We start from the raw sequence: 57,671 nt of genomic DNA, 5'->3' as shown, positions 1-57,671 counted from the left end.
TGACGTCATAGCCCTTGTCCAGAAGCGCCAACCCGACATTGGCCCCGACAATACCCGCACCAATCACAACGACCTTTTGACCGGCGGCGGTATCGGACGGCGTGGCGGTTTTGGTTGATGTCATTTCTGGGCCTCTCGAATTTTGACGATGCGTATTTTGGTGCTTCTGAGCAGCAAACAGATAGCAGGAAGCTCCCCCGCGAGATAGGCGGAGGAGCTCACTGTTTCATCAAATACCGTCTCAATGCAATCACGGTTTTGCGGGTACGCATCCTGATTGCAAAGGACTGCCGATCAGAGCGACGGGCGGGTATCGATGGCTTTCTGGATGGTGGCCTTGATGGTTTCAAGCTCTTCACCAACCAGCGGCAGACGCGGTGCACGAACGTGCGGTTTGCCAACGCCGGTCATTTCCTGGGCAAGTTTGATGTACTGAACCAGCTTGGCATGGACATCCATGTGCAGAACCGGGGTGAACCAGCGATAGATTTCAAGCGCTTCGGTGTATTTGCCTTCCGACAGCAGCTTCCAAAGCGCAACCGATTCCTTCGGGAAGGCATCGGTGAAACCGGAAATCCAGCCAACGGCACCCAGAACCTGCGTTTCCATGACAAGGTCATCCATGCCGCAGAACAGAACAAAACGATCGCCGCAGGCATTATAGATGTCGGTAATACGACGCGGATCGCCTGAGCTTTCCTTGATCGCGACAAGGTTTTTGACATCGGCAAGCTGGTTGAACTCTTCGGGCTTGATGTCGATGCGATAGGCACCCGGGTTGTTATAGATCATGATCGGCAGCTTGGTCGCGCCCGCCACCGTGCGGAAGTGTTCGATATTCTCGCGCGGGTCGGCGGTATAGACCATGCCCGGCAAAAGCATCAGGCCATCAGCACCGAGTTTTTCGCATTCCTGCACATAGCGGATGGCGGCACGGGTCGAATTTTCGGCGACACCAGACAGGACCGGGATACGGCCCTTGGTGACTTCGACAGCCAGCTTCAGAACGGCGATTTTTTCGTCCGGCTCAAGGGCGGTGTTTTCACCGACCGAACCCAACATAACGAGGCCATCAACACCGGCCGTGATCAGGTCTTCGATCTGTTTGGCGGTCATATCGAAATCGATCGAACCGTCTTCGTTCATCTGGGTGGCAACGGCGGGGAAAACGCCAGTCCAGTTTACCTGCATGGAAAGAAACCTCCTGATATGGCAGCACGGCAACATACCGGCGCCTTTAAGCATCACAGCCCCGATCAACGGCGACCGCATTCAATTCATGTATATTGTATACAAAGCTAAAAATCACGATGCAATGGGATTTTTGTTGAAATTGTTTTGTCGGCAAAACCCACAGAATAGGAGGGATGGTCCCGTTTGGCGAAAGTACTCCATCGGACATACGCGCGTCAGGAGGAGACAGATTGCACCTCAATCATCATTGCAAGAACGGATCGACCAGCTGGCACGACATATGGTTTAATCATTTCCGTAGTTTTCAACCTATTAAACTTGAGGGCGATGATGACAGAGATGAAGGCCCTGCTGCGTTTTCCCGGTGAACGCAAACTTGCGCTGACCGATTGCCCGATCCCGGCACCGGGCAAAAATGCTGTTCTCGTCAAAACGGCCTACTCTGTCATCAGTCCCGGAACGGAATTCACCCAAGCCGACCAGACGCACACATCCTTGTTGCAAAAGGCGTGGCAGCGGCCAGATCTGGTCGCGCTGACATTGAAACATCTGAAATCGGAAGGCTTTGGGAGAACGCGTGCGCGTGTGAAAAACCGTCTGGGACGACCGATGCCAATGGGCTATTGCGCCGTGGGTCGGATCGAAACCACGGGCGAGAATGTTACGGACCTCAAAGCCGGCCAACGTGTAGCGATTGCGGGGATGGGGCAGGCCAATCATGCCGAGTGGAATCAGGTTTCGGTTAACCTTGCTTGCCCGGTTCCGGATGCGGTGCCCGACCGCAAGGCTGTGTTTGCGACATTGTATGCCTTGGCCCTGCACGCGCTTCGGCAGGGAGAGACATCGATTGGAGATCAGGTTGCTGTTATCGGGGCGGGTTTGATTGGTCAGCTTGTCAGTGAGACGGCACACGTCGCGGGGGCGTTGGTGACCGTGATTGAGCCTGATCTTGCGCGCCGCAAGATTGCAACCCGCGAAAACCGCGCAGCCGGTTTCACCAAGGCAAGCGATGCGCCACAAAGCAGATTTGACAGCGTCTATATCTGTGCGCCGGGCACAGGCAACCATCAATTGATCGACGACGCTGCCCGCCTTTGTCGTGACCGGGGGACAATCATATGCGTTGGCGATGTGACGCCGAATGGCAAGCGCAAGGCGCTTTATGAAAAGGAAATCACCATTCGGCAGGTCCGGTCCTATGGGCCGGGGCGTTATGATCCGAATTATGAGGAGCGTGGTGAAGATTATCCGCTTGGTCACGTGCGCTGGACCATCAAGCGCAACATGCAGGCCGGCCTTGATTTGATGGCAGATGTGCGCCTAGATCCGACGCCACTAATCACGTCCGAGATTGATTTTGCGGACATCGCAGATCACTTCGCCAAGGGGCCTGATCCGAAACAATTGGCGGCACTGGTGCGATATAGAAATGCAGAAACCGCCCCATTCGAGCCCCTTTCCCCGTCGGTGCGGACATCCAAGCCGGCCCATGATCATGTGCGGGTCGGACTGATCGGGGCGGGCAACTATCTGGGGGGTAGTTTGTTGCCCCTGTTGCAAAAGCACCCGAAGGTCGAAATCACGGCCTGCTGCTCTCAACGCGGGTTGGCGGCAGTTGCACTCTCAGGGAAGATTGACGGGCTGCGCATGTATGGCGGGGCGGATGAGCTGCTTGAGGATCAAAGTATCAACAGCGTTATCATCACCACGCGCCATGACAGTCACGCTGAACTGGCCGCCGCATCCATTCTTGCCGGCAAAAATGTCTGGCTGGAAAAACCCATCGCGATTGATCGCGCGGGGCTGGATTTGCTGCGAGAGACCACTGATCGCACACCACGACACATCTTCATGGTCGGGCATAATCGGCGTTATGCGCCGATGGCTGCGAAACTGCGTGAAGCGTTGCCAACTGGCGTAAAACAATTTCACTACCGGGTTCGCATCACGCCGCTTCCGACCGATCACTGGCTTCACCATTCGGATCAGGGTGGCCGCACAATTGGCGAGATCAGTCATTTTATCGATCTGATTGTAAGCCTGGTCGATAGCGAACTGATTGAGCTCAACTGTCACTGGATTGATCGCTCGGCGGGCGACAGCATCTGGCAGCTGCGCTTTGCCGATGGATCAGTTGGCGAGGTCAGTTACTTGCACGGCAGTCGGGGCGAACCCAAGGAAGTGCTTGAAGTGACGGCGCCGAATTTCTCGGCCAGCCTGTTTGACTGGAAAAAGCTTCGGGTTAATGGCCGGATCGTTCTGCGCAACTGGCTTGGGCAGGACAAGGGTCAGGCGGCTGCGATAGAGGCGTTTACACGCGCCGTTTTAAGTGGCAAGCGCCCTGCACTGATGCCAAGCATCGAAGACGAGATCAATCTGATGGCGCGTATCCTGATGGCTGCCAACACGACCACCGCCCAAACGCCAAATTAGAGCAATCCGGCATAGAGGATCAGAAGCGGCAAGGTCAGCATGCTGATGATGGTGGTCAGCAAGATCGTCGTGGATGAACGATCAATGCAGACATTATAGCTGCCCGCGACAATCGCGACATTGGCCCCGCTTGGCAGTGCAGCCACCAGTGTAACGATCATCAGCCAAAGCGGCGGCAGATCGAAAATGAAATGGCCGACCGAGAACACCAGAAGCGGCTGGACAAACATCTTGGCCGTAGTACACAGCAAGCTGGCACTGAGGTTACCACGCACCGACTGCCCGTAAAGCCCGGCCCCGACCAGCAAAAGTGCAATCGTCGGACCCGCCGTACGGAACCGTTCCAGCGTGCCATCGACCATTTCGGGCATGCGGATTTCAAAAAGCGACGCCAGAACGCCAAGCACAATCGCCGCAATGATCGGATTTCTGGCCACACGCACGATGCTGCGAAATACATTGGACAACCAATGACCGTCGCCACCGCGGCTGCCCTCAACAATCAGAATTGTCATGCCCATCAGGGTCACCGGATGGATCGACAGCACGATTAAAAGCGGCACCAAACCTTCTTCGCCGTAAACCGCCTGCACCAGAGGAATACCGAGAAGAACGATGTTGGAAAAGACACCGCCCATCGCGGTGACGGCCGCTTCATCGGTTTTGGCACTCAGCCAAAGCTTGGCGATTATAAACACCAGCGCGAAGTTCAACAGCACGCCGGAATAATAACTTCCCCAAAGCCGCAGGTCGAAATGCGCACTGATGTCGGATTGTGACAGGGTCTGAAACAGCATCGCCGGGATAAAGGCATTCATGGCAAGCTTGGCCAGAAACGGAATGCCTTCACGCTTGATGATCTTGATGTGCGTAAGAAGAAAACCGCACAGGATCGTCAAAAAGACCGGTCCAACTTTTCCGACGATCAGATCAAGCATGTTTCCCCCAAAAGCGAGAATGAGCACCAAAGCCCAGAGCAGCGCAACAGATCGGGTAAACCACGTCGATCACGCACAAAGAAAGGACAGCATCATTGACGCTGTCCTTTGATAGTACAAATCATTTTGCAGTGTTACCAGCCCTGCCCGGCAATTCCATTGGCAAGGCAGCCATGCGTATCAGTCACTTGGCACTGTTTGCACGCGCTTGACCGCATCTTTCCAGCCATTGAGCAATCCCTGACGGCGGCCCGGTTCGATATCTGGTTCGAAGCTGGCATCAAGGTGCCATTTCTCGGAAATATGATCGAGATCGCGGTAAATACCGGCCTGCAATCCGGCAAGGTAGGCCGCCCCCAGTGCCGTCGTTTCGGTGACTTCGGGGCGCTCGACCGAAATGCCCAAAACGTCTGAAAGCATCTGACACATCCAGTCATTGGCAACCATGCCGCCATCAACCCGAACCGCCTTGGGCGACACACCATCGGCTGCCATCGCTTCGAACAGATCAAATGTCTGATAACAAACGCTTTCAAGGGCTGCACGCACGAACTCGCGCGGGCCGGTATCACGTGTCAGTCCGAAAATCGCCCCGCGGGCATCCGGGTCCCAATAAGGTGCGCCAAGCCCGGTAAAGGCCGGGACAAGGTAAACACCATGATTGTCATCAAGCGATTTCGCCAGCCCTTCGGTTTCGGCCGCCGACTTGATGATACCAAGCCCGTCGCGCAGCCATTGAACCGCCGCCCCGGCAACAAAGATGGCACCTTCGATGGCGTAACTTGTTTTTCCATTGATGCGATAGCCAACCGTGGTCAGAAGCCGGTGCTGGGAGGTCACCGCCTCATCGCCGGTATTCAGGATAACAAAGCAGCCCGTGCCATAGGTACTTTTGATATCGCCCGGTTCAAAACAGCACTGACCGAATGCCGCCGCCTGCTGATCGCCCGCCATGCCGAGAACCGGGATTTCCGCGCCGAAAAGATCGGCATCTGTCACCCCGAAATCAGCCGCACAGTCCTTGACATCGGGCAGCATGTTGCGCGGAACGCGGAAGATTTTGCAAAGCTCGTCGTCCCAGGCGTTTTCGCGGATGTTGAAAAGGTTGGTGCGGGCCGCATTGGTCGCATCGGTTGCATGCGACTTGCCACCGGTCAGACGCCATAAAAGGAAACTGTCGACTGTGCCAAAGGCCAGATCGCCCTGATCAGCGCGCGCACGCGCACCCGACACGTGATCAAGGATCCACGCAACCTTGGTTGCCGAGAAATAGGGATCAATCAAAAGGCCGGACTTGGCATTGACCGCCCCTTCAAGCTTGGGATCGCGCTTTTTAAGCTCATGGCATAGTGCCGCTGTGCGGCGGTCCTGCCAGACAATCGCGTTATAGATCGCCTTGCCGGTCTTGCGATCCCAGACAACGGTGGTTTCACGCTGATTGGTGATGCCGATTGCGGCGACCTTGGCAATATCAACCCGCGCCAATGCCTCCTTGCAGACGGCAACCACGGTGCTCCACAGGTCTTCCGGATCATGTTCGACCCAGCCACTATTGGGGAAATGTTGCGGGAATTCCTGCTGGGCGACGGAAACGGAGCGGCCGTTTTCATCAAAGACAATGGCGCGTGAGCTTGTCGTTCCCTGATCAATGGCAAGGATATAGCGCGTTTCTGACATGTTTGTTTTCCTCCCGAGTCGGCAGGTTTCCTGCCATCCGACCCTGCATACATTGATGCGTTGCGGCCCGCCCTAATGACGGCGCCATTGGTTTTATCGCTCTATTTAGAAAAAAATCGCGGCAAAAAACAATTCGTTTTCGAAAATTTTTCTGCGCAATGCGTTCATACCCCTGATTTGCAAAGGAATTTTCAAGCCGCTTCTGTTGATCAAACAGGCGGTAAAAACGTGCCCGCTTAGCACGGCACAGGGTTTGCAGGGAAAACAGGAGAATGAATTTCAACCGGCATCTTTTTCCCCATGGAGGTTTCTGATGGGATTGTATGAAACGTTGGCTGCTGTCACCAACACCGCACAAAGCGCCAAAAGTGCGGCCAGTTTCCGCCAGACCATTTCATCGAACACCGCCCCGCTTCCCGAAAAGAAGAAGGAAGAAAATGCCGAGCTGGCCTATATCCGCGAACATGGTTTCACGACCTATGTGAAGGAAATCGAGGAACGCAAGATCGAAGAATTGCGTGCGAAGATCCTGCAAAGCATGGGCCTTGATGAAGAGAAACTGGCCGAAATGGATGCCGATGATCGCCAGGCCATCGAAAAGGTCATTGCCGATGCCATCGAGCAGCGCCTGAACGGCAACAGTATGGCCGAGGCCGAACTTGGCAAATCAGCCGACGGGGACGAAACCGCCGATGAGCGCCGTGACCGTCTGCAGGCAAGGATCGCGTTTAACCCGAACATGTTTGATGTGTTTACCGAATTGCAGTCCGAACTGCCAAGCGGCTCTTCGCAGTCAATTACCGGCAAGCAGGACGAACGGGATGAAGCCTCTGGCGCACGCAAGAAAAACATCTTTGATGTCTGAGTGCGGGCCTTGTGGCTTTCAATGCAAAAGGGCGCTGCGAATTGCAGCGCCCTTTTTCTTTTATGACTTCTGGTATGCCGACTGGGGGATAAGCGTTATTCGTCAACTCCGCCCATGCAGACATATTTGACTTCGAGGTAGTCCTCGACACCGTATTTCGATCCTTCACGGCCGACACCGGATTGTTTGACGCCACCAAACGGTGCCACCTCGGTCGAGATGATGCCGGTATTAACCCCGACAATACCGCTTTCGAGGCCTTCGGCCAGTTTCCAGATCCGGTTGATGTCCCGCGAATAGAAGTAGGATGCCAAACCGAACTCGGAATCATTGGCCATCTCAAGCACTTCATCATCAGTTTTGAACCGGATCAGCGGTGCCATCGGGCCAAAGGTTTCCTCGCGGAAGACGGTCATTTCGCGGGTGGCATCGGCAATCACGGTCGGCTGGAAGAACGAGCCACCCTTTTCGTGACGCTTGCCACCTGTCAGGATACGGCCACCCTTGGCAACCGCATCGGCAATCTGGCTTTCGACCTTTTCGACGGCCTTTTCCGTGATCAGCGGGCCGATCACAACGCCTTCGTCCGCACCGTTCCCGACGGTCATTTTCGCAACCTTGGCTGCGTATTTCTCGGCGAATTCGTCATAGATTGCATCATGGACGAACAGACGGTTGGCACAGACACAGGTCTGGCCGGCGTTACGGTATTTGGACGCAATCGCGCCTTCGACCGCGGCATCGATATCGGCATCTTCACAGACGATGAACGGTGCATTGCCGCCAAGCTCCAGGCTGACCTTTTTGACGGTATCGGAACACTGGCGCATCAGGAGACGACCAATCGCGGTCGAACCGGTAAAGGTCAGTTTGCGGACCTTGGCGTTTTCGGTCATTTCCGCACCGATCACCGGCGCATCACCGGTCACGATCGACAACAGCCCCTTGGGCAGACCGGCACGTTCGGCCAGAATTGCCATGGCAAGGGCGGAATACGGTGTTTCCATCGCCGGTTTGACCACCATCGCACAGCCAACAGCCAAGGCCGGGGCGGCTTTACGGGTGATCATCGCGGTCGGGAAGTTCCACGGCGTGATGGCGGCACACACACCAATCGGTTCTTTCAGAACCATTACACGGCGACCTTCGGCAAAGGTCGGGATCACATCGCCATAGACGCGTTTGGCTTCTTCGGCAAACCACTGCAGGAAGGATGAGCCATAGGCGATCTCGCCCTTGGCCTCGGTCAATGGTTTGCCTTGCTCTGCCGTCATCAGGGCGGCAAGGTCGTCCTGATTTTCCATCATCAGGTCGTACCATTTCATCAGGATGCCCGCGCGTTCCTTGGCGGTGCGCTTTTTCCAAAGCTTCTGCGCCTTTTCGGCGACATCAATGGCATGCGCAACTTCATCACGGCCAAGGACCGGCACGGTGCCAAGCACTTCACCGGTTGCGGGGTTGGTTACCTCGGCTGTTTTCCCGTCTGGGGCGTCGACCCATTCCCCGCCGACATAGGCCTGCTGGGTGAAAAGACTGGGGTCTTTAAGCGAAATCATTTGAGTGCCTCCGGAAAGCATTATTGGGAGCGACATGATCGCATTCTGGTCTTTATCTAGTCTGCTCCGTGGTGGATGCCACATTTTTGCGAGATATTTACCTAATAGCAATCGCAAACCGGGGCCGAGGCCTGCTTTGCTAGAAGATTTCAGCAAAGGACAGCCAATCACCGCCGATTAGCAGAACCTGCGATATTTGCGCAAAAAAGCGGGAACAACAGTGTTGCTCCCGCCATGATCAGTCATCGCGTTATTATGTTATGCGCAAAAACACACCTAGTTCGACAGCGTCCCGAAATAGCCCGGCTGATAATCAATCGGCAGAAAGCGGTCATGAAGCTGTTTGAAGGTTTCATCGGGATCGATATCTGCAAACAGATCGGGGTGGAACCATTTGGCCATCTGCTGAATGGCGACGAACTGATAGGGGCTGTTGTAAAACTGATGCCAGACCGCATGGAATGCTTTGGTCTTTTGCGCCTTGATGCCGAGATAAGCCGGGCGGGTCGGATAGAATTTCAGCTTTTCAACAATCTCGTCCGGGTCGGCACCGGGACCGACCGGAACCCATTTGCCACCCGGCACGTAGACATCCCACATCGCGCTGGTGACGATGATGTGGTCCGGGTCAGAAACAATGACCTGTTCGGCATTGATCTGCCCGAAAGTGCCAGGGATCAGGTCCTTGGCAATATTGTCGCCACCGGCCATTTCAACCATCGCACCGAAATTGCCATCGCCAAATGAATGGCAGCAATCCTCGTAAAACCCGGCGGCGCGGTCGATGAATACTTTTGGACGTTCCGGTTTCACACTGGCCAGACGATCAGTGATTTTTGCAATTTCGCCAGCACGGAACGCGATAAATTCCTCGGCACGGTCTTGCTTGCCAAACAGTTTTCCGAACAAACGTATGGAGGGTTCGGTATTGACTTCCGGGCGGTTGCGAAAATCAACATAGACCACCGGAATATCAAGGGCCCCAAGCTTTTCGATATAGGCGGCCTCTTCCACCGCGCGCTTGGTTTCAAGATTGAGGAAAACGATATCAGGCTTTTGCGCAATCGTGGTTTCGATATCAATCAGGCTTTGCTCCAGCCCCTCGAAGGCCGGGATATCGGCAAATGCCGGGAACTTCGCAAGATAGGCCTGATAGGTCGCCGGATCGGCTTCGATCAGGTCCTTGCGCCAACCGACAATGCGCGCCGCCGGGTTTTCGCGATCAAGGGCGGCAATGATGTAAAGCTGGCGCCCTTCGCCAAGGATGGCACGTTTGATCGGGACATTGACCGCAACTTCGCGCCCGGCGATATCGGTTACCGTGATGGTTTCGGCCTGTACTGGCATCGGCGCGATCAGAACCAAAACCATAAACACAAGCATCTGTGAAAGTTTACGCATCCTCGTTTTACTCCCCTGACAGCTCAGTCGGGTTTGTCGTGCGACCGACACCAAACCGCGTCACAGCGGTCAGCACCAAACCGACGAAATAGACAAAACCGACGAGAAAATAGATGTTTGAAAGCCCGGAAACTTGCGCGAACCAGCCGCCGACTGCGATCCCGGCAATCGATGAAAACTGGGCCGTACTTTGCGCCAGTCCCAGCAAATATCCCTGCTGATGATCAGACGCGCGGCGTGACACCAGTGCGGTCAAAACCGGCGTGGTTGCGCCCAAAAGCGTTCCCCACAGGAAATACATCGCGGCAAAAACAATGACCGATCCGGTTAGCCCGGCCGTCACGGTGACGACAATACATCCGGCAATGACCAGACACATTCGCCCCAGAACGCTTTGCGCGGAACGTCCTTCGAAATAGCGCGCCCAAAGAGATGCCGTTGCGACAAAGCCCAGTGCCAACAGGCCATAACACAGGCCAACAACCCAGTTGCCGACATCAAAAGTGTGCAGGACATAAATCGGAAACGGCGATTGCGTCACCATTCGGCCAAGCAATAGAACGCCGATGATCGTCAGCAAGGAAATGACCTGTGGCGATCGCACGATGCTCGGCTTGGTATCCGGTCTGTCACCTGTCTTAGGCCGCACCGGAGCGGCGACAGTCGGAAGCAACACCCAAACCGAAATCATGCAGAGTGCACACAGGATGGCCGCCGAAAAGTTGATCCAAAAGAAGCTGGCAAGATCAAGGATCACACCACCAAACAACGCCCCGCACAGCGAACCGAGATTGGTCGATACCTGCAAATAGGCAAACAGCTTTGCCCGACTTGCCGGGCTTTCGATGCTGACCCCGTACGCCTGGGCCGGTGCGATATATCCGGCACAGGCCCCTTGCAAAAACCGTAAGATCAGGATCGAAAAAACGTCACCAGAAAAGGCCAATGCAAGCTGGGTCGCGGCCAAGCCAAAAAGGGCCCGTATCATCATCGCCTTGTGGCCGAACCGATCCCCGACCCGTCCCCAAAACGTGCTGGTCAACATGATGCCCAGCATCGGCCCGACATAAACGCCGATGCTGGCGAGTGTGAACAGATCATCTGAACTGGTGAGCGAACGCAGATGAACGGGCCAGAACGGCCCGCTCATTTCCATGGCACCCATCGACACCAGTTGCAGGACAAACAGGAGATGGATTTTCCTGTTTGTTCCAATCACGTATCCGGTCACATCAGAAGTCCGCGGTTAGCGACAACAGTGCTGTACGCGGAGCGCCCAAAGAGACGAAGCGCCACTGGTTCACACCCGAATAGTAACTTTCATCGGTGACGTTCTGAACCGTCGCCCGAATGGTTACGGGGGTGTCGTAAAGTTCAGTCTTGTAACGCGCACCGATATCAAGCGTGGTCCATTCCGGAATGTCTTGAGTATTGGCGGTATCGACAAATTGCGACGATGTGTGTGTGACCGTACTGCTTAGTGTCAGACCATCGACAAACGGGGTGTCCCATTCGCCAACAAGATTGATCTGCATTTCAGGCGTTCCAACCGGCCGCTTGCCCAAGTCATCTGCGTTGACGGCTTTGCTGATTTCCGATTCAAGGAACATCACACCACCAAGCAGCCGAATATCATCCGTCACCTGGCCAAAGACATTAAGCTCGATACCACGGTTTCGCTGTTCGTTATCGGCAGTAAAGATATTGGTGCCGTCATCGGTATCACCGTCCGGCTGCGTGATCTGGAAGGCAGAGATGGAACCGCCAATATTCCCGAAATCAAGTTTGATGCCTGTTTCAATCTGTTTGGCGACATAAGGCGCCATCGCTTCGCCCGCGTTGGCGGCACTGCTGGGTGCAATATCTCCCTGATTGAGGCCCTCGATATAGTTGGCGTAAACCGACACAGTTTCAGTCGGCTTAACAACGATGCCTGCCATCGGACTGATTTCGCTGTCGTCATAGGAGCTGCTAACAACACCGCTGCTGTAGTTATCAACAGCAATGCTTTGATGACGCGCCCCAAAGGTGACGAGAACCGTTTCATCAAGGAAGGACAGCGTATCGGCCAATGCAAAGCCGGTTAGTTCCGAGGCAGATGTTTTGGGCTTGCTGGCCGGGGCACTGACGGCAATCGGCGCAACCGCAGCCGTGGTGTAAATGTTGGCGGACGGGTTGGATCCGGCATTGCTGATGCCCTGACGTAGCTCGTCTTCGTAACGTGTGGCTTGAAGCGAGAGCTTGTGCTTGACCTCACCGGTTTCAAACTCGCCCCGCACGCCTGTACTGGCAGACCAGCGATCCGTCTGGAAACGGCGATAGGACAGGCCACTGTCGATGTAATCGCCAGCCGCATTCTGAACTGTCGGTGTTCCGAACAGACGATCAAGCTCGGTGCGCCCGCCGCCAAAGCTGCCAAAGACCGTAACGTCATCAAACAGGTCATATTCCGCCTGTACCATGCCGGAGCGATCCACGGCATCAGACCATTCCCAATCCTGAATGAGGTTGGTGGAACCATCGGGCGCGTCGGGAATGGCAAAGCCGGAATTGAAACGCAGTTCACGTGCAGGCGCATCGAGGTTTTCACGCTGATCAATCAGATCAAGCGATGCCCGGAAGCGATCCCCTTCGTAATCAAGGGCCAGCGCACCAAGGGATGCTTCACGCGTCTGACGATCCAGATATGTATCGCCATTGTGATAACCACCGTTAAAGCGAACGCCAAATTCGTCATCCGCCCCGAAACGGCGGCTGAAATCAATATCGCCGCCTGCCTGTTCGCCGCGACCGTAATCAACGCTTGTCCGTGTCAGGTCCTTTTCACCGGCCCGCTTTGGCACGATATTGATCGCCCCGCCAACAGCGCCAGTGGGCGACATACCGTTTAGCAATGCATTGGGACCTTTGACGACTTCGATCCGCTCGGCCAAACCTGACATCACACGATAGGTCGGTGCCACCCCATAGGCACCGTTGAACGATACTTCGCCGGTATTAAACAGGTTCACGCCAAAACCACGGATTTGATAGGTATCGAGGTTGGCGGTTTCGGCATTCGGCGCACGCACAGACGGGTCATTTTGCAGAACATCCGCGATGGTTTCCGCCTGCTGATCGGCAATATATTCGCTGGTGTAGCTCGTAATACTGACCGGGGCATCCATGATATCGGTATTGCCCAGCATGCCCAGGCGTCCGCCGGTTGCCACCTGCCCGCCAGCATAGGCCGGGGCAAGATCGGATTGCGTGCCGGTGGCCTCGACAATCACCGGATCGGTGACCATTTCGCCGCTGGCATTACTCTGCGCGCTTGCGTCGGTAATGATCAGCGAACGGCTGCCGATTGCGCGATAGGACAAATCCGTTCCGCGAATAAGCATTTCGATTGCGGCTGGGACAGAAAACTCGCCGCGAATTTCGCGCGGTTCGGTGATTTCCGGCAGATCGATGGTATAGGCGATGCTCCAGCCGGAAACATCGCCAATCTGGCTGATACCCTCGGCGATTGACCTGACGCTAAGATCAAAGCTGTAAGGTGCTTGCGCGACTTCGACCTGTTTGCCCGGCATGGTTTGAGTGTTGGTTTCCGCCGCCATCAAACCGGTCGGCAGACCGATTGAGGACGTCATCAACAATGCCGAGATCAGGATATTCTTTTTTGATTTCACCTGCTTGGAATACAAATTCCCGCTCCATTCTGAGATTAGTTTTTCAGGCAGGTCCCCCTGCTCCTAGAAAAACAAACGAGCGGGAAAATAAACTCCTCACATGAGGAAGCACTTTTTTGCGAATTTTTCGCAATCTTAATAAACAACAGTCAACCAAGGTGATGTTTTGATCACCGATCCCCCCACCGCCACGGCAAGCGTTTCAAGGGATCTCCCGATATCATTGGTCGGAAAACTGCCCGAAACAATTTTGTTTCCAATATTTCCCAAAACCATCAGACGGCCCGGTGCGAAGTTATCAAGACGCGCAACCAGATCATCAAGGCGCACGTTCTGTACACTCAGACGCCCATGCATCCAACTTTGTACGGATGCAATATCGACGGCCCCCTTGGCGTGTAGCCCGCCAGCCCCGACGGCCACCGCATCCCCCGGACCAAGCATGACACTGCCTGTATCGGCCCCGGTGGATACCCGGACAGCGCCCTCTTCAACGCCGACCAGTGTGTCTTGGGCCAGGAAATCAACATTGAAGCGCGTCCCAACCACTTCGACTGTTGCCATACCGGCCCGAACCCGGAAGCTGTCGCCATCGCGATGCATGACATCAAAAAATGCCTGCCCGCGCAAAAGCTCGACATCCCGGTTCCCGTTTTCAAAGTCGGTGGCAATCGCGCTGTTGGCGGCAAGAAAAACCGCGGATCCATCCGGCAGCCGGATCTCGGTTACCGTCGCAGCATCGGTAACAATATCAGCCTGAAGATTTTCCAGGACATCGGGGTTTAGAAAAGCAACCATCGCCAATACCGCCACCACCGCAGCACATGAAGTCACAGTCCGTAGCGGAGAGAACCAGTCAAGCACCCTTTGCCAAACTGGCACCTGCCCGGCGTCGCTGACTGCAATGCGGCGGGCCGGTTCTTCGACCTGCGCCCAAAGAACGCGCATCTGATCATAGGCAAGGCGATTGCCTGTGTTGGCATTAAGCCAGGCATCAAATTTCTGTTCCTGCGCGGCCGTCAGCGAACCACCTGCACGCTTTACGTGCCAAAGGGCTGCTTCGTCCTTTTGCGCCTCGGTCAGTTTAACGTCGCCTTGCATTGATCTGTTATCGGTCCACACGGTACTGGCTGTTATGCGATTTCTATAACGAATAAACGGCTGAGAACAAAATATCCTCATGCCGTTTGGCTCAAACTTTTCAATCTGTATCCCGATAGGCTTCCAGACGTTGCTGGCAATGGCGCATGGTGCGTGCAAGTTGCTTTTCCACTGCACTGACAGATATTCCGTATTTCTTTGCCAGCTTTGCGTTCGAAACACCTTCTACCCGGTGCAGAACAAACATCTCGCGCGCCTTGGGTGAAAGTTCGAGCAACGCCCGATCAAGCGCGGAAAGAGCCTGGCGCGACTGGGCATGTGCCTGCGGGGAAGAAGTTTCTTTCTGCCATAACTGGACGGGAAGGATCCGGCTCATCAAACCGGTGCGCCCCGCTATGCTGCGATGATGATCAATGACGGCATTACGCACCGACGCATAGAGAACCTTGACGTTTTCCTCGTCTGATCCGTGATCACCGGAAAGCAGCAATCTGGCATAGACATCCTGAACAATCTCGTCGGCCGTTTCACGATCACCGATACGGCGATTGGCCATCGTGACCAGTTGCCGACGATGATCCTCAAACAGTTTCGAGAGCGTGTTCTGCCAGGGCTTCATATTCAGATAATACCGAGATCGCTTGGTCCCCCTTGGCCATGCTGCACCTTCGGGTCACAAAAAGGCCGGGACGCGGAACCTAACAACAATGATAATCATTTTCAATTGCAAAACGCTGATCAATATCGGGCATCACCGATTTCCGCCTTCGGAGCGGTCATTTTTTCAGTTTCAACCGATTCCAGAGGTCTTCCCGCCCTGACTGCAAACGAAACAAACACCGATTTGCTCCAGCCTCGAACGCGGAACTGATCAATATCTCAACGATTACAATCTGTTACGATTCCGGAAATCAGTTTCGTTAATGAAAATTTCAACCCGCAATAATTTTCGCTTGCAATTATTTTGGGGCGTTCGTAACGTTTGTGAAAGAACAGAACGGCAGTTGAGAACAGCTGTCACAAATAAGAGCAATTGGGGAGGAATCGGTTGCTCACTTCAGAAACATATGACATCGCCATCATTGGCGGTGGGATCAATGGCACGGGCATCGCGCGTGATGCGTCGGGGCGTGGGCTGAGCGTCTATCTGTGTGAAAAGGATGACCTTGCCAGCGCGACCTCGTCTGCCAGCACGAAGCTGATCCATGGTGGCCTGCGGTATCTTGAACATTATGAATTCCGCCTTGTGCGCGAAGCGCTGATTGAGCGCGAAGTTCTTTTGCGTGCTGCCCCACACATCATCTGGCCGCTTCGCTTTGTCCTGCCCCACGTCAAGGGCCTGCGCCCGGCATGGATGATCCGGCTTGGTCTTTTCCTGTATGATCATCTTGGTGGTCGCGAAAAACTGCCCGGGTCCGAGGGCATCAAGCTTGCCACCCACCCGGCCGGTGCGCCGTTGGTCAAGGGCATGGACAAGGCCTTTGTCTATTCCGATTGCTGGGTGCAGGACGCGCGCCTTGTGGTGCTGAATGCCATGGATGCCCGTGATCGCGGTGCCGATATCGAAACCCGCACCGAATGCGTATCGGCCAAACGTGAAAACGGCCTTTGGACCGTGACACTGCGCAATATCGACGACGAGTCGGAGAAAACCATTCAGGCCAAATCACTGGTCAATGCCGCAGGTCCGTGGTGTGCCGAGCTTCTTGAAAAGCGGGTTGAGGCCAAAAAGAAACAGGGCATTCGCATGGTTCAGGGCAGCCACATTGTGGTGCCAAAACTGTTTGACCATGACTATTGCTATATCTTCCAGAACCCGGACGGTCGCATTGTTTTTGCCATCCCCTATGAGCAGGACTTCACCCTGATCGGCACGACGGATCGCGATTACAAAGGCGATCCGGCCAAGGTCGCGATCAGTGCAGATGAAACCAAATATCTTTGCGAACTTGCCAATACCTATTTCGAAAAGAAAATCACCACCGATGACGTTGTCTGGGCCTATTCCGGTGTCCGTCCGCTGTATGGCGATGGCAGCGAAGACGCATCCCAGGTAACCCGCGACTATGTTCTGGAAATTGACCGGGGCGAAAATGCCGATAATGGTGCGCCGCTTCTAAACATCTATGGCGGCAAGATCACCACCTATCGCAAGCTTGCGGAATCAGCGATGAGCAAGCTTTGCCCGCTACTTGGCAGCAACGACACAAGATGGACCGCGGACAAACCGCTTCCGGGCGGCGATATCCCTGATGCGGATTTCGAACGCTATCTTACCGCGATGCACAAGAAGTTTCCCTGGATTGCGCAAGCACAGCTATACCGTTACGTCCAAAACTACGGCACACTCACCAATATGATCATTGGCGATGCCAGCGATCTGAAAGGGCTTGGAAAGCACTTCGGTGACGACGTATACGAGTGCGAATTGCGCTATCTGGTGGATCACGAATGGGCCAGAACGGCCGATGATATTTTGTGGCGCCGCTCCAAACTGGGGCTGCACCTTTCGGATGAGACGCGTAATGCCATTGTCCAATGGTTCAAAACCGAACCGACATCAAAAAACACCGTGAAAGCGGGCGAAGGAAACAGTGGAAAATGACCCTTACGCTTGAAAACATAACCAAGACCGTGGGTGGGGAGACCCACATCGACGATGTGTCGATGACGCTTGAACCGGGCTCGTTCAACGTCCTTTTGGGGCGCACACTTGCCGGGAAGACGACGCTGATGCGGATTATGGCAGGGCTTGAGCCGCCGACCAAGGGCCGCATCCTTGTTGATAATGCCGATGTGACCGGCATGGCTGTGCAGAAACGCAATGTCGCCATGGTCTATCAGCAATTCATCAACTATCCGTCGATGAACGTGTTTGACAACATCGCATCTCCCCTGAAATTGCAGGGCGTTGACAAGGCAGAGATCGAAAAGCGTGTGCGTTCGACAGCCGAACTCATGCATATCGAACATCTGCTTGATCGACTGCCACAGGAACTTTCCGGTGGTCAGCAGCAACGTACCGCCATGGCACGCGCCATGGTCAAGGATTGCAAGTTGCTGCTGCTTGATGAACCGCTGGTCAACCTGGATTACAAACTGCGCGAAGAACTCCGCGAAGAGATCCCCAACCTTCTGGCCGAGCGCGACACCATCGTTGTCTATGCCACGACCGAGCCGATGGAAGCATTGCTGCTGGGTGGTAAGTGCGCGGTGATGCATGAAGGCCGGATGACCCAGTTTGGCCCGACCACAGAGGTTTATCACAACCCGGCCTCGGTCAAGACCGGCCTGATCTTTTCCGATCCGCCGATCAACCTGGTTGAAGCCGAAGTGCGCGATGGCGCGATCTTTATGAAAAGCGGCCACCAGGTGCCGCTTAAAGGTCATCTGGCGAACCTTTCAAATGGCGATTACACCCTTGGCATTCGCGCCAACCACCTGTCGGTTGATCCGACCGGGGATGATACGATCGCGATGCAGGGACAGGTCGAACTGGCCGAAATCACCGGTTCGGAAACCTTTGTGCACGTCCATTTCAATGATGTGTCCTGGGTGATCCAGGAAGAAGGCGTTCACAACCCGCGCCTTGGCGAAGCAACCCAGTTCTATGTCGATCCGACACGCCTGTTTGCCTTTGATGCGAACGGTGCGCTCGTGGCCGCCCCGCCGGTCGAAATTTCAAACGGCAAAGCGGCGTGAGGGAAGAGTAAGAAAATGGCACGTATTGATCTTAAAAGCCTTGCGCATTCCTACTTCCCCGATCCGAAAACGGACGAGGACTATGCCCTGCGTCGCATGGAGCATGTCTGGGAAGATGGCGGTGCTTATGCGCTTCTTGGCCCGTCGGGATGTGGCAAGACGACTTTGCTGAACATCATTTCAGGCCTTCTGACCCCGTCACACGGTCAGGTCCTGTTTGATGGCAAGGATGTCACAAGCCTTGCCCCGGAAGAACGCAACATCGCACAGGTTTTCCAGTTCCCGGTGATCTATGACACCATGACGGTCTATGACAACCTGGCCTTCCCGCTGCGCAATCGTGGCATTGATGAAAAACGCGTTGATGCCCGTGTGCGCGAAATCGCCGGGATGCTTGATCTGACCGGCAAGCTCAAGCAAAAGGCACGCGGCCTTGGTGCGGATGAAAAACAGACGATCTCGCTGGGGCGTGGTCTGGTGCGTGACGATGTTTCGGCCATTCTGTTTGACGAACCGCTGACCGTGATTGACCCGCATCTGAAATGGGTTCTGCGTCGCAAGCTTAAGGAAATTCACAACAAGCTGCGCCCGACCATGGTGTATGTCACCCATGATCAGGTCGAGGCGCTTACCTTTGCTGACAAGGTTGTCGTCATGTATGGCGGCAAGGTCGTGCAGCTGGGCACCCCGCAGGAATTGTTTGAAAATCCGGCCCATACCTTTGTCGGGTATTTCATCGGAAGCCCCGGCATGAACATCATGGATTGCAAGATTGATGATGGTGCGGCCTGGGTTGATGGTCAGCGTATCGGTCTTTCGGACCGCCACCTTGCGGCCGTTTCAAAACAGACCGGCAAGCTTGAACTCGGCATTCGTCCCGAATTCCTGACCCTTGAAACCGGCAATGCCGACAAGGGATCAGACGGGATCGAAGTTAACATCACCAAGGTCGAAGACCTTGGCCAGTTCAAGATCGCGACCACCCGGTTCGGCGCATCTGAAATCAAGGTCAAACTCGGCGAAGACGAACAGGTTGTCGGCCAGTCCGGCATTCTGCGCTTTGCGCCGGAATGGACCAAGCTTTACGCCGACAGTCAGTTGGTCGCGTAAGGGGGGATGGGGAAATGAACAAGATTACCAACAACAAGGCTTGGTTACTCGTCCTGCCAGTGTTCTTTATCGTTGCCATCAGCGCGATTATTCCGCTGATGACAGTTGTGAACTATTCGGTTCAGGACATTTTCGATCCGCAGACGCGGTTCTTTGTCGGCACCGAATGGTTTGAACAGGTTCTGGGCGACAGCCGCCTGCATGATGCGCTGCTGCGTCAGATTTTCTATACGCTTTCGGTTCTGTTCATCGAAATTCCGCTGGGCATTGCGGTTGCACTGACCCTGCCGCGCAAGGGTTGGGGTGTTTCGGCATCGATGGTCTTGCTGGCCTTGCCGCTGCTTATTCCATGGAACGTGGTTGGCACCATCTGGCAGATCTTTGGCCGTGCCGACATTGGTCTTGGTGGCTATGTCATCAATCTGATGGGCATTGATTACAACTACGCCCAGAACCCGATGGATGCCTGGCTGACCGTGCTTGTCATGGATGTCTGGCACTGGACCAGCCTGATTGTGCTGCTCTGCTATGCCGGTTTGCGCTCGATCCCGGATGCCTATTATCAGGCGGCCAAGATTGACGGTGCATCACGCTGGGCCGTGTTCCGCTTCATTCAGCTGCCGAAAATGCAGTCGGTTCTCGTGATCGGTGTTCTGCTGCGCTTTATGGACAGCTTCATGATCTATACCGAACCGTTCGTCCTCACAGGTGGCGGTCCGGGTAACGCAACCACCTTCCTCAGCCAGTTCCTGACCCGGATGGCAGTCGGTCAGTTTGACCTTGGTCCTGCTGCGGCCTTCTCGCTGGTCTACTTCCTGATCATTCTGTTGGTTTGCTGGGTTTTCTATACCGTCGTGATGAACGCCGGAAAGCAGGGGGAACAATAAAATGCAGTTCCAGAAACGACATATCGGACTTCTTCTTTATATCCTGTTCCTGTTGGTTCCGATCTATTGGCTGTTCAACATGTCAATCAAGACCAATACGGAAATCCTGGGCGCAATGACCCTGTTCCCGGACAATCCGACATTGGCCAACTATGCAACCATCCTGACCGATCCGGCCTGGTATACGGGTTACATCAACTCGATGATCTATGTCGGCATCAACGTGGTGATCTCGCTCGTGGTTGCCCTGCCCGCGGCTTATGCGTTTTCGCGATTCAACTTTACCGGCGACAAGCATCTGTTCTTCTGGCTTCTGACCAACCGTATGGCGCCGCCGGCCGTGTTCCTGTTGCCTTTCTTCCAGCTGTATTCAAGTGTCGGTCTGTTTGACACCCATATCGCTGTGGCACTGGCACACTGCCTGTTTAACGTGCCACTGGCTGTCTGGATCCTGGAAGGTTTCATGTCGGGGATCCCCAAGGAAATCGATGAAACGGCCTATATCGACGGTTATTCGTTCCCGCGGTTCTTTGCCACGATCTTCTTGCCGCTGATCCGCTCAGGCATCGGTGTGACCGCGTTCTTCTGCTTTATGTTTAGCTGGGTAGAACTTCTGCTGGCGCGCACGCTGACCTCGGTCGAGGCCAAGCCGATTGCCGCCACCATGACCCGTACCGTTTCGGCATCGGGGCTTGATTGGGGCGTTCTGGCGGCTGCGGGTGTTTTAACCATCGTCCCGGGCGCCTTGGTGATCTGGTTCGTTCGCAACTACATCGCAAAAGGTTTCGCGATGGGTCGCGTGTAATCGGAAAACAGGAGGAATATCAAAATGGCATGGATGGCCTGGACCCCGATTACCGCCGCGTTCTTTGGCTGCATCTTTTTGATGCTGATCGGGATGGGAATTTGGCAGGCGGTTTCACCGACCGTTCCGCGGCGTGGCTTTTTGCCACTGACCACCACACGCGGTGATCGCCTGTTTATCAGTTTGCTTGGAGCCGCCTATATCCATCTTGGCTGGCTGGCATTTACCGATGCCGCCCTTTGGATTGGTTCCATCATCGCACTTGTCTGGCTCGTCATTGTGATGCGCTGGGGTTAACAACCAAAACGGTACCGCGTCCTATAGCGGTGCCGTTTTCGATCGAATTCATCACGGTGGGCTGTCCGTCTTCCCCCAGCGTCGATGACCGGGTTTACCGGATGAGCAATAAGGAAGACGACCAGGGAGAAAACGACATGATCGTTAAAGCCAAAGGTGCCAAAAGCGTTGTTAAAGGCAGCGCCGTTGCAGTCGCCCTTGGTCTTGCTGTGCTGGCGAACCCGGCCATGGCAGATCAATATACCGACGCGGCGAAAAAATGGATCGACAGCGAGTTCCAGCCGTCGAGCCTGAGCAAAGACGCCCAGATGGCCGAACTGGAATGGTTCATCAAAGCAGCTGAACCGTTCCGCGGCATGGACATCAACGTGGTGTCTGAAACCATCACCACCCACGAATATGAGTCCAAGGTTCTGGCAAAGGCCTTCTCGGAAATCACCGGGATCAACCTGACCCATGACCTGATCGGCGAAGGCGATGTCATCGAAAAACTGCAGACCCAAATGCAGTCGAACCGCAACATCTATGACGCCTTCATCAATGACTCGGACCTGATCGGGACCCATGCGCGTTATGACGCAGTTGTGCCGCTGACCGACTGGATGGCGGGCGAAGGTGCGGACGTTACCTCTCCGACCCTGGATCTGGACGACTTCATCGGTCTGTCCTTCACCACCGGTCCGGATGGCAAGCTTTATCAGCTTCCTGACCAGCAGTTCGCGAACCTTTACTGGTTCCGTTATGACTGGTTCCAGCGTGAAGACCTGCAAAAGCAGTTCAAGGACAAGTACGGCTATGACCTGGGCGTTCCGGTCAACTGGTCGGCTTATCAGGACATCGCCGAATTCTTCACCAATGACGTTGGTGAAATCGATGGCCAGAAAGTCTATGGCCACATGGATTACGGCAAAAAAGACCCGTCACTGGGTTGGCGCTTCACCGATGCGTGGCTTTCCATGGCTGGCGCTGGCGACAAGGGCATCCCGAACGGCCTTCCGGTCGACGAATGGGGTATCCGTGTTGAAGGCTGCTCGCCTGCTGGTTCAAGCGTGACCCGTGGTGGTGCCGCAAACGGCCCGGCAGCGGTTTATGCCCTGACCAAATACATCGACTGGCTCAAGGCTTATGCCCCGCCAGAAGCAGCCGGCATGACCTTTGGTGAAGCTGGTCCGGTTCCGGCACAGGGCCAGATCGCACAGCAGATCTTCTGGTACACCGCCTTTACCGCCGACATGGCGAAAAAAGGTACGCCGGTTGTGAACGAAGACGGCACGCCGAAATGGCGTATGGCCCCGTCGCCGCACGGCCCGTACTGGGAAGAAGGCATGAAGCTTGGTTATCAGGACGTGGGTTCCTGGACTCTGATGAAGTCCACCCCGGTTGAGCGCCGCAAAGCTGCATGGCTCTATGCACAGTTCACCACCTCGAAGACCGTATCGCTGAAAAAGACCCTCACCGGTCTGACACCGATCCGTCAGTCTGACCTGGATACCCAGGAAATGACCGATATCGCTCCGAACTGGGGTGGTCTGGTCGAGTTCTATCGTTCGCCGGCCCGTGTTCAGTGGTCGCCGACCGGTACCAACGTTCCGGATTATCCGAAACTGGCGCAGCTCTGGTGGCAGAACGTTGCCGAAGCTGTAACCGGCGAACGGACCCCGCAGGAAGCCATGGACAACCTTGCGTCTGCCATGGACAGCGTTCTGCAGCGTCTGGAGCGTGCAGGCATCGGTGGCGAATGTGCACCGAAGCTGAACGAAGAACGTGATGCCCAGTACTGGTTCGACCAGCCGGGCGCACCGAAACCGCCGCTTGCCAACGAAAAACCGCAGGGTGAGACCGTCAAATATGACGATCTGATCGCGGAATGGCGTGCAGCCCAGTAATTCGGGCTACACTACTGGGGGTGTCGGGGGTGATTTTTTCGCCCCCGACCGTCCCGGACTTTATTCATCACTTTTGATTTTTTCATATCTGATCGCCCGGTATTTTGCGGGCAAAGGTAACTTTCCCATGCGCCTGTCATTCTCCCTCCGCCGGACTGCTTCCGCTCTTGGCTGTGCTGCCGTAACGGCACTGGCCATGAGCGGCTTTCTTGCCACCGGTGCTGCGGCGTCCTCGGCCCTTGATGACGGGATCTCCGCCTATCGCCATGGGGAGTTTGAAAAGTCGGCCGATATTCTCGCACCACTTGCCAAAAGCGGCGATGCCACCGCGCAATATCTTCTGTCCTGTCAGACCATCAATGGCGTTGGTGTTACTGCCAACGAAGATGCCGGCTGGACGCTGATGGAACAGGCATCAGATAACAACAATCCGAATGCCAGTGTTGTCATGGCTAGGCGCCTTGAGGCGATGGGCGGTGACAAAGACGAAATCCGCGGCCTTTATATTGCTGCTGCCCAAAAGAACAACACCCAGGCGATGCTGTGGCTGGCCCTAGATGCGCTTGATCGCGGCGATGCGACACAGGCCGAAGCCCACCTTAAACAGGCGTGGCAACTTGGCGATCCACGTGCGGCAACACTTCTTGCCAACCGCTTTGCCAAAAGCGATGTCGATCGCCTGACTTATTTGCGCCGTGCTGCCCAACATGGCGAAATGCGCGCGGCTGCCTACCTTGCCGAAGAAGCCCGCACGGTCGATGACAAGGCCGAAGCCGTTGGCTGGTGCGCCATTGCGACCGGCATGCCCGGCCATAACGAAGATGTCGACTGGAAAACCATTGGGGATGCGGTCGAAAAAAACTGCGGCCAGTTCGACAAGGACCTGTCGCCCAAAGACCGTGCGATCAACCGCGAACGCGTTGATCATTTCCTGTCTGAGTTCTTCAAGAATTACGAGCCGTGGCAGCCGTGGCGGGCCTGTGCGGTTGAACAATAGACCTCACAGCTCTGTGTTGCATCACAAGTTGTGTTAAGCCAAGCTAGCCTCAGTAGGAGGTATTGCTACCATGGGCTTCTGGTCTATTAGAGCTGCATTTGTCGTTGCAAGTATATTTGTCGACTATCTAATTGCGGAATTCCTGAGTGAGCATAACTCGGAGTTTTGGCTGATATTTACGGTGCTGCTGACGGCACCAGTATTGTTCGCCCTCAAGTACGCCTTAATAAAATACGTTATCTGCACCGTATTTCTGAACGAGAGCGCCACGACTAAACTCCTGCTCAAGTTCGAGAGAGAGTCATGGCCATATCCTCTAATGAATTATCGCGACGGTATGGACTATCTTGTAGATTTGACAGTTGACGAAGATGCATCGCCTGAAGTCAAAGTGTCGGCCGCACGCCTACACGGCAACTTGGAAAACCAATTCCAATCGATGCAATTGCTCAGCGCATTTATGTCGAACAAGGTTTTGACGAAGGCTGTTAATGCCTACCGAGAAGCCCATCCTAGCTCTTAGTCAATGCAACTTGCTTCTCCAACGCAACATTGACCGTACGAAGGTCATCCGGCGTATTGACGTTGGTAAACGGTTCCAACCAGGAAACCTGATCTTCAAACACCACCCGCGGTGCTTCCAGCGCCTGCAATGGCCCGCGCACCCTTCGATCATCGGACGCCAGCAGGTCGGCAATCACCGGGGCGGCGTCGCGGTGCCAAATGCTGGAGAGGTAATGGTCGCGGTCTGCATGGCTGGCAAAGGCCGCCTTCGCCCCGGCATCCTCCGCTGCGGTCCGCAAGCGCCCCACCATATCAAGCGGCACAATCGGGCAATCGACCGGGAAGGTCACCAGCCAGTCAATGCCATCGGGCAGCGCTTTCAAGCCACCCAAAATACCCCCCAGCGGCCCCTGCCCCGGTTTGGGCGCATCTCCAACCACAGGCAGGCCATAATCCGCAAACGCCTCTGCCCCGGCGTTGGATGAAATGATCACCTGATCGCATTGGGCTTGGGCAAGATCAATCACCCGCCCGATCAGGCTTTTCCCCCCGACCTCGCGAAACGCCTTGTTCCCGCCCATGCGTCGCGCTTCGCCGCCGGCCAGAACAAGGCCAAGGGTTGGGACATGTTGGGATTGGGGCGTGTTCACGATAAGACCAAACCTTTGAAGGGGGCGAATAATCAGACGCCCTCATCATAATCCAGTGCGTCAACCGTTGCATCTGTCGTCTTGTCACGAACGCGTTTTCTAAGGCCTCGCCCTGATGCTGCACTGCGTCATTTTTACATTGTCGCCCTACAGGCATTGATTTAGAGTGATTAAAGACTTTGCGACTTTCGCCTTGATACCGGACGACCGGTATTCCTGATCCGATCAATGGGGACGGCCCCGCAAGACAGGAGGCCCCCATGGCCTGGACAGCGTTGGTTATTGCCGGATTTCTCGAAATTTGCTGGGCGATTGGCCTGAAATACACCGAAGGTTTCACCAAGCCCATCCCAAGTGCGCTTACCATTGCCGCAATCGCCGCCAGTTTCTGGCTGCTTTCAATTGCCATGCGCACCATACCGATCGGAACGGCCTACGCCATCTGGACCGGCATCGGTGCGGCGGGTGCCGTGATCTTTGGCATCATCATGGTCGGCGAACCGGCCAACCCCGGACGGCTTGTCGCCATCGCGCTGATCCTGTCGGGGATCGTGATGCTGAAATTGTTCAGCCCGTCGTAAAACGCAGGTCTCAACACACGAATGCAAAAACGGGGCAGCCATTGGCCGCCCCGTTTTTTAATCGATCATGCTCGGTTGGCTTAGACGCCAGCCGGAATACCGCTGCGTTCAACCTTGCGCGGCGAGGTAATTTCTTTCCATTTGGAAAGCGCCTTGTTGACCGCCGGATACGGTTCGCGGGCGATGAATTCGCCGTCGCCGCATTTGGCAAGAACCACACCTTCTTCGGCGGCAATGCGACCGCGGCTGAGTGTGTAGCGCGGAAGGCCGGTGACCTCTATGCCTTCAAACACGTTGTAGTCAATTGCCGACTGCTGGTGTTTGGCAGTGATGGTTTTCGACGCCTTAGGATCCCAAACCACAAGATCGGCATCCGCCCCGACAAGGATCGCACCCTTGCGCGGATAGATGTTGAGGATCTTAGCAATGTTGGTCGAGGTCACGGCAACAAACTCGTTCGGGGTCAGACGACCGGTGCCAACGCCATAGGTCCACAGAAGCGGCATGCGGTCTTCAAGGCCGCCGGTGCCGTTCGGGATCTTGGTGAAGTCGCCAACGCCCATGCGTTTTTGTTCGGTCGTGAACGCACAGTGGTCAGTTGCGACAACCTGCAGACTGCCCGATGCCAGACCGTTCCAAAGGCCATCCTGATGTTCCTTGCTACGGAACGGCGGGGACATCACGCGACGTGCGGCGTGATCCCAATCAGCGTTTTTATATTCGCTGTCATCGAGAATAAGGTGCTGGATCAGCGGTTCGCCAAACACGCGTTTGCCATTGGCGCGCGCACGACGGATGGCCTCATGCGCCGGTTCGCAGGATACATGCACGATATAAAGCGGCACATTGGCCATATCGGCAATCATGATCGCACGGTTACATGCCTCGCCCTCAACATCGACGGGGCGCGAATAGGCGTGTGCCTCTGGCCCGTTATTGCCTTCGGCCAGCAATTTCTGCTGAAGGGTGGCGACCACGTCACCGTTTTCGGCATGCACCAGCGGCATCGCGCCCAGTTCCGAGCAGCGCGAGAAGGATGCGAACATTTCGTCGTCATCGACCATCAAGGCACCCTTATAGGCCATGAAGTGCTTAAACGTGTTGATGCCCTTTTCCTGAACGATGGTCTTCATTTCATCAAAGACCTGCTCGCTCCACCAGGTGACGGCCATGTGGAAGGAATAGTCGCACACCGCCTTGGAGGATTTGTTATCCCAGGCCTGCAATGCTTCGAGCAGCGACTGGTTCGGGGCCGGCAGGCAGAAATCGACAACCATGGTCGTGCCACCGGCAACGGCGGCCTTGGTGCCGCTTTCGAAATCGTCTTCGGAATAGGTGCCCATAAAGGGCATTTCCATATGGGTATGCGGATCAATCCCGCCGGGCATCACATAGCAGCCGTCGGCCTCGATCACCTTGTCCCCGGTCAGGTTGTCCCCGATGGCGGCAATCTTGCCGTCTTCGATCAGGATATCGGATTTGTAGGTCAGGTCGGCGGTAACGATGGTTCCGCCACGAATAACCATGGACATGGGTGGCTCCTTGTCTGTCTCTGCGGCGAAAAGTTGCGGGCCATCCCGGCATTTCGCCCGTTATCTCCAAACACCCCCGAGGGTATTCAATCTCTATTCAATCGATCGTCATAGTCCTGGAAGTCATCCCGTCCGGCGAAGCCAAAACCCCGCCGGACGGATAAAAGTCACAAGATGGAAGATTACATCTTGTCAGTCACGGCGTGGGTCCAGGCACCTTCCGGTTCCTTGGTGATCACCGGATCGGAACCACCCGAAAGCAGGCTGTCAACGGTACGCTGATAGGCTGCCTCGTCGAGAACCGCAGAATCACCCAGCAGTTTGGCGATTTCGGTCATCATGCGGACCTGATGTTTTTCGGTCTGGGCACCGGTCATGTCGTTATCAAGAACGATCATCGCGGCGTCTTCCGGGTTTTCCTTGGCCCAGTTCCAGCCCTTCATGCTGGCTGCAACAAAGCGCGACATTTTGTCGACGAATGCCGGATCCGAAAGGTTATCTTCAAGAACATAAAGACCGTCTTCAAGGGTTGCGACACCCTGATCTTCGTATTTGAAGACCTTAAGGTCATCAGCCGGAATACCGGCATCAATCACCTGCCAGTATTCGTTATAGGTCATGGTCGACACGCAATCGGCCTGCTTCTGGATCAGCGGATCAACGTTGAAGCCCTGCTTAAGCACGGTGACACCATTTTCGCCGCCATCGGTCGGAATGCCGAGTTTCGACATCCAGCTCAGGAACGGATATTCGTTGCCAAAGAACCAGACACCAAGGGTACGACCCGGGAAGTCATCCGGGCTTTCGATGCCGGTTTCCTTCAGGCAGGTCAGCATCATGCCCGATTTGGCGAATGGCTGTGCGATGTTCACCAGCGGCACACCCTTTTCACGCGATGCAAGGGCGGATGGCATCCAGTCAATGATCACGTCCGCACCACCACCGGCAATCACCTGCGGCGGGGCAACGTCCGGACCACCCGGATTGATGGTCACATCAAGGTCGGCTTCTTCGTAGAAACCTTTATCGAGTGCCACATAGTAGCCTGCAAACTGGGCCTGCGTGACCCATTTAAGCTGCAGGGTTACCTCGTCTGCTGCCATCGCCGAAAACGATGCCAACCCGAAACTCAACCCCATAGCAGTCGAAATAAACTTATTCATTCGTCGATGTCTCCTCAGGTTGTAGTCAAGTCCTCCCGACGGGTCGTCTTGTTTTATGCCTTTAATGGCGACGTACCCGGAATGACGGATGCCATGACGTCGCTTTTCTCTCGATATAAGCCACGGCTCCGTAGAAGGCGGTCCCCGCAAGGGCCGCCAATGCGATTTCCGCCCAGACCATGTCGATATTCATCCGCCCGACCTCGGTCGAGATGCGGAAGCCCATACCAACAATCGGGGTGCCGAAAAATTCGGCGACGATTGCACCAATCAGCGCAAGCGTGGAATTGATTTTAAGTGCGTTGAAAACAAACGGCATGGCGGCCGGTAAACGCAGACGAAACAGCGTTGACCAATAGCCCGACGCGTATGTCGCCATCAGGTCCTTTTCAAGCTTTCCGGCGGCATTCAACCCGGTCACGGTATTCACCAGCATCGGGAAGAAGGTCATGATCACGATCACGGCCGCCTTCGATTGCCAGTCAAAGCCAAACCACATCACCATGATCGGTGCGACCCCGATGATCGGCAGGGCCGAGACCATATTGCCCAACGGCAAAAGACCACGTTTGAGGAACGGCACACGGTCGACCGCGATCGCCACGATAAAGGCCGATCCACAGCCCATGACATAGCCGCTGAGTACTGCCTTCACAAAGGTCTGGTGGAAGTCGGCGGCCAGAATGTCGGTCGAATTGACGAAACGTTCGCCAATCATGCTGGGCGGCGGCAACAGAACCTGTGGCACGCCAAAGCCCGACACCACGACTTCCCAGACAAACAGAAGCCATACGCCAAAGGCCACCGGCACGACAAAGTTCGCCAGATGCTGTTTGGTGCGATCAAGGCTGTGGAAATTGGCAATCACATCAATCCCGCGCCAGACAAACGCCCAAAGCGAAAGAATGAACAACCAGAACCCCGGCCCGGCATAGCCAGCAACACCGTAATCATAAAGAACACTGATCGCCTGCCAGCAACCAAATACCGCAATCGCCAGAATGACCATACCGGCGGTGACCGATCCGACACCAAGCCAGGTAAAGGCCGACCCGGCAATCACACAGAGCGCCATGGCAACGGCAAGCCCCGGAATATCCCCGACAAAGGCAACCTGTTTGCCGGTATCACCATCCACACCCGCAAGCGGAAAGATCAGCGCAAGCAAGGCCGCAATCGCCGCGACGAGACAGAACTTGTCCAATTTCGCCCAGGTCATGACTTCACCCCCATCCGCACAAGGACCCGGCGTTCACACCAGCCGACGATCACAACAAGGATGGCGGCCACAAACGCCGCGGTCAGAAGGGCCGACCAGATTTGAATGGTCTGTCCGTAATAGGACCCGGCCAGCAAACGCGCGCCAAGTCCCGCCTGCGCACCGGTCGGCAATTCACCAACGATGGCACCGACCAGACTGATCGCAATCGCGACTTTCAGGCTGGCAAACAGATATGGCATGGCCGATGGCAAACGAAGCTGCCAGAAAGTCTGCCATTTCGAGGCATTATAGGTCCGCATCAGATCAAGCTGGATCACCTGCGGGGAACGCAGGCCTTTGACCATGCTGATCGTGACCGGGAAGAAGCACAAATAGGTCGAAATGACCGCCTTTGGCACCAGCCCCTTGATCCCGATGGCGCCCAGAACAACGATGATCATCGGCGCGATGGCCAGGATCGGAATGGTTTGCGATGAAATCACCCACGGCATCAGGCTTTTTTCAAGCGTCATGACATGAACAATCCCCACTGCCAGCAACACACCCAGCAACGTGCCAATCCCGAAACCCAGAAGGGTCGAGGAAAGCGTTACCCAGCTGTGATAGACCAGCGAACGTTTCGACGTGATCTTGATGGCAAAGATGGTGTGATACATCTCGACCGCGACCTGATGCGGGGCGGGCAGGATCGGGCGATCTTGCGCAAGGGTATCTTCGATCAGCTGGCCCGTAGTCCAAGCCTGATCGGCGCGGTTGTAACGGTCAATCTGGGTCGGCGCGTTCATGAAAACCGCCCCGACATACCACAGAACAAGAAGGGCGATCAGAACAACGCAGACCGGCCCGGTCTGGCCAGACATCATGCGCGTCCAGGTCGATGGTCCGCGAACGGACCCGGTCATGGCAGCAGTGTTACTCGTCATTGCTGTGCCCCGCACGCAGCCCTTCCCGCACCCGATGCGCAATCTCGAGGAATTCCGGCGTTTCGCGGATATCCAGTGTGCGGTCTTTCGGGAAGTCGGTTTCGATCACGTCAATGATCCGCCCCGGACGGGGTGACATCACAACGATCTTGGACGACAGATACACCGCCTCGGGGATGGAGTGGGTGACGAACGCCACCGTCTTGTTGGTCCGCGCCCACAATTTCAAAAGCTGTTCATTCAGGTGATCGCGCACGATTTCATCAAGCGCGCCAAATGGTTCATCCATCAACAGCAGGTCGGCGTCGAACGACAGGGCACGCGCGATTGACGCACGTTGCTGCATGCCGCCTGACAGCTGCCATGGGAATTTCTTTTCAAAACCATTGAGCTCGACCAGTTTCAGGGCCTCCTGGGCGCGCTTGACGCGCTCTTCCTTGGAGATTTCCATGATTTCGAGCGGCAAGGTCACATTGCGTTCGATCGAACGCCACGGCAAAAGTGCGGGTGCCTGAAACACATAGCCATAAGCACGCTTTTCACGCGCTTCGTGCGGCGTCACACCATTGATCGAAATCTCGCCGCCGGTGGCTTGTTCAAGGTCGGCGATCACGCGCAAAAGTGTTGTTTTGCCGCAACCCGACGGGCCGATAAAGGAAACAAAGTCGCCTTCCTCGATGGTCAGATCGACATCGGAAAGGGCATAAACGGGACCGTCTGCCGTCTGGAAGGTCAGCGACAGTTTCTTGATATCAACAACTGCTTTTTTCGATGCGGGCATCTCAGCAACATTATTGACGACTTGTTTTAGCGTCATGGGTTTTCCCCTGATCGTATGTCTCTCTCAGAACCAAAAGCGTCTCTTTTGGCACAGTCGATGGAAGCCTCCCTCAGGGACGTTGCCCTGAACCTTGTCGACATTGATCAAACGCATAAAGCCTTTGCCCGGTCGTTGCCGGGAACGGGGAATGATACCCCACCTGTCGATCAAGGCAAAACGGCGAGCAGCGCTTTGACCGCTCGCCGGTATCATGAAATCAGTTCCCGTCCGTAAGACGGGTATAGGTCGACGGGCGACGATCGCGGAAGAACTGCCAGTTGTCGCGAATTTCGCGCACCATCGACATATCCATGTCATGGACCAGCAATTCGTCATTATCGCGCGATGCCTGCGCTTCGATTTCGCCGCGTGGATTGACGAAATAGCTTTGACCGTAAAACTCGCCAATATCCCAGGGCTGTTCACGGCCCACCCTGTTGATTGCGCCGATAAAGCACCCATTGGCCACAGCCGATGCCGGCTGTTCGAGTTTCCAGATATATTCCGACACCCCGGCAACGGTCGCCGACGGGTTGACGATATATTCCGCGCCATTAAGTGCCAGGGCACGCCAGCCTTCCGGGAAGTGGCGGTCATAGCAGATATAAACGCCAAGTTTGCAGTACTGGGTATCAAAGACCGGCCAGTTCGATACGCCCGGCTTGAAGAAGAATTTTTCCCAGAAACCGGCAACATGCGGGATGTGGGTTTTGCGGTATTTGCCAAGATAGGTACCGTCGGCGTCAATCACGGCAGCGGTGTTGTAATAAACACCGGTGATGTCTTCCTCATAGATAGGGACAACGATCACCATTTTGTATTTGGCGGCCAACTCACACATCAGCTGTGTGGTCGGGCCATCAGGGATTTTTTCTGCGGCCGCGTACCATTTCTTGTCCTGGCTCGGACAGAAATAGGGCTGGGTGAATACTTCCTGAAAGCACAGAACCTGCACACCTTTTTTGCCCGCCTCTTCGATATAGGGCAGGTGTGCGTCGATCATGGCCTTGCGGATTTCTTCGGGGGACTGATCGGTTGAACCCTTAAGGCTCATTTGAATCAGGCCACCTCTCAGCTTTGACATCCGAGATACCTCCTTGATCTGATATTTTTATGTCCTTGCCACTTGTGTGGTCTGACGGACTTATGCCCAAACGCGCCCCAAGAACCCTGTTTGTTTTTTTACGGGTTCGTTCCCAGACGGGACGCGATCAGAAAAATCGCGAAACAGATGTTTCCTCCGTGGCGTTGCAGACCCGTTTGTTTTTGATGGCTCTGCAAGCCGGTTGTCCCCTGCCCGATTGCGCAGGCAGGGAACGAAAATCGTAATCCTAGTCGATCTCTTTAAGCACTTCGCGCAATGTGCCAAACAGCTGATCAATGTGTGATTTTTCAAGGATCAGCGGCGGCGACAGCGCAATGATATCACCCGTGGTGCGGATCAGGATGCCCTTCTCAAACGCCTTGAGGAAGGCATTGAACGCACGCTTGGTTGGGAAGCCTTCAATCGGCTCCAGCTCGATCGCACCGATCAGGCCAAGGTTACGGACATCCTTGACCAGCGGCAGGTCGATCAGGCTGTGCACTGCATCTTCCCAATACTGACCAAGTTCCTTGCCTTTGGAATACAGACCTTCTTCTTCATAGGTCTCAAGCGTTGCCATGGCAGCCGCACAGGCAACCGGGTTGCCCGAATAGGTGTAGCCATGGAACAGCTCGATCATGTTTTCCGGGCCGGTCATGAAGGCATCATGGATTTCGTCGGTGGCAAACACCGCACCCATCGGGATGGTGCCGTTGGTCAGGCCCTTGGCGGTCGTGACCAGATCCGGCTGAACGCCAAAGTAATCAACCGCAAACGGCGCACCCAGGCGACCAAAACCGGTGATGACCTCATCAAAGATCAACAAGATGCCATGCTTGGTGCAAATCTCGCGCAGGCGTTCCAGATAGCCCTTCGGCGGGATCAGAACACCGGTGGAACCTGCAACCGGTTCGACAATGACCGCCGCGATGGTCGACGGATCATGCAGCGCGCAAATGCGTTCCAGATCCTCGGCAAGGTATGCGCCATGTTCGGGCATACCGCGGGTAACACCGTTTTCGTCCGGCAGGTAAGTGTGACGCATATGGTCGACACCGCCCAGCATTTGGCCGAATGTTTTGCGGTTACCCGAAATACCACCAACGGAAATACCGCCGAAGTTAACACCATGATAGCCGCGTTCACGACCGATCAGGCGGGTCCGCTGTCCATCGCCGCGTGCACGGTGATAAGCCAGTGCGATTTTAAGCGCGGTTTCAACCGACTCAGAACCGGAGTTGGTATAGAAAACGTGGTTGAGATTGCCCGGCATCAACTGTGCCAGACGGCTGGCAAGTTCGAACGCCTTGGGATGGCCCATCTGGAATGCCGGGGCATAATCCAGCTCGTCCATCTGCGCCTTGACCGCTTCGACGATTTTCGGACGCTTGTGACCAGCGTTGCAGCACCAAAGGCCAGCGGTGCCATCAAGGATGTCGCGGTTATCGTCGGTTTTGTAATACATGCCATCGGCCGACACCAGCATACGCGGGGTCTGCTTGAACTGACGGTTGGCAGTAAAGGGCATCCAGAACGCCGAAAGATCGTTCGGACGGCTAATTTTCGTGGTGGCTGTCATCAAAAGGTCTCCCGTACCTTTTCAAGTTCTTCCCTCGACCGGTTCGGTGGCGGGCCACCGTGCACCGGCATCTGATATTCTTCATCCCGTTTTCGCGAAAAGGTATCTGGCCAAATGACCAAAATGTCGCACATTCGTTTTCCGGGACGGCCCGACCTGTTGCGGGCACACAAACGTCGTTAGCATGAGACATGCCCACGCACTAGCGCTTTAATACCACGGCGGAACTGTTTCGAATATTCGACTGTCAAACACCATTTCGGCGACCCTGATTTTTATTTACGGCGTCTATTTTGTGTTTATCTTTCATCGGTACTGTTCGATATTTCGGACAAAACCGACTCTTGACCATGGCTTGGAACGACGCGCATAAAAAGTTTCTTTTTGATATTTGCAGTAGAGGTTATTTTAACCTGACCAAACGGTCAAGATAAATGACGCGATTTAGACAGCACGATTGAGATCCATCAAAATCGGCGCGAAACGGGACACAAAAATGAGCACAAAACCCGCAGTAAACGGCGCACACAAGGCCGCGATCCGACAGGAAAACGAAGAACAGATTCTGGCCGCTGCCGAACGGGTCTTTGCCGATTTCGGGTTCAAGGGGGCAACCACCGCGCGGATTGCCGAAATCGCCAATGTTCCAAAGGCCAATGTGCATTACTATTTCAGCACCAAAGAAGCGCTTTATCGCCGCATCATGGAAGATGTCTGCGACCACTGGCTCGAAGCGGCAATGACATTCGATAACAGTGCCGACCCCGCCTTCATTCTGCGCGGTTATATCGAGGCCAAGATGGATTTGTCGCGCGTTCGTCCATACGGATCGCGTCTTTGGGCACATGAAATCATCCGTGGCGCCAAATTCTCGTCGGAATATATCTCGACCACGGTCAAGAACTGGCTCGATAGCCGTGTTGTGGTTATCCGGGGCTGGATTGACGAGGGCAAGATGGATGATGTCGAACCCTACACCCTGATGTACATGATCTTTGCCACCACCCAGCACTACGCCGACTTTGGCCGCCAGATCGAGATTTTCAATAATGACAAACCACTGACCGACGCACAATTTGCCGAGGCCAAGGAAAATGTCGTGCGCATCATATTGAAGGGTGTTGGCCTCGCCTGATCCCCCGTTTGGGGACCTGACTGCGGCCGACGTCACCACTTCTGTATAGTTGTATCGGATTATCACGGGACCAATTTTAGTTATTCCTGATAATCACGATGTTTGCAGACAATAATGCTGTGTATCGGACCATCACTTCGCGCTGTTTGTGGTTGTATTTCCGCCGTCCTGATCGGCGGATCTGCGTCCCTGATGACATTCCCGGCAGCTGCCGAAAACGCAATTTTAGCCCAGACACAGAACACCCCGCCTGCCAGCAATTGCAGGAAGCTGTCGGTTGGCGGCGCAGACGGTTGGGAGCCGATCACCTATATCCGTGATGATGGCCAACAGACCGGACTTGCGATCGACATTTTGCAGGATTATGCCAACCGTCACGATTTGAAGCTTGATCTCAATCTCGACATTCCCTGGACACGTGCCATTCAGATGCTCAGCAAGGGCGAACTGGATGTGATTGCCGGGGCCTATTTCACCCACGAGCGCGATCAGGTCCACTTTTACAGTGCGCCATTTGCCAATGACGACATCATGGTCTTTCAACGCAACGACAACCGTTTTCCGGTTGTCGAACTGAGCGACCTGATCGGGTATGATGGTGCGCGTCCGCAAGGTGGCAGTTACGGCGATTATATCGACCGCTTTGCCGAACAACGGCTGAACATGATTTTCTCCCCCACCGGCAATCGCATCTTTGACGTCCTGATGAATGGGCGGGTCGATTATGTGATGCTGGGGCGCTTTGACGGGCTGACCAATATCTATCGCGATAATCTGATCGACGAGATCATCGTGGTCGAACCACCGATTGACAGCAACAAAGTCCATTTCATGTTTTCACGCAAAAGCCCCTGCATGGGCCATGTCAGAAACCTGAATATCCTGATCGAACAGCTTGCCGAAGACGGAACGCTTGATCAGTGGACAGAGAACCATCTTCTTGATGTGTCCGAAGGGGCGAGTTAACGGCGGCGTGTTGCCAAAAGCAGGGCGCACATAACGCCCTGCTTTGTGTTTGGTCACCGTGAAATGCGGGACCCTATTTTTGCATCACGGTTTCATCGGCCTTGGCCAGAACCGCATGCAGCAGAACCTGCCCACCGGCATCCGACCAGTGTTTATGCACTTCTTCGATCTCGTTATGCGAAATGCCGTCAACACAGGGAATGAAGATCATCGCCGTCGGGCAGACTTGCGCGAGATAGCAGGCATCATGCCCAGCGCCCGAGACGATTTCACGCGCAGAGAACCCGCCAAGTTCGGCCCCCATGCGTACCGCGTCGACACAGGATTTATCGAACGGCACCGGTGCGTAATAGAAGATCTGCTCAAGCTCGGTCTGAAGGCCGATCTCCTTGGCAATCTTTTCCACACCTTCGCGCAATGCCTTGTCCATATCGGCCAGAACCGCATCATCGGGATGGCGGAAATCGACGGTAAAGAACACCTCGCCCGGGATAACGTTGCGTGAGTTCGGATGGATTTGCATCATACCGACCGTCGCACATGCCAGCGGGGAGCGATCCAGACCGATCTTGTTGACCAGATCAACCACGCGTGCTGCCCCCAGCAATGCATCCTTACGCGTCTTCATCGGGGTCGGACCAGCATGGGCTTCGACACCGGTGAACTTGATTTCATACCACCGCTGGCCCTGGGCATCGGTGACAATACCGATATCCTTGCCTTCATCTTCAAGGATCGGGCCCTGTTCGATATGGGCTTCGAAATAGGCCCCCATCGGATGGGCATCAATGGTCGCCTCGTCCGGCCCCATATAGCCGATCCGCTCCAACTCCTCGCCCATGGTTTTGCCATCAACATCCGCACGGGAATGACCGTATTCAAGGTCAAACACCTTGGCAAAGACGCCGGATGCCACCATGGCCGGGGCAAAGCGCGAGCCTTCCTCGTTCGTCCAGCAAACGACCTCAAGCGGCGCTTCGGTTTCGTATTTGGCTTCATTAAGCGTGCGGATCACTTCAAGACCCGAAAGCACCCCGTAAACGCCATCATACTTGCCACCCGTTGGCTGGCTATCAAGGTGGCTTCCCATCACCACCGGCGGCAGGTCCGGATTGCGGCCTTCGCGGCGGGCAAAGATATTGCCCATCTTGTCGATCCGGATCGAGCAGCCCTCTGCCTTGCACCAGTCGATGAACAGATCACGGCTTTCACGGTCAAGATCGGTCAGCGCCAGACGGCAAACGCCGTCCTTTGCGGTTTTGCCGATCTTGGCCATTTCCATCAGGCTATCCCAAAGGCGGTCACCATCAATTGACAGGTTACGTACACTGGGTTGAGCAGTCATTCGTCAGTCCTTTTGGTTTTGGTGGCGTTTGCGCGGATGGCTTATTCAGCAGCCACGCGCATGGGATTGAGCGGATGTTCGGGCCAGGTCATCGGCGGCTTGTCGGTCTTGACCGGTTCCATGGTGATGCAATCGGGCACCGGGCAGATGTGATAGCAAAGGTTACAACCCACACATTCCTCATTGACCACTTCAAACAGACGGCCGCCTTCGGGCTTGTCGGTCATGGTGATTGCCTGGTGCGAGGTATCTTCGCACGCAATATGGCAACGACCGCACTCGATGCAGTTATCCGGGTTGATCACCGCCTTGGTGTCGAAGTTCATGTTAAGCTCGTTCCAGTCGGAAACCTGCGGAACGGCTGCACGGGTGAACTGTTCGACACTGGTGTAGCCCTTGTCATCCATCCACTGGCTCATCCCGTCAATCAGGTCATCGACCACGCGGAAGCCATAGATCATCGCAGCCGTACAAACCTGAACGGCGTTCGATCCAAGCGCCATGAATTCAACAGCATCTTTCCAGGTCGTGATGCCCCCGATACCGGAAATCTCAAGATCGCGGGTTTCCGGGGTACGGGCGATTTCAGCAACCATATTCAGCGCAATCGGCTTGACCGCCGATCCGCAATAACCGCCATGCGTGCCTTTGCCGTCAACGACCGGCTCCGGGATCATGTTGTCGATATCGACCGACACGATGGAGTTAACGGTGTTAATCAGCGATACGGCATCCGCCCCGCCCTTCAACGCCGCTTCGGCCGACCACAGGATGTTGGTGATGTTCGGGGTCAGTTTGGTAAAGACCGGAATATCAACCGCGTCCTTGACCCAGCGGGTGACCTGTTCGACCATTTCCGGCACCTGACCGATGGCCGATCCCATGCCGCGTTCGCACATGCCATGAGGGCAACCAAGGTTAAGCTCAAGTCCATGCACACCGCTTTCGGCGATCTGCTGGGCCAGGTCCTTCCAGGCGCGTTCCTCGATCGGGGCCATCATCGAACCGATGATGACGTGATCAGGATACTCTTTCCGGCATTCACGGATTTCCTGAAGGTTGGTGGCAAGCGGACGGTCGGAAATCAGCTCGATATTGTTGATACCAAGCAAACGACGGTTCTGGTCATGGTGCGCGCCATAGCGCGAGGACACGTTGACCACGGGCGGATCGATGCCCAGCGTCTTCCAGACAACCCCGCCCCAGCCTGCTTCAAAGGCGCGAACGACGTTGTATTTCTTGTCCGTCGGCGGCGCGGAGGCCAGCCAGAACGGGTTTAGCGAATCAATACCGGCGATTTTGCAGCTTAGATCAGCCATTTTCTCTCTCCCTTTGGCTAGCGTTTCACGCGGATTTCAGGAATGCATCAATGGCGATGGCGGCCTGTTTGCCGTCTTCGACCGACTGAACAGTCAGGTCTTCGCCACTCTTGATGCAGTCCCCACCGGCGAACACGCCCGGGGCGGTTGTCTGATAATTTTTATCGACCACGATCTTGCCGCCGGTGATCTCCATCCCGGCAAGGTCATCGGTTTTGATTTTTTGTCCAATGGCCTTCAAAATCTGGTCTGCACGCACTTCAAAGGTTTCGCCTGTGCCAACAAGTTTGCCATTGGCATCAAGTTCGGTCTTTTCGAACTCCATGCCCATCAGCTTGCCATTGGCCTTGATCGCGACCGGCTTTGCCCAGTAACGCACAACTACGCCGTTGGTTTTGGCCAAATCCTGTTCGAACTCGGTCGCGGACATGTTTTCCGCACCCCGGCGGTAAACAAGGGTGACTTCCTCAGCGCCCAGGCGTTTGGCCTGTACCGCGGCATCAATTGCAGTGTTGCCACCACCGATGACGATCACGTTGTTGCCAACCGGCATATCGGATTTCGGTTCGGTCTGACGCAGTTTTTCGATGAAATTGATTGCATCATCAACGCCGGGAAAATCTTCGCCCTTAAGGCCAAGATCATTGGTCGAACCAAGGCCGACACCAACAAACACGGCATCGTATTTTGCTTTGAGGTCGGCAAGGTTGATGTCCTTGCCAAGCGCCTTGTTATATTCGATTTCAATCCCGCCAATGCCCAGAAGGAATTCGACTTCGCGCTGGGCGAAATCGTTGGTCATCTTATAGGCGGCCAGACCATATTCATTAAGTCCGCCCGGTTTCGGCTTGGCTTCGAACACGACAACGTCGTGGCCGAGCATCGCCGCACGGTGCGCGCAGGAAAGGCCCGCCGGACCGGCACCGACAACGGCAATGGTCTTGCCGGTTTTCGGCGCACGTTTGAACGGATGGGGCAGATCGCGCGCCATCAGATGATCAACTGCGTATCGTTGCAGGCTGCCGATCTCAACGGCGGTATCTTCGGCGACGTTACGCACGCAGGCCTCTTCACACAGCACTTCGGTCGGGCAGGCCCGCGCACAGGTGCCGCCCATGATATTGGCCGACAAAATGGTCTTTGCCGCCCCGTCCGGGTTGCCGGTGCTGATTTTGCGAATGAAGGATGGAATATCAATTGATGTCGGGCATGCGGTCACGCATGGCGCGTCATAGCAATACAGGCAGCGGTTGCTTTCCGCCATCGCCTGAAGCGTGGAATAGGCCGGATGCAGATCGGAAAAGCCGTCATCTGCGTCATTGTGACCAGCACCGCCATGAACGGCACCGGATTTTGAAGCTTGCTTGGCCTGCAAGGTGGTCATTTGTTTGTCTCCCTGCCAAAAAGGCGTCCTCTCCTGACGTCATCGAGAGACAAAACAAGAATGACATTACAATCGACCGCGGGCCAAAAATGATCGCAGCTGTCGCGCGATCAGAATACAGTTATGGCGTTACGTGGACGGGCGGGCCCGACCAACTCAGGGTCTCTCGTACTGACATTCTTGGCGTATCCGTTCAGACAATGCTGAACTGTTTCCCAGTATTTGATCTGCCGTGTGGTTATAGTTTCGGGGTTATCCCCGGTTGATACACGTGCAGATGCCTCTCTCTGACGGATACAGCATGTCCAATCCTGATCATTTGGTCAAGATTAAAAATCCGAATTCTTGGTTGGGTCGCAAAACACCTGCATCCGCGCTGAAAAACCGGGGCCCGGCACCATCATATCCGCATCGGATTGCAGGCCACTGGACATCCGGTATGTCCCTGATTTGGCAACATTTTGTGCTGGCTTTATTTAGACAAACTAAAGTAACGTCATCGGACAAACCCACTTCGGAAAGCCTTCGATGACCCTTGTAAACGATGCCACCGACACCCTCCCCGACCGTCAACCGTCGGTGCGTGCCGTTGCCATGCCGTCTGATACCAACCCGACCGGGGATATCTTTGGCGGCTGGTTAATGTCGCAAATGGACCTTGCCGCCGGAACCGCGGCCGCACGCCGGGCCAAGGGCCGAACCGCAACCGTCTTTGTCGACAGCATGTCGTTCCTGCGCCCGGTCCATGTCGGCGATGAAGTATCGTTCTTCACCGAAATCATCCATGTCGGGCGCACGTCGCTTCGCATCCATGTCCAGGCCTGGCGCCAAACGCGGTTTGAAGAAACATCCGACAAGGTGACCGAAGGTATCTTCACCTTTGTCGCGCTCGATGAGGCCGGCCGCCCCCGCCCGCTTGATCCCGATCCGGAAGACGCCTTGTCCGAGGCCTGATCAAGTATCCGGGTCAAACATCCGAGCCAAGCAACGGACTTTGCAGATACGCCACAAGCAATTCTCCGACCGCGACGAAGCTGTCGATGTGAGCACGTTCATGCCCGTGCGATGCATCCAGCCCGAAACAGATCAGTGATCCGCGCGCGTCATAGCCGGCTTCAATCCCGGCGGCCACGTCGCTTCGGTAAAACTTGAACACATCGCGGGAATGCTCGATGCCGTTTGCTTCGCACAGATCAAGCAAATGGCGATTAAGCTTGCGATCAAACGGGCCGGACATGTCCTTCATCGCAATGGTCACGCCATATTCGCTGGTGTTCTGCCCCGGCGCGAAGGTGCCGTTATCAACCGCGACCAGTTCGGCAATATCATCATCAAGGATGTGCGGCGCGCCATGACCGACTTCTTCGGCAATGGTAAACAGGATTTTGCAATCGACCGGCAAGGATACCTTTCCCGTCACAAGCGCACGGACAGCCGCCAGAACAGCCGCCACACCCGCCTTGTCATCAAGATGGCGCGACACGACAAAGCCGCTGTCGGTAAATTCGGCATTGGTATCAATCGCAACCATATCCCCGACATTGATGCCAAGGGCCACCACATCATCACGATTGGCAACCCGCGCATCCAGACGCAGCTCAAGCTGTTCCCATGTAACCGGCTGGCTTTCGATTTCGGTGTTATAGGTATGGCCTGATGCCTTGATCGTCAGGATCGTCCCGCGTGTTGTTTTGCCGTTATCGGAATAGACCGTCACGCGCGCCCCTTCGGCAAAGCGCGAAGACCAATGCCCGATCATGGCGACTTCCAGTCGGCCATTATCCTTGATCTGTTTGACCATTGCGCCGAGCGTATCAAGATGGGCTGCAACCGCGCGGTCGGATCCCTTGGTCTGGCCCGGAATGACAGCCCGGATCGCCCCCCGCCGGGTCAGTTCAAACGATATTCCCATATCGCGCAACTCGTCACAGACGAAGTCCACGGCGCGCTCGGTCATGCCCGTCGGGCTGTCAATCGTCAGAAGCCTTGCCAGAACCGCACTGAGATATTGTCGATCAATATGGGTTTCAGACATGATACCCGTCCTTAAATTCCTAGATAATGTCGGCTCAAAGATCAGTGTTTGGTTGCGATACCCGAAAGTGCTCGCAATTCGGCACTGGGTGACAAGTCACGCGGCAGATCGATATTGCCCGACCGGAAAAAGCGGTTTTCGACCACCGCTTCCTGTTCTTCCATCAAACGCTGGGCGGCGCACATATGTTGATAGGTGACCGCACGCGCCGTTTCACCATCGCCCTTGCGAAGCGCTTCGATCAGGCGGAACTGATAGTTGCGCCCCGTTTCGCGCAGTTCGGTATTGGGCTGATCATAAATCTTTTTGCAGACCGTCAAATTCATCAGCAAATCGATCATGAACCGACAGATAAATGACAGCAGCGGATTGGGGCAAAGTTCCACCAGAACCAGATGGAATTCCAGTTCCTTGATGCGTTGGCGTCGCGCCTCCTCGATCGAGGTCGGATGGCTCGCATACCATGTCATGACCTCTTCAAGTCGTTCGAAATCGTCTTCTTCCAGATGACCGATGCAGGCCGCGGCCATTTCCGGTTCCAGCAATATCCGAAGTTCGTAAATGTCGCGGATCGTCAGATCCTTGAAAAAGAAGTAATTGGCCAGAAGTTCGACCGCGCGTCCCTCGGACACGGTATCGATAAACGCCCCGCCGCCCGGTCCGGTCCGGGTTGCGATAATCCCCTGCGTTTCCATGGATTTCAGAGCTTCGCGCACGGTCCCCTTGGATGCGCCCAAAAGTGTAATCAGTTCCGCCTCCTGTGGCAGACGTTCGCCCGGACGCAGCCCCGTTTGCGCGATATAGTCTTTTAGCGCGTCGGCAATGATATCGGAACGTTTACGCTCTCGCTTGCGCGGGCGTGTCGTCAGCTCCAAGTCCTGTTTCGGCCCCTTGATCGGGTTCTTTGTCATTTGTTTTTCCCTGTCGCGCCCAAACGCATTCCGGCCCCTATTCTATCCTTTTTCAGGACCTTGTCACCGGATTGAGCGGATGCAGACATGCCGCATCGTGGTTATCCAAGCCGTATTGTGCATCCGGGACGGTGGCAACACAATCATCCTGGGCCCGCGGGCAGCGTGGCGCAAAGGCACAGCCGGGCGGCGGGGCCAGTGGATCGGGCAATTCGGCACTGGCATCTTCGACCGTAAGGCCGCGTTTACCCGGTACTGGCGCACTATCAAGCAACAAACGGGTATAGGGATGCTGCGGCTTTTCAAACAGTGCCCGCCCCGGCGCCTGTTCAACGACCCGGCCGAAATACATTACGGCCACCCGGTCACTGACCGCTTCGACCACGGAAAGATCGTGACTGATAAACACATAGGTCAGGCCAAATTGCGCCTTGAGTTCCGCCAGAAGGTTCAAAACCTGCGCCTGCACAGACACATCAAGGGCCGAGACCGGTTCATCAAGCACAATGATTTCCGGTTCTGCCGCAAGGGCGCGCGCAATGCCAATGCGTTGTGCCTGCCCGCCAGAAAATTCATGCGGATAACGATCAAGAAATTCCGGACGCAGATTGACCGCATCCATCAATTCCCTCATCCGCTTATCGAGCGCTTCGCCCGAAAGACCACGCAAATGACGCAAGGGAGCCGCCAGCGTTTCACGGACCAGCTTGCGCGGATTAAGCGAGCTGATCGGATCCTGAAAGACATACTGGATGCGCTTGGACAAGGCGTGGCGATCCCGGGCGATCAGATCATTCATATCCGATCCGGTCAGGGTAATATTGCCCTCTGTCGGGCGATCCAGCCCGACCAGCATGCGGGCCAGTGTTGACTTGCCACAACCTGATTCCCCGACAATGCCCAGTGTTTCACCCTTGCGCACCGCCACATCAATGCCGCGCACGGCATAGACCATGGGTTTCCGCCCACCCAAAATCGTGCGGCCGCCGCCAAAGGTGCGCACAAGGTCGCTGGTTTGCAAAACGACGTCAGACGTCTCAGACATTTGCCGCCTCCATCGGTTTGATACAGCGCACACCATGGCCGTCGCCCAAATCATCAAAGCTGATCTCACCAACCCGGCATTTATCCTCTGCCCGTTCGCAGCGATCAGCAAAGGCACACCCGGCTGGCAGGTTGTTAACGGCCGGTGGCAATCCCGGAATAGCCGCAGTGCGACGGTCCGGCTCACCCAGACGCGGCACGCAGTCAATCAGACGCTTGGTATAGGGATGCGCCGGATGGCCAAGAACCTGTTCGGTCGTGCCCATTTCAACAATGCGTCCGGCATACATCACCGCCACCCGATCACAGATTTCCGACACCACGCCAAAATCATGGGTGATAAACAGGACCGACGTCCCGTGATCGGTGCGCAGATTGTTCATCAATTTCAAAATCTGCGCCTGCACGGTGACATCAAGGGCCGTCGTCGGTTCATCGGCGATGATAAGTTGCGGCTCATTGGCCAGTGCCATGGCAATGCCGACACGCTGGCGCATACCGCCCGACAATTGATGGGGATAGTTTTCCACCCGGCTTTCCGGGTTGGGAATGCGCACCATACCCAGTAACTTGACGGCCTTCGCCCAGGCATCCTTGTAGCTCATGGCGTTATGGGCGCGGATCGCCTCGACCAGCTGATCGCCAATGGAAAACAGCGGATGCAGCGTCGAAAGAGGATCCTGGAACACATAGGCTGCCTTGCCACCGCGAATGTCGCGGACCTCGCGTTCGGACATGTCAAACACGTCCTTGCCATCAAACATCACCCGGCCCCCGGCAATCGTGCCGGGCGGCGATGCCACAAGCCCCAAAAGCGAAAGTGCGGTTACGGATTTGCCGGACCCGGACTCGCCTACCAGACCAACGCATTCATTCTTGCCGACCGAGAAACTGACACCGCCCACGGCCTTGTAGGTGTCATCCCCCAGAACGAATTCGGTGCGAAGTTCATCAACGGCCAGAACAGTGTCATTGGCAACCGGATGACCTGTGCCCTCGTCGCTGCGATCAATCTTGGTCAACGGTGCCGGACGTGCGAGCGCACCCGACTTCAGACGCGGATCAAGCACATCACGGATGCCATCACCCAGCAAGTTGATGCTCATCACCAGAATAAAGATCATCGCACCGGGAATGGCCGAAAGGTGCTGTGCGGTCGTGATCAGTTTGCGCCCCTCGCCCAGCATGGAGCCAAGGTCGGCCTGTGGTGGCTGCGCACCAAGCCCCAAAAAGCTCAAGCCTGCCGTCTCAAGGATCATCCAGCCAACTGTGGTCGAAATCGTAATCACGATCACCGGCATGACATTTGGCAGGATTTCCGTCACCAAGATACGGATATGCCCCTTGCCAGAAAGCTTGGCGGCATCGACGAATTCACGATGCGCAATACCCACCGTCACACCGCGAATGTTACGCGCAAAGAACGGGATATTGACCACCGCAATCGCATAAAGCGCATTCATCAGGCCCGGCCCAAGGGCCGCGACAATCGCCAGTGCCAGAAGGATATAGGGAAAGGCCATCAACATATCGATGCCGCGCATCATGATGTTGTCTGTCCGCCCGCCAAAATAGCCCGACACGATCCCGATGGTCGATCCGAACAGGGCCGCCACCAAAGACGCCGAAATCCCGACCGCAAGACTGACCCGTGTGCCCCAAAGCAAACGCGACAAAAGATCACGTCCCAGATGATCCGTGCCCAGAAAATGCCCATCCGAGAACGGCGGCAACAAACGTTGCGCCGGGTCGGTCACATCCGGATCGGGCAGCGGAAGGATCGGCGTGATCAAGACAAGCGCGATGACAAGGGCAAGGATCGCAGCCCCCATCAGGGCCAGTTGATTGCGCGCCAAAAGCTTAAACGCCGAGGGCCGCGCAGAACGCTTTTTGGCTTTGATATCCGGTGCTGTTGCTGTGTTGCTGGTCATGCCTTCACCCTCGGATCAAGCAGATGCTGCAATACATCGGCAAACAGATTGAAAAGAACATAGCTGCCCGCGACCAGAACCACGCCGCCTTGTACAAGCAGGATGTCACGGGTTGAAATCGCATTGACCAGCATGCGACCAATGCCGGGCCACTGGAACACGGTTTCAATATAAACCGCCCCGCCCAGAACAAAGCCCGCCTGCACCCCGATCACCGGAATGACATTGACGAGCGCTGCCTTGAAGGCATGGCGATAAATCACCCGGTTTTCATCAAGCCCCTTGGCGCGTGCCGTCCGAATGAAATCCTGACGCAGGACTTCAAGCATGTTCGATCGGGTCAGCCGGGCAATAATTCCGGTCGCCACCACGGCAAGCGTGACCGACGGTAAAATCAAATGGCGGATCAGATCGGGCAAATCCCCGCCACCATAAATCGCATACATGCCGCTGACCGGAAGCCACCGCAATTCAACGGCAAAAAACATCATCAATAAAAGACCCAGCCAGAAACTGGGCACGGAAATGCCAATCAGGACCGCAAAGGTCAGCGCCTTGTCCGCCCAGCCATATTGACGCACGGCGGAAACTACCCCGGTCAAAAGGCCAAAAATCGTACAGAGGACAAGCGCCGTACCCGCAAGGATCAGGGTCGCGCCAAACCGTTCAAGGATTTCATCCAGAACTGGCCGGTTCAGGCTATAGGATCGCCCGAAATCGCCCTGAAGCATATTGGTCAGCCAGATCCAGTATTGTTCGACCATGGTTTTGTCCAAACCAAGATCGGCACGCAACTTCTCGACATTATCCGGCGTGGCATAGGATCCAAGGATCGCCAATGCCGGATCGCCAGGGATCATCGACATAATCAGAAAAACGATCACGGTCAGGCCCAGTAAAACCGGCACCATCAGGATCAATCGACGTAAAATATAGACGTGCATGGCAAGGCTCGTCTGGCTATGTGCGGGAAATGGGATTTAAAGCAAAAATGCCGGGACTGGCAGGCCATGCCCCGGCATTGATGTATCAGATCAGTTCTTTACGACATCATCAAGCAGCAGGAAGAAGGACGGCTGCAATTTGAAACCATCCACCAGCGTGCTTGAAACCGCATTCTGTTTCCAGTTTGCGATAAAGGCCCATGGCGCATCGTCATAGACGATTTCCTGCATCTCGCGATACAGCTTGGCACGTTCGGCCTGATCGGTCGAAGAGCGGGCTGCTTCAAGAAGCTTGTCCACTTCCGGGTTGGAATAGTAACCGGAATTGAAGCCGCCCTTGTCCGGCCACGCATCGGTGCGCAGCGCCAGATATGGCAGGGTGTCGGGATCGTTGGTCATCCATGCCATTTCTGCCATGTCCGCCTTACCTTCAAGACCCGGGTTCACCTTGCCAAGGAAGGTGTTCCATTCGTAGGTCTCGATTGCAACCGTCAAGCCAACCTGTGCCAGATCAGCCTGAATGGCTGCCCCCATCGGGACCGGATCAAGCATGCCCGAGCCACCTTCGGTGACATAGAAGGTAACTTCTGCCCCGTCGGCACCAGCTTCCTTGATCAGTTGTTTGGCCTTTTCCACATCATGCGGATAAGGTTGGAGCTGTTCGTTATAAGCCCATGCAAAGGCAGGCGGGGTCGGACCCGATGCGATTTCAGCCGTGCCCTGAAGCACGTTTTCCACCAATGCCTTTTTATCAATCGCATAGTTGATCGCCTGACGGACTTTCTTGTCCTGGAACGGGCCTTCTTTCAGATTGAGGATCAGGAACCACAAGTGCGGGCCTGCCTGTTCATAGACGCTGAAGTTATCGTCGCCCGCAAGCTGGGTCAGGCTGTCTGGCGGGACTTCGACCATCAGGTCAATACCACCGGCCATCAATTCGGCCACACGGGTGTTGGCATCCGTGATCGGACGGAACACAACTGCTTCAAGCTTGGCCGGATCTTCCCAGTAATCGTCGTTGCGTACGACAACCACCTTGGCGTTGCTTTCCCATTCGGCAAACTTGAACGGACCGGTGCCCACCGGGCTGCGGCCAAAGTCTGCCCCGTTCTCCGCAACAGCCGTCGGCGAAACAATCAGGCCGGTCGGATAGGCAAGGTTGGACAGGAACGGCGCATAAGGTGCGTTCAGCTGGAACTTGACGGTCAGGTCATCGACGACTTCGACCTCTTCCACCGCGCTAAAGAAGAAGGCAAGCGGGAAAGGACCGGTGTCATGTTCAGGATGATTTTCATCAAGCATACGGTCGAAATTGTACTTCACCGCCTCTGCATTGAACGGCGTGCCGTCATGGAAAGTTACCCCGTCGCGCAGGCTAAAGGTGTAAACCGTTCCGTCATCAGAGATCGTCCAGCTTTCTGCAAGGGCGGGCTCAACTTCGAGCGTGCCGTCCTTGTAGCGGACCAGACCATCATAAACATTCATCAGAATGCGGAAATCATTCACGGCGGTCACTGCCGCCGGATCAAGTGATTTGGGCTCTGCAATCTGACCGACCACCAGGACACCCGGTGGCGTCTGGGCTTCGGCCGGGCCGAAACCGATTGCGGAAACCGCAAGGGCTGCTGCTGCAAGCACCCCTTTAAACAGGCTTTTCATTCAAGCCTCCCATGTTGAAACCTTCCTGTTACCCCCGGCTCATACCGAACCGACCGACAACGCACCGTATGTGAGGTGTTCTTTTTGATTGGACGTTTCCTGAATTCCGAACCCGTTGTCGATGCTTTCGGATGTCACGGTTGCAAAACATATTTATAATGATAAATTCGATTTCGGCAATTATTTATCATTATAAATTTAGGACAGCACATTCAACAAGCTGTCTGACAGGCGGGAAACATGACCTTCACAATCGTCGCCAGAGACCCGAAAACCAATGCACTGGGCATCGCCAGCGCAACGGGAAATCTGGCCGTTGGCGGGTTTGTCCCGCATATTGCGCCGGGTATTGGTGCCATCGCCACACAGGGTTTCTCGACCAATTTTTGGTACGGCATCAATGGTCTGGCACTGCTTGAACAAGGAAAATCTGCGGAGTCGGTCCGTGAAAAATTGACCGGTGATGACGATGGTCGCAATTGGCGACAATTGATCGTCCTTGACCAAACTGGTGAAACGGCTGTCTGGACGGGGGATAAAAACCGATCAGAAACCGCCGAAATCACCGAGCGCGATTTGGCTATTGCCGGAAATATGCTGGCCCACAGCAATGTACCCGATGCCATGCGTGAAAAGTTCACCATGATGCGCAAGGCACACGAGCCATTTGAGAAATGCATTCTCGAAGCGCTCGTCGCAGGTTTCAAGGCCGGGGGTGATGTGCGTGGCACAACATCGGCAGTGATCAAGGTCATGACGCCAAACCGCCTGCCCCTTGATCTGCGTGTTGATGATCATTCTGATCCCGTGCACGAACTGATGCGCCTGTATGGCAAAACACAGGATCCGGAATACCGTTACTTCTTTGATCGTCTGCCGACACCTGACAAACCTCACCAATACTAGAACCAGGGCAAAAATCGCCATGCTTGGCCAACTGATCTTTGACCGCCTTGAAGAGGCCGCCATCCACAGCCAACCCGGTCCGGGTGTTACCCGTCTGTTCTTGAGTGACGAACACCGCGCCGTCACGCCGCTGATCCGCGACTGGATGACCAAGGCGGGCCTTGTCAGTGAAATTGACGCCGCAGGCAATATCGTCGGGCGTGATCAAAAGGCGCTGGATGGCGCACCCACCCTGATCATGGGATCCCATCAGGACACTGTTGTTTCGGGCGGGAAATATGACGGAATGCTGGGCGTTGCCCTGCCGATTGCCGTGATTGAACAGCTCAATAAATCAGGGATCGACTTGCCATTCGGCATCGAAATCGTTGCCTTTGGCGATGAAGAAGGTACGCGCTTTCAATCAACACTCGTCGGTTCACGGGCGCTTGCGGGCAAACATGACCCGAAATCGCTGGAGGCCACCGATGATAAAGGCATATCTGTTGCAGATGCCTTGCGCGCATCTGGTTGTACGCCCGAAGATATCGCAGGCCTCAAACGTGACAAGGCCAATGTACTGGGCTTTATCGAAACCCATATCGAACAGGGTCCGGTTCTTGAAAAGCGCGACCTGCCCGTTGGCGTTGTTACCGCACTGACCGGCATTGAGCGCCACCGCATTCGTATTCAGGGCAAGGCCAGCCATGCGGGAACAACGCCGATGAATGACCGACACGATGCCTTGGTGGCAGCCGCCGATGTCATCCATCAGGTAGAAGGCATTTGTTCGATGACCGATGGCATGGTCGGTGTCGTCGGCAAGATCGAAGTCAGCCCGAACGCGGTCAATGTCATTCCCGATCATGTTGATCTGACCATCGAACTGCGCGCGCCTGAACGGATTGTTCGGGTCAATGGTCGCGGACAAATCCTGTCGGCACTGCCCAATATCGCGACCAATCGCCGTGTGGAAATATCGGCCGACCTGACCTATGAGGCCGAAGGCGTACCGTGCGCCAACTGGATCATGGATGGGCTGGGTCAGGCAATTGGAGAACAGGGCATAGAACCCTTCCGGCTGTTTAGCGGCGCAGGCCATGACGGGCTTGCCATGCATGATCTGTGTGACATCGGCATGTTGTTTGTGCGGTGTCGCGACGGGCTAAGCCACCATCCCGACGAAGCCGTCACGCCAGAGGATATCGATGTTGCCGCCCGTGTGTTGATCGACTTCCTGCAAATGGTCGGTCCCATCAAAGGAATTTCTGGCACATAAACGGCCTGACCTGGCCGGTCGTACGCACTTTTTTTAAGCGTTCTTGCAAAACATTCCCACGCGCGCCGAAAAGTTCGGCGCGTTTTATTTTGTTTGGCCGTCAAATAGCACGCCAAAACAGAACATCTTATTTTTATACCTCAACTTTTTGGCGAATTCGTTTCAGTTTTATGTATCATTCCCCCATGTCGTTTCACTTGGCGCTGGAAATGAAATTCGGGGGAACCGTCGTGTGCTGGTGTCAAATGCGACATGGTACAGGCCGACACCTGTATTGCGAGAGGAAGTGGGAGAGTCTTGTCCGACATTTCAGTCTCTGATCAGGAGAAGCACATGACCGATCAGCCAATTCTTGTGGGCTATGACGGAACAGATGCCGCACAGCGCGCCGTGGAGTTCGCGGGCAAACGCGCAACAGCCGAAGGCTGCGCCATTCATCTGGTTTACGTTCTTGAATGGTCCCCCTACAGCTTCCTGTCGACACAGGAACTTGAAGAGCGCCATCAACGGCGAACAGAAGAACTGTCGCGGGCGGAGGAAACCCTCAAGCCCGCGTTGGACGCGCTTAACAAACTTAAAATACCGGTAACTTCGGAAGTCCGTTACGGCCATTCCGGCGAGTTGATCTGCAAGATCGCCGAAGACAAAGGCGCCTGTCAGATCATCGTCGGCAGGAAGGGTGGATCGACATTGAGCGCCCGGCTGCTGGGCAGTTTGCCGCTTACCCTGGTTCAGGCGTCGCCTGTTCCGGTCACTGTCGTTCCGTAAGGCAATCACGAAGTTAAACCGGAGAACCATCATGTTCTGGAAAAAGACAGCAGCAGCCAGCGCCGTTGCAATGATGTCGGCCACCCTGCCGCAAATCGCACTCGCGCAGGAAGTCGGCCTTGATGAAAGAATCAATCAGGCGATCGCACCGATTTCTAACGTGATTGCCGGCACCATGTTCTATTCCGTGCCCATTGCCGGCACGGAATTTCCCCTTATTGTCGGCTGGCTTGTTGTTGCCGCCACCATTTTCACGCTTTATTTCGGCTTTGTTCAGTTCCGTCGCTTCGGCCATGCCATAGCACTGGTCAAGGGCGACTATTCCCATCCCGAAGATGCCGGTGAAGTTTCGCACTTTCAGGCCCTTGCCACCGCCCTTTCGGGCACGGTCGGGCTTGGCAATATTGCCGGTGTGGCCGTTGCCGTTTCCATTGGCGGACCGGGGGCAACATTCTGGATGATCCTGGCCGGTCTTTTGGGCATGGCATCGAAATTCACCGAATGTACGCTGGGCGTTAAATATCGGAACGAATATGACGACGGCCGCGTTTCCGGTGGCCCGATGTATTACCTGTCCAAGGGCATGGCTGAAAAAGGCAAACCCGGATTGGGCAAGGTCTTGGCTGTCGTCTTTTCGATCTGTTGTATTGGTGGCGCTGTTGGCGGCGGCAATATGTTTCAGGCCAATCAGGCCTTCCAGCAGGTGGTCAATGTCACCGGCGGGGAAAACAGCTTTTTGGCCGGATCGGGCTGGCTCTTTGGCCTAGTCATGGCAATCATTGTTGGCGTCGTGATCATTGGCGGCATCAAATCCATCGCCAAGGTGACCGAAAAGATCGTGCCGCTTATGGCGGTGATTTACGTCACCGCCGGCATGATCATTATCTTGTCCAACATCACCATGGTCGGCGATGCCTTTGCCCAGATCTTTGTCGGTGCCTTTACCGGGGCCGGTGTTGCCGGCGGTGTGATCGGTGCATTGATACAGGGCTTTAAACGTGCAGCCTTCTCGAACGAAGCTGGCATTGGTTCTGCCGCCATCGCCCACGCAGCCGTCCGTACCAAGGAACCGGTGACAGAGGGCTATGTCGCCCTTCTTGAACCGTTCATTGATACGGTGGTGATCTGCACCATGACCGCCCTTGTGATCACCATCAGTGGCGAGTTGAATTCTGGCCTGACCGGGGTTGAGCTGACCTCGGCGGCGTTTGCATCGGCCTTTACCTGGTTCCCGCTGATCCTGGCACTGGCGGTTGTGCTGTTTGCCTTTTCGACCATGTTGTCATGGTCCTATTACGGGCTTAAAAGCTGGACCTATCTGGTCGGTGAAGGCAAGGGCAAGGAGATCATTTTCAAACTGTTCTTCTGCCTGTGCGTGATCGTTGGGGCCTCCATGAGCTTGGGCCCCGTGATTGATTTCTCGGACTCCATGATCTTTGCCATGGCGATCCCCAACATCATCGGCCTTTATTTCCTGATGCCGGTGGTGCGCGGTGAGGTCAAACAATACTGGGCCAAGATCGAAAGCGGCGAGATCAAGAAGGTCAAGTAAGCCAAAACTTTGAAACGATTCCAAACACCCCTGCCCTCTGGCGGGGGTGTTTGGTTGGCGCCCTGCAAGTCCGGCATGGCAGCTCATCACGGCCATAGCTATGCAAGGCTTGCGAAATATGCGATTTTAATCGGCACAGGCAGCAGGCTGTGATAGAAGCCGCGCCAGAGAGATTTCCCGCAGACGACCAAATAGAAAAGACCCGCAAGTGATGAGTAATCAATCGCGCCGTTCCGAATTGCTGATGCCCGCAGGCTCGCTCGAAAAGCTGAAAGTTGCTGTGCTCTATGGCGCAGACGCCGTTTACATGGGCACGCCGGACCTGTCGCTGCGTGTTAAAAGCCAGATGTCACTTGATGACGTGGTTGAGGGCATCGACTTTGCCCACAGCCATGGTGTGCGCGTTTACCTCACACTGAACCTGTTTTCGCATAACAAGGACATCGACAAGCTTCCGGAATATGTCGATACCGTGCGCAAGGTCCGCCCGGATGGCCTGATCGTGGCCGATCCCGGTGTTTTCATGTTTGTCCGCGAACATGCGCCGGAACTTGATTTGCATGTCTCGACACAGGCAAACGTATGTTCGTGGCAAAGCGTTAAATTCTGGCAGAGCATCGGTGCCAAGCTTGTCGTTCTGGGGCGTGAAGTTTCCTATGAGGAACTGACCGAAATCCGCGAAAAATGCCAGGACATCAAGATCGAGGCGTTTGTGCATGGGTCGATGTGCATGACCTATTCCGGTCGTTGCCTGCTGTCGAACTTCATGGCTGAACGTGGTGCGAACCAGGGGGCCTGTGCCAACTCGTGCCGCTGGAAATACAAAGTCCACATGAAGCTTAAGGACGGCACGGTCAAGGAACTCAAACTGACCGAGGAAAACCTCGAGATGTTTGACTTCTTCCTTGAAGAAGACATGCGTCCGGGCGAGCTGATGGAAATTCAGGAAGACGAGCGTGGATCTTACATCCTGAACTCGCGCGATCTGTGCATCATGCCCAAGCTTGAAGATTACCTCAAAATCGGGGTCGACAGCCTCAAGGTCGAGGGGCGTGGTAAAAGCCCCTATTACGCCGGCCTCGTTGCCCGTGCCTACCGCATGGCGATTGATGACTGGTACAAGGATCCGGAAAACTGGTCGTCCGAAGAATATATGAAGGAACTGGCGACGATCCCGAACCGCGGTTACACGCTGGCCTTCCATGACGGTCGCCTGACCAACTACGCACATGGCTATGACAGCAACACGAACGTGTCGGATTGGGAATTTGCCGGAATGATCGAGGAAGTCGAAGACGACGCCTTTATCATGTCGGTCAAAAACCGTATGCTGCCGGGTGATGTGATCGAGATTGTCCCGCCGCGGTCGCGCCAGACGATCTTCATCCGCATGTATGAATTCATCGATGCCAAAACCGGCAAGGTCGGCGAAGCGGTGCATGCCAATACCCATCCGCGCATCCGTCTGCCGTTCAGCCTGTTTGAACAGGAAGACCCGGAATTCCTGAAACGTGAAATCCTGCCGATGACCATCGTGCGCAAGGAAAAGGCCCTGTCGGAAGATGAATGGCAGCGCCTGAAACTTGATCAGGAAGGCCACAAGATTGAAATGGGCAAGGGCAACGAAGAACGCTATGACGCCAAACGCGAAGCGCTTCAGACCGCCCTTGATGACCGCCAGAAGGAACGCTCCTTCCGCACCCCGCGCGTCGGTACCAAGGGCTGTTGCGGCCGGGGTTGCAATGGCTGCCTGATCTTCTGGCACGATGAAAGCTACGCCAAGGCACGCGAAATTCTTGCCAAACGCAAACAGGGCGAGATGCTGGAAAAAGACGGCAAGACGATTGCTGCTGAATAAGCGCCCGCCCATTACAGATACAAAAACGGCAGCATTCGATTTCGATGCTGCCGTTTTTTATTGGATTACTTGATGGCGCGTTCGGCCTGTTGCTCAAGCCGATCAATCCGGCGGAGCGCAAACCAGCCCAGCACAAGAAACACAATCAGCAAGATCGGGCTGAGCATCGCAAGATTTTGCTCAACCAGTTCGGACATCCCCGCCCCCAGGCTATGGCCAAGCCCGTAATAAAGCCCGACCCAAAGCAGGACTGATGCGATGCTAAGCGGCAGGAAACGGATAAACGACATCGAACTCATGCCGACCGGGAACACCCCGAAGGATCGCACCCCATGCGGATAGCGACACAGCAGGATATAGGCGACACCGTAATGCTCAAACAATCGCAGGGTCTTGCCCATCCAGTCTGACAGGGATTTGGGCAGCTTGCGGACAATCGCATCGCCGTATTTGCGAGCTAACCCAAAGCGCAGAACATCGCCAACAAGACCGCCCGCAATCATCGACGTAACAGCTGGCACAATCATCAGGCTTTCGGCCGCGACCAGCATGCCGGCAAATACCGGCAGGATGCTGGACTTGCTGACGCAATAGGTGAAGATCAGGATATAGACCAGATCCTGATGATCCTGAATCCACAGATTAATCGTCTCAAACACGGCACGTCCGCCTGCACTTATTGGATGGTGGTTCGCCTTCTAGGCCAAACCGGACACACTTGAAAGTGTGCCCGATCACAGTTGCGTTGATTACGCCAGTTCAAACCGGATCGGCTGGGCACCTTCCCACAACGTCATCTTGCCAAGCTTTTCCAAGTCTTCGAGATTGCTGGTGATGGTGATGAAATGGTTGCCGGCAAGCTGGCCGACCTTGGAGGCGAAATGCACCCCGCCATAGGCCAGCAGGATTTCGGTTTCGCTGATCCCGCCGGGATACAGAATGATCTGGCCCGGAGCCGGGAAGCTGGTGTGGTTTTCATAATCAACACCGAACTGATAATCGCCGAGTGGCATCCACACACCCTCGCCGCTCCAGCGGACATGAACCGCCTTGCTTTCAAACGGCATGCGATCAAGGAAGGCCTTGCAGGTCTGCGGCGCCTTTTCGATTTCGAGCACCGCATCAAAGGTGAAGGGACCGGCGGTAATTTTGATATTGGACATGATGTTTCCTATGAAATCAGGATGACCCAACCCAGCGACAGTGCCAGACTGATCAATGTAACGGGCACGCCAAGGCGCGCATAATCGATAAATGAAATCACCGTTCCGGCCTTTGCGGCCTGTTCAACGGCAATGATATTGGCAACCGAGCCAACAATCAGGAAGTTGCCCGACAATGTCGAAAAAATCGCCAGCGCATGCAACATTTCCGTGCTCCATTCCGGACCGAGTGAGAGCAACATCATCACCAGCGGCACATTGCCAATCGTATTGGACCCGGCCAGCGACACACCGGCCAGAACACCCGGATGATGGATTTGCAACGTGATCAGGACATCGCGAAACAGGCTGGCGATCACGTCATTTTGCGCCATCGCCCCGGTGACGATAAACAATCCGCAAAACAGCGCCAGCAAATGCCAGTCAACCCGCCCAAGAACCTGATCGGTCGACAGGCGACGGCTGAGCAGCAAGGCCCCCACCACCAGAAGCGACCAAAGCGCACGGTCTTCGACAAAGACAAAAATCGCGATCACGGCGATGGTCGCCAAAACCGCCTTGGTCAGGATGGTTTTATCAAGCGGACGAACCGGTTGATCAACTGATCTCGCATTTGAATTTTCCCCCGCCCCGGCAGCACTTGTTTGCCCGCGCATCATCGGGCTTCGCAAAATCACGACATAGACCACACCAAGTGCCAGGAGTGCGGGCACAGCACAGGCCAGAACAAAACCGATAAAATCAAGATTGCCAAACTCGGCAATCATCAGGTTCTGCGGATTGCCGATCAATGTGGCTGCCGACCCGGCATTGGCCGCACACGCCACCGCAATCACATAGGGTTTGGGATCAAGTCCGCGGGCCATCACACCCGTAATCAAAACCGGCGTCACCGCCCAAACCACAACATCATTG

50 protein-coding genes (2 of these 50 only partly in view) are annotated in these 57,671 nt (G+C 55.3%); 20 read left to right on the top strand and 30 right to left on the bottom strand.

The window, feature by feature from the left end; all coding sequences use genetic code 11:
- Together AC5Q5A_RS18500 and AC5Q5A_RS18495 are read right to left on the bottom strand one after the other, a co-directional pair.
- A protein-coding gene (locus tag AC5Q5A_RS18500) for an NAD(P)/FAD-dependent oxidoreductase (RefSeq protein WP_493896181.1) crosses the window boundary here: on the bottom strand, window positions 1-124 show its start. Its footprint begins 1,178 nt before the window's first position; only the first 124 of its 1,302 coding nucleotides appear in the window; the start codon lies at window positions 122-124; its stop codon lies beyond the left edge, outside the window.
- A 170-nt stretch (window positions 125-294) separates the two neighbouring features.
- Window positions 295-1,191, bottom strand: coding sequence for a dihydrodipicolinate synthase family protein (locus AC5Q5A_RS18495; RefSeq protein ID WP_008890095.1), 897 nt, complete (start codon window positions 1,189-1,191; stop codon window positions 295-297).
- 333 nt (window positions 1,192-1,524) lie between these two features.
- Between AC5Q5A_RS18495 and AC5Q5A_RS18490 the strand changes: the two genes are divergently transcribed.
- The gene (locus AC5Q5A_RS18490) at window positions 1,525-3,627 is read left to right on the top strand and encodes a bi-domain-containing oxidoreductase (protein WP_493896180.1); all 2,103 of its coding nucleotides are present in this window, start codon (window positions 1,525-1,527) and stop codon (window positions 3,625-3,627) included.
- Here the strand turns inward: AC5Q5A_RS18490 and AC5Q5A_RS18485 are convergent.
- Window positions 3,624-4,565 carry an AEC family transporter gene (locus tag AC5Q5A_RS18485; RefSeq protein WP_063087976.1) on the bottom strand — a complete coding sequence of 314 codons (942 nt, stop codon included), beginning with the start codon at window positions 4,563-4,565 and terminating at the stop codon, window positions 3,624-3,626. The two genes, AC5Q5A_RS18490 and AC5Q5A_RS18485, sit on opposite strands and share 4 nt — an antisense overlap.
- Before the next feature lie 180 nt (window positions 4,566-4,745).
- Window positions 4,746-6,242, bottom strand: a complete 1,497-nt coding sequence (gene glpK, locus AC5Q5A_RS18480) for a glycerol kinase GlpK (protein WP_493896179.1) — start codon at window positions 6,240-6,242, stop codon at window positions 4,746-4,748.
- A gap of 313 nt (window positions 6,243-6,555) precedes the next feature.
- On the opposite strand from glpK, the gene AC5Q5A_RS18475 reads away from it, so the two are divergent.
- On the top strand, window positions 6,556-7,107 hold the full coding sequence (locus AC5Q5A_RS18475) for a hypothetical protein (RefSeq protein WP_493896178.1): 552 nt from the start codon (window positions 6,556-6,558) through the stop codon (window positions 7,105-7,107).
- 95 nt (window positions 7,108-7,202) lie between these two features.
- Here AC5Q5A_RS18475 and AC5Q5A_RS18470 read toward each other — a convergent pair whose 3' ends face one another.
- From AC5Q5A_RS18470 to AC5Q5A_RS18445, 6 genes are all read right to left on the bottom strand, one after another.
- On the bottom strand, window positions 7,203-8,663 hold the full coding sequence (locus tag AC5Q5A_RS18470) for an NAD-dependent succinate-semialdehyde dehydrogenase (protein WP_008890100.1): 1,461 nt from the start codon (window positions 8,661-8,663) through the stop codon (window positions 7,203-7,205).
- Between the two features lie 276 nt (window positions 8,664-8,939).
- On the bottom strand, window positions 8,940-10,064 hold the full coding sequence (locus AC5Q5A_RS18465; protein ID WP_493896177.1) for an ABC transporter substrate-binding protein: 1,125 nt from the start codon (window positions 10,062-10,064) through the stop codon (window positions 8,940-8,942).
- Window positions 10,065-10,071: 7 nt separating this feature from the next.
- Complete coding sequence (locus AC5Q5A_RS18460; RefSeq protein WP_493896176.1) at window positions 10,072-11,295, bottom strand: MFS transporter; 1,224 nt, start codon at window positions 11,293-11,295, stop codon at window positions 10,072-10,074.
- A 1-nt stretch (window position 11,296) separates the two neighbouring features.
- Window positions 11,297-13,750, bottom strand: coding sequence for a TonB-dependent receptor (locus tag AC5Q5A_RS18455; RefSeq protein WP_493896175.1), 2,454 nt, complete (start codon window positions 13,748-13,750; stop codon window positions 11,297-11,299).
- A gap of 120 nt (window positions 13,751-13,870) precedes the next feature.
- Window positions 13,871-14,836, bottom strand: coding sequence for a FecR family protein (locus AC5Q5A_RS18450; RefSeq protein ID WP_493896174.1), 966 nt, complete (start codon window positions 14,834-14,836; stop codon window positions 13,871-13,873).
- A 100-nt stretch (window positions 14,837-14,936) separates the two neighbouring features.
- Window positions 14,937-15,455: an RNA polymerase sigma factor gene (locus AC5Q5A_RS18445; protein ID WP_493896173.1), complete on the bottom strand. Its 519-nt coding sequence runs from the start codon at window positions 15,453-15,455 to the stop codon at window positions 14,937-14,939.
- Window positions 15,456-15,884: 429 nt separating this feature from the next.
- On the opposite strand from AC5Q5A_RS18445, the gene glpD reads away from it, so the two are divergent.
- The 9 genes from glpD to AC5Q5A_RS18400 all read left to right on the top strand — a co-directional run bounded on the left by glpD (window position 15,885) and on the right by AC5Q5A_RS18400 (window position 25,043).
- Window positions 15,885-17,441, top strand: coding sequence for a glycerol-3-phosphate dehydrogenase (gene glpD, locus AC5Q5A_RS18440; protein ID WP_493896172.1), 1,557 nt, complete (start codon window positions 15,885-15,887; stop codon window positions 17,439-17,441).
- The gene (locus AC5Q5A_RS18435) at window positions 17,438-18,538 is read left to right on the top strand and encodes an ABC transporter ATP-binding protein (RefSeq protein WP_008890107.1); all 1,101 of its coding nucleotides are present in this window, start codon (window positions 17,438-17,440) and stop codon (window positions 18,536-18,538) included. The genes glpD and AC5Q5A_RS18435 overlap by 4 nt, the downstream gene beginning before the upstream one ends.
- A 15-nt stretch (window positions 18,539-18,553) precedes the next feature.
- Complete coding sequence (locus tag AC5Q5A_RS18430) at window positions 18,554-19,648, top strand: ABC transporter ATP-binding protein (protein ID WP_493896171.1); 1,095 nt, start codon at window positions 18,554-18,556, stop codon at window positions 19,646-19,648.
- 14 nt (window positions 19,649-19,662) lie between these two features.
- On the top strand, window positions 19,663-20,535 hold the full coding sequence (locus AC5Q5A_RS18425) for a carbohydrate ABC transporter permease (protein ID WP_493896170.1): 873 nt from the start codon (window positions 19,663-19,665) through the stop codon (window positions 20,533-20,535).
- A 1-nt stretch (window position 20,536) separates the two neighbouring features.
- The gene (locus AC5Q5A_RS18420) at window positions 20,537-21,340 is read left to right on the top strand and encodes a carbohydrate ABC transporter permease (protein WP_008890110.1); all 804 of its coding nucleotides are present in this window, start codon (window positions 20,537-20,539) and stop codon (window positions 21,338-21,340) included.
- A gap of 24 nt (window positions 21,341-21,364) precedes the next feature.
- Window positions 21,365-21,637 carry a DUF2160 domain-containing protein gene (locus AC5Q5A_RS18415; RefSeq protein WP_063087963.1) on the top strand — a complete coding sequence of 91 codons (273 nt, stop codon included), beginning with the start codon at window positions 21,365-21,367 and terminating at the stop codon, window positions 21,635-21,637.
- A 137-nt stretch (window positions 21,638-21,774) separates the two neighbouring features.
- Window positions 21,775-23,523, top strand: a complete 1,749-nt coding sequence (locus AC5Q5A_RS18410; RefSeq protein WP_064788605.1) for an ABC transporter substrate-binding protein — start codon at window positions 21,775-21,777, stop codon at window positions 23,521-23,523.
- Window positions 23,524-23,650: 127 nt separating this feature from the next.
- Window positions 23,651-24,520, top strand: a complete 870-nt coding sequence (locus tag AC5Q5A_RS18405) for a tetratricopeptide repeat protein (protein WP_493896169.1) — start codon at window positions 23,651-23,653, stop codon at window positions 24,518-24,520.
- A gap of 70 nt (window positions 24,521-24,590) precedes the next feature.
- On the top strand, window positions 24,591-25,043 hold the full coding sequence (locus AC5Q5A_RS18400) for a hypothetical protein (RefSeq protein ID WP_063087961.1): 453 nt from the start codon (window positions 24,591-24,593) through the stop codon (window positions 25,041-25,043).
- On the opposite strand, the gene mobA is transcribed toward AC5Q5A_RS18400, so the two are convergent.
- Window positions 25,033-25,674: a molybdenum cofactor guanylyltransferase MobA gene (gene mobA, locus AC5Q5A_RS18395; protein ID WP_493896168.1), complete on the bottom strand. Its 642-nt coding sequence runs from the start codon at window positions 25,672-25,674 to the stop codon at window positions 25,033-25,035. The two genes, AC5Q5A_RS18400 and mobA, sit on opposite strands and share 11 nt — an antisense overlap.
- Window positions 25,675-25,934: 260 nt before the next feature.
- Between mobA and sugE the strand changes: the two genes are divergently transcribed.
- The gene (gene sugE / locus AC5Q5A_RS18390; RefSeq protein WP_008890117.1) at window positions 25,935-26,255 is read left to right on the top strand and encodes a quaternary ammonium compound efflux SMR transporter SugE; all 321 of its coding nucleotides are present in this window, start codon (window positions 25,935-25,937) and stop codon (window positions 26,253-26,255) included.
- Window positions 26,256-26,335: 80 nt separating this feature from the next.
- On the opposite strand, the gene hydA is transcribed toward sugE, so the two are convergent.
- The 7 genes from hydA to aptA form a co-directional block, all read right to left on the bottom strand.
- Window positions 26,336-27,787, bottom strand: a complete 1,452-nt coding sequence (hydA, locus tag AC5Q5A_RS18385; protein ID WP_008890121.1) for a dihydropyrimidinase — start codon at window positions 27,785-27,787, stop codon at window positions 26,336-26,338.
- Between the two features lie 182 nt (window positions 27,788-27,969).
- The gene (locus tag AC5Q5A_RS18380) at window positions 27,970-28,950 is read right to left on the bottom strand and encodes an ABC transporter substrate-binding protein (protein ID WP_008890122.1); all 981 of its coding nucleotides are present in this window, start codon (window positions 28,948-28,950) and stop codon (window positions 27,970-27,972) included.
- Between the two features lie 61 nt (window positions 28,951-29,011).
- On the bottom strand, window positions 29,012-30,169 hold the full coding sequence (locus AC5Q5A_RS18375) for an ABC transporter permease (RefSeq protein WP_493896167.1): 1,158 nt from the start codon (window positions 30,167-30,169) through the stop codon (window positions 29,012-29,014).
- Window positions 30,166-31,095: an ABC transporter permease gene (locus AC5Q5A_RS18370; RefSeq protein ID WP_296988476.1), complete on the bottom strand. Its 930-nt coding sequence runs from the start codon at window positions 31,093-31,095 to the stop codon at window positions 30,166-30,168. Before AC5Q5A_RS18370 ends, AC5Q5A_RS18375 begins: the two co-directional genes overlap by 4 nt.
- Window positions 31,085-31,876 (bottom strand): ABC transporter ATP-binding protein, encoded by a 792-nt coding sequence (locus AC5Q5A_RS18365; protein ID WP_008890125.1) that lies wholly within the window; start codon window positions 31,874-31,876, stop codon window positions 31,085-31,087. Before AC5Q5A_RS18365 ends, AC5Q5A_RS18370 begins: the two co-directional genes overlap by 11 nt.
- Window positions 31,877-32,132: 256 nt before the next feature.
- The gene (locus AC5Q5A_RS18360) at window positions 32,133-32,999 is read right to left on the bottom strand and encodes a nitrilase-related carbon-nitrogen hydrolase (RefSeq protein ID WP_008890127.1); all 867 of its coding nucleotides are present in this window, start codon (window positions 32,997-32,999) and stop codon (window positions 32,133-32,135) included.
- 247 nt (window positions 33,000-33,246) lie between these two features.
- Window positions 33,247-34,578: an omega-aminotransferase AptA gene (gene aptA / locus AC5Q5A_RS18355; protein ID WP_008890128.1), complete on the bottom strand. Its 1,332-nt coding sequence runs from the start codon at window positions 34,576-34,578 to the stop codon at window positions 33,247-33,249.
- Between the two features lie 496 nt (window positions 34,579-35,074).
- Between aptA and AC5Q5A_RS18350 the strand changes: the two genes are divergently transcribed.
- The gene (locus AC5Q5A_RS18350) at window positions 35,075-35,713 is read left to right on the top strand and encodes a TetR/AcrR family transcriptional regulator (protein ID WP_120226552.1); all 639 of its coding nucleotides are present in this window, start codon (window positions 35,075-35,077) and stop codon (window positions 35,711-35,713) included.
- Between the two features lie 192 nt (window positions 35,714-35,905).
- On the top strand, window positions 35,906-36,679 hold the full coding sequence (locus AC5Q5A_RS18345; RefSeq protein WP_286791795.1) for a substrate-binding periplasmic protein: 774 nt from the start codon (window positions 35,906-35,908) through the stop codon (window positions 36,677-36,679).
- A gap of 73 nt (window positions 36,680-36,752) precedes the next feature.
- Here the strand turns inward: AC5Q5A_RS18345 and AC5Q5A_RS18340 are convergent, their stop codons facing one another.
- Genes AC5Q5A_RS18340 through AC5Q5A_RS18330 form a run of 3 tightly spaced genes read right to left on the bottom strand, consistent with a single transcriptional unit; the run spans window position 36,753 to window position 40,727 of the window.
- Window positions 36,753-38,024: a Zn-dependent hydrolase gene (locus AC5Q5A_RS18340; protein WP_063087951.1), complete on the bottom strand. Its 1,272-nt coding sequence runs from the start codon at window positions 38,022-38,024 to the stop codon at window positions 36,753-36,755.
- A 41-nt stretch (window positions 38,025-38,065) separates the two neighbouring features.
- Window positions 38,066-39,343 (bottom strand): NAD-dependent dihydropyrimidine dehydrogenase subunit PreA, encoded by a 1,278-nt coding sequence (preA, locus tag AC5Q5A_RS18335; RefSeq protein WP_493896166.1) that lies wholly within the window; start codon window positions 39,341-39,343, stop codon window positions 38,066-38,068.
- A gap of 25 nt (window positions 39,344-39,368) precedes the next feature.
- Window positions 39,369-40,727 carry an NAD(P)-dependent oxidoreductase gene (locus AC5Q5A_RS18330; protein WP_064781863.1) on the bottom strand — a complete coding sequence of 453 codons (1,359 nt, stop codon included), beginning with the start codon at window positions 40,725-40,727 and terminating at the stop codon, window positions 39,369-39,371.
- Between the two features lie 528 nt (window positions 40,728-41,255).
- Between AC5Q5A_RS18330 and AC5Q5A_RS18325 the strand changes: the two genes are divergently transcribed.
- Window positions 41,256-41,681, top strand: coding sequence for an acyl-CoA thioesterase (locus tag AC5Q5A_RS18325; RefSeq protein WP_120226549.1), 426 nt, complete (start codon window positions 41,256-41,258; stop codon window positions 41,679-41,681).
- Between the two features lie 13 nt (window positions 41,682-41,694).
- Here AC5Q5A_RS18325 and AC5Q5A_RS18320 read toward each other — a convergent pair whose 3' ends face one another.
- From AC5Q5A_RS18320 to AC5Q5A_RS18295, 6 genes are all read right to left on the bottom strand, one after another.
- Window positions 41,695-42,762, bottom strand: coding sequence for an osmoprotectant NAGGN system M42 family peptidase (locus AC5Q5A_RS18320; RefSeq protein ID WP_296988469.1), 1,068 nt, complete (start codon window positions 42,760-42,762; stop codon window positions 41,695-41,697).
- Window positions 42,763-42,803: 41 nt separating this feature from the next.
- A complete protein-coding gene (locus AC5Q5A_RS18315) occupies window positions 42,804-43,673 on the bottom strand; it encodes a FadR/GntR family transcriptional regulator (protein ID WP_064788377.1) in 870 nt (289 codons plus the stop codon).
- A gap of 52 nt (window positions 43,674-43,725) precedes the next feature.
- Window positions 43,726-44,718 carry an ABC transporter ATP-binding protein gene (locus AC5Q5A_RS18310; RefSeq protein WP_493896165.1) on the bottom strand — a complete coding sequence of 331 codons (993 nt, stop codon included), beginning with the start codon at window positions 44,716-44,718 and terminating at the stop codon, window positions 43,726-43,728.
- Window positions 44,711-46,648, bottom strand: coding sequence for a dipeptide/oligopeptide/nickel ABC transporter permease/ATP-binding protein (locus AC5Q5A_RS18305; RefSeq protein WP_493896164.1), 1,938 nt, complete (start codon window positions 46,646-46,648; stop codon window positions 44,711-44,713). The genes AC5Q5A_RS18310 and AC5Q5A_RS18305 overlap by 8 nt, the downstream gene beginning before the upstream one ends.
- A complete protein-coding gene (locus AC5Q5A_RS18300; protein WP_493896163.1) occupies window positions 46,645-47,592 on the bottom strand; it encodes an ABC transporter permease in 948 nt (315 codons plus the stop codon). Before AC5Q5A_RS18300 ends, AC5Q5A_RS18305 begins: the two co-directional genes overlap by 4 nt.
- Window positions 47,593-47,682: 90 nt before the next feature.
- Window positions 47,683-49,251 (bottom strand): ABC transporter substrate-binding protein, encoded by a 1,569-nt coding sequence (locus tag AC5Q5A_RS18295; protein ID WP_493896162.1) that lies wholly within the window; start codon window positions 49,249-49,251, stop codon window positions 47,683-47,685.
- Window positions 49,252-49,491: 240 nt separating this feature from the next.
- Between AC5Q5A_RS18295 and AC5Q5A_RS18290 the strand changes: the two genes are divergently transcribed.
- The 5 genes from AC5Q5A_RS18290 (at window position 49,492) to AC5Q5A_RS18270 (ending at window position 55,593) form a co-directional block, all read left to right on the top strand.
- Entirely contained in the window at window positions 49,492-50,157 is a 666-nt protein-coding gene (locus AC5Q5A_RS18290; protein ID WP_493896161.1) for a DUF1028 domain-containing protein, read from the top strand.
- 19 nt (window positions 50,158-50,176) lie between these two features.
- Entirely contained in the window at window positions 50,177-51,415 is a 1,239-nt protein-coding gene (locus tag AC5Q5A_RS18285) for an allantoate amidohydrolase (RefSeq protein WP_493896160.1), read from the top strand.
- A 333-nt stretch (window positions 51,416-51,748) separates the two neighbouring features.
- Complete coding sequence (locus tag AC5Q5A_RS18280; protein ID WP_064781861.1) at window positions 51,749-52,183, top strand: universal stress protein; 435 nt, start codon at window positions 51,749-51,751, stop codon at window positions 52,181-52,183.
- 31 nt (window positions 52,184-52,214) lie between these two features.
- Window positions 52,215-53,735, top strand: a complete 1,521-nt coding sequence (locus AC5Q5A_RS18275) for an alanine/glycine:cation symporter family protein (protein WP_493896159.1) — start codon at window positions 52,215-52,217, stop codon at window positions 53,733-53,735.
- A gap of 211 nt (window positions 53,736-53,946) precedes the next feature.
- On the top strand, window positions 53,947-55,593 hold the full coding sequence (locus AC5Q5A_RS18270; RefSeq protein WP_493896158.1) for a U32 family peptidase: 1,647 nt from the start codon (window positions 53,947-53,949) through the stop codon (window positions 55,591-55,593).
- 65 nt (window positions 55,594-55,658) lie between these two features.
- Here AC5Q5A_RS18270 and AC5Q5A_RS18265 read toward each other — a convergent pair whose 3' ends face one another.
- The 3 genes from AC5Q5A_RS18265 to AC5Q5A_RS18255 all read right to left on the bottom strand — a co-directional run.
- Complete coding sequence (locus AC5Q5A_RS18265) at window positions 55,659-56,252, bottom strand: DedA family protein (RefSeq protein WP_064781859.1); 594 nt, start codon at window positions 56,250-56,252, stop codon at window positions 55,659-55,661.
- Between the two features lie 90 nt (window positions 56,253-56,342).
- The gene (locus tag AC5Q5A_RS18260; protein WP_493896157.1) at window positions 56,343-56,756 is read right to left on the bottom strand and encodes a DUF3830 family protein; all 414 of its coding nucleotides are present in this window, start codon (window positions 56,754-56,756) and stop codon (window positions 56,343-56,345) included.
- Between the two features lie 8 nt (window positions 56,757-56,764).
- Window positions 56,765-57,671, bottom strand: the 3' portion of a protein-coding gene (locus AC5Q5A_RS18255; RefSeq protein ID WP_493896156.1) for an ArsB/NhaD family transporter. 332 nt of this gene lie beyond the right edge of the window; the window shows 907 of its 1,239 coding nt (coding positions 333-1,239); the start codon falls outside the window, past its right edge; it ends in the stop codon at window positions 56,765-56,767.

This window comes from Thalassospira sp. CA1 (assembly GCF_059052855.1).
Note: the sequence above shows the minus strand (reverse complement) of the source record. Positions and strands in the feature narration are given on the sequence as shown.

What these genes read in the sequence shown, in the direction of transcription:
- AC5Q5A_RS18425 (WP_493896170.1), top strand. Translation starts at nt 19,663, where the DNA reads ATGAACAAGATTACCAACAACAAGGCTTGGTTACTCGTCCTGCCAGTG.
- AC5Q5A_RS18295 (WP_493896162.1), bottom strand. Translation starts at nt 49,251, where the DNA reads ATGAAAAGCCTGTTTAAAGGGGTGCTTGCAGCAGCAGCCCTTGCGGTT.
- AC5Q5A_RS18465 (WP_493896177.1), bottom strand. Translation starts at nt 10,064, where the DNA reads ATGCGTAAACTTTCACAGATGCTTGTGTTTATGGTTTTGGTTCTGATC.
- AC5Q5A_RS18300 (WP_493896163.1), bottom strand. Translation starts at nt 47,592, where the DNA reads ATGCACGTCTATATTTTACGTCGATTGATCCTGATGGTGCCGGTTTTA.
- AC5Q5A_RS18260 (WP_493896157.1), bottom strand. Translation starts at nt 56,756, where the DNA reads ATGTCCAATATCAAAATTACCGCCGGTCCCTTCACCTTTGATGCGGTG.
- AC5Q5A_RS18285 (WP_493896160.1), top strand. Translation starts at nt 50,177, where the DNA reads ATGCTTGGCCAACTGATCTTTGACCGCCTTGAAGAGGCCGCCATCCAC.
- AC5Q5A_RS18375 (WP_493896167.1), bottom strand. Translation starts at nt 30,169, where the DNA reads ATGACCTGGGCGAAATTGGACAAGTTCTGTCTCGTCGCGGCGATTGCG.
- glpK (WP_493896179.1), bottom strand. Translation starts at nt 6,242, where the DNA reads ATGTCAGAAACGCGCTATATCCTTGCCATTGATCAGGGAACGACAAGC.
- AC5Q5A_RS18435 (WP_008890107.1), top strand. Translation starts at nt 17,438, where the DNA reads ATGACCCTTACGCTTGAAAACATAACCAAGACCGTGGGTGGGGAGACC.
- AC5Q5A_RS18350 (WP_120226552.1), top strand. Translation starts at nt 35,075, where the DNA reads ATGAGCACAAAACCCGCAGTAAACGGCGCACACAAGGCCGCGATCCGA.
- AC5Q5A_RS18325 (WP_120226549.1), top strand. Translation starts at nt 41,256, where the DNA reads ATGACCCTTGTAAACGATGCCACCGACACCCTCCCCGACCGTCAACCG.
- AC5Q5A_RS18450 (WP_493896174.1), bottom strand. Translation starts at nt 14,836, where the DNA reads ATGCAAGGCGACGTTAAACTGACCGAGGCGCAAAAGGACGAAGCAGCC.
- AC5Q5A_RS18345 (WP_286791795.1), top strand. Translation starts at nt 35,906, where the DNA reads ATGACATTCCCGGCAGCTGCCGAAAACGCAATTTTAGCCCAGACACAG.
- AC5Q5A_RS18380 (WP_008890122.1), bottom strand. Translation starts at nt 28,950, where the DNA reads ATGAATAAGTTTATTTCGACTGCTATGGGGTTGAGTTTCGGGTTGGCA.
- AC5Q5A_RS18270 (WP_493896158.1), top strand. Translation starts at nt 53,947, where the DNA reads ATGAGTAATCAATCGCGCCGTTCCGAATTGCTGATGCCCGCAGGCTCG.
- AC5Q5A_RS18305 (WP_493896164.1), bottom strand. Translation starts at nt 46,648, where the DNA reads ATGACCAGCAACACAGCAACAGCACCGGATATCAAAGCCAAAAAGCGT.
- sugE (WP_008890117.1), top strand. Translation starts at nt 25,935, where the DNA reads ATGGCCTGGACAGCGTTGGTTATTGCCGGATTTCTCGAAATTTGCTGG.
- AC5Q5A_RS18370 (WP_296988476.1), bottom strand. Translation starts at nt 31,095, where the DNA reads ATGACGAGTAACACTGCTGCCATGACCGGGTCCGTTCGCGGACCATCG.
- AC5Q5A_RS18310 (WP_493896165.1), bottom strand. Translation starts at nt 44,718, where the DNA reads ATGTCTGAGACGTCTGACGTCGTTTTGCAAACCAGCGACCTTGTGCGC.
- AC5Q5A_RS18280 (WP_064781861.1), top strand. Translation starts at nt 51,749, where the DNA reads ATGACCGATCAGCCAATTCTTGTGGGCTATGACGGAACAGATGCCGCA.
- AC5Q5A_RS18470 (WP_008890100.1), bottom strand. Translation starts at nt 8,663, where the DNA reads ATGATTTCGCTTAAAGACCCCAGTCTTTTCACCCAGCAGGCCTATGTC.
- AC5Q5A_RS18420 (WP_008890110.1), top strand. Translation starts at nt 20,537, where the DNA reads ATGCAGTTCCAGAAACGACATATCGGACTTCTTCTTTATATCCTGTTC.
- AC5Q5A_RS18330 (WP_064781863.1), bottom strand. Translation starts at nt 40,727, where the DNA reads ATGACCACCTTGCAGGCCAAGCAAGCTTCAAAATCCGGTGCCGTTCAT.
- preA (WP_493896166.1), bottom strand. Translation starts at nt 39,343, where the DNA reads ATGGCTGATCTAAGCTGCAAAATCGCCGGTATTGATTCGCTAAACCCG.
- AC5Q5A_RS18490 (WP_493896180.1), top strand. Translation starts at nt 1,525, where the DNA reads ATGACAGAGATGAAGGCCCTGCTGCGTTTTCCCGGTGAACGCAAACTT.
- hydA (WP_008890121.1), bottom strand. Translation starts at nt 27,787, where the DNA reads ATGTCCATGGTTATTCGTGGCGGAACCATCGTTACCGCCGACCTGACC.
- AC5Q5A_RS18290 (WP_493896161.1), top strand. Translation starts at nt 49,492, where the DNA reads ATGACCTTCACAATCGTCGCCAGAGACCCGAAAACCAATGCACTGGGC.
- aptA (WP_008890128.1), bottom strand. Translation starts at nt 34,578, where the DNA reads ATGACAGCCACCACGAAAATTAGCCGTCCGAACGATCTTTCGGCGTTC.
- AC5Q5A_RS18275 (WP_493896159.1), top strand. Translation starts at nt 52,215, where the DNA reads ATGTTCTGGAAAAAGACAGCAGCAGCCAGCGCCGTTGCAATGATGTCG.
- AC5Q5A_RS18495 (WP_008890095.1), bottom strand. Translation starts at nt 1,191, where the DNA reads ATGCAGGTAAACTGGACTGGCGTTTTCCCCGCCGTTGCCACCCAGATG.
- AC5Q5A_RS18360 (WP_008890127.1), bottom strand. Translation starts at nt 32,999, where the DNA reads ATGTCAAAGCTGAGAGGTGGCCTGATTCAAATGAGCCTTAAGGGTTCA.
- AC5Q5A_RS18365 (WP_008890125.1), bottom strand. Translation starts at nt 31,876, where the DNA reads ATGCCCGCATCGAAAAAAGCAGTTGTTGATATCAAGAAACTGTCGCTG.
- AC5Q5A_RS18430 (WP_493896171.1), top strand. Translation starts at nt 18,554, where the DNA reads ATGGCACGTATTGATCTTAAAAGCCTTGCGCATTCCTACTTCCCCGAT.
- AC5Q5A_RS18485 (WP_063087976.1), bottom strand. Translation starts at nt 4,565, where the DNA reads ATGCTTGATCTGATCGTCGGAAAAGTTGGACCGGTCTTTTTGACGATC.
- AC5Q5A_RS18415 (WP_063087963.1), top strand. Translation starts at nt 21,365, where the DNA reads ATGGCATGGATGGCCTGGACCCCGATTACCGCCGCGTTCTTTGGCTGC.
- AC5Q5A_RS18320 (WP_296988469.1), bottom strand. Translation starts at nt 42,762, where the DNA reads ATGTCTGAAACCCATATTGATCGACAATATCTCAGTGCGGTTCTGGCA.
- AC5Q5A_RS18410 (WP_064788605.1), top strand. Translation starts at nt 21,775, where the DNA reads ATGATCGTTAAAGCCAAAGGTGCCAAAAGCGTTGTTAAAGGCAGCGCC.
- AC5Q5A_RS18400 (WP_063087961.1), top strand. Translation starts at nt 24,591, where the DNA reads ATGGGCTTCTGGTCTATTAGAGCTGCATTTGTCGTTGCAAGTATATTT.
- AC5Q5A_RS18315 (WP_064788377.1), bottom strand. Translation starts at nt 43,673, where the DNA reads ATGACAAAGAACCCGATCAAGGGGCCGAAACAGGACTTGGAGCTGACG.
- AC5Q5A_RS18405 (WP_493896169.1), top strand. Translation starts at nt 23,651, where the DNA reads ATGCGCCTGTCATTCTCCCTCCGCCGGACTGCTTCCGCTCTTGGCTGT.
- AC5Q5A_RS18340 (WP_063087951.1), bottom strand. Translation starts at nt 38,024, where the DNA reads ATGACTGCTCAACCCAGTGTACGTAACCTGTCAATTGATGGTGACCGC.
- AC5Q5A_RS18475 (WP_493896178.1), top strand. Translation starts at nt 6,556, where the DNA reads ATGGGATTGTATGAAACGTTGGCTGCTGTCACCAACACCGCACAAAGC.
- AC5Q5A_RS18445 (WP_493896173.1), bottom strand. Translation starts at nt 15,455, where the DNA reads ATGAAGCCCTGGCAGAACACGCTCTCGAAACTGTTTGAGGATCATCGT.